Here is a 45,611-nt window from a genome sequence, read left to right as displayed (position 1 = left end):
AGCCGGGGCGCACGGCGCGCAGGCGGGCGGCCGCGCCGGCGACGGCGGCGGCGGCGGCCGACGTCCCGGAGAACGAGCGCCAGCCCAGGCCGTCCGGCGCGGGCGGCACGGCGCCGAGGACGCTCACCCCGGGCGCCAGCACGGACGGCCCGAGGACGGCGCCGGCGGGGTCGCCCGTCGCCGAGAAGGCGGCGGGGTGCAGGCGGCGGAAGCCCTCGCCGTCGGGGACGAGGTCGACCAGGGGCGCGGCGCCGCGGCGCGCCAGGGCGTCGTCGAGGCGACGTCCCTCGGGGGCGCCGAGGTGGAGCACCGGGACCCGGTGCAGGTCGAGGGTGAGGCTGCTGCCGCGCTCGTTGACGAGCACCATCGCGACCCCGCCGGCCCGGTCGACGGCCGCCGACTTCTCGAGGCGGGACACGGCACCGCGGTCGCACACGACGGCGGCGCCGTCGACGCGTGCGGCGTCGAGGCTGCCGGGGGCGCACAGGGCGGCGTCACGACGTGCTCCGGGCACGGCGACGTCGGCCCCGCGCACCAGCCGGACGTCGTCCAGCCGACGCCGGGACGCCATGGCGCCGGTCACCGACGAGCCGCCGGGCAGGTCGAGCCGCCCCCGTCGCAGCGGCGTCGTGTGGGCGCCGACGCTGAGCACGCCGGGGGACGGGTGCGCGGCGTAGGCCTCGCCCCCGGTGTTGCCCGCGGCCGCGACCACGACGACGTCCGCCTCGGCGGCACCCACGAGGGCCCGGTCGAGCACGTCGGGGCGGGCGGGGCCGCCGACGGCCACGCTCAGGACGTCGACGCCGTCGGCGGTCGCACGGTCCACCGCGGAGACGAGGTCGGACGTCGCGCAGCCGTCCCGGGACGGGTCCGGCGCCGTCCAGCAGGCCTTGTACGACGCCACGCGCGCCTGCGGGGCGATGCCCGAGTAGGTGCCGAGGCGGTCGCGGGCGACGACGCCGACGCCGCCGTTGCCCGCGGCGACGGAGACGACGGACGTGCCGTGGCCGGTGTCGTCGCGTCCGGACAGCGTGGCCGACGAGGCCAGCCGCTCCTCGCCGAAGCCGCGGACGAACCACCCGGAGGCGACGAGCTTGCCGTCGCACGCGTCGGCCGGCCACCCGGGCCCGGTCAGGCAGCGGCCCGCGAAGCCCGCGGGTCGTCTCCCCAGGCCGCGGGAGTCGGCGACCACAGGGCTGTCCGGGTCGACGCCCGAGTCGACCACCCCGACCACGACGCCCGCCCCGCCCCGCAGCGCCCGCGAGGGCGAGCCCGGCGCGGACGGCTCCGGCCGGGCGGCCGGGACGGAGGCCAGCGGGCGGACGGCGTCGTCCTCGACCGCCACGACCTCGGGACGGGCGGCGAGCTGCGCCGCCTCGGCGTCGGTGAGGCGCACGGCGAAGCCGTCGAGCGCGGCGGTCCAGCGGTAGACGGGCTCGGGGGACCCGACCGCGGCGAGCGTCCGGTCCTGCCGGGCGAGGAGGGAGCCGCGGGTGGCCGGGGGTCGGCCCGGGTCGGCGGCCGCGCCGGCGGTGCCGGGCCCGGTCAGCACCACGAGCCGGAGGGAGGACACCGCACGGGACGTGACCGCGGGGACGTCGCCCGCCGCGCCCGGGCCGGGCGCGGCGACCAGCAGCGAGCCGACCAGCAGCACGCCCAGGAGGACGCGGGGCAGCACGCGGGGCAGCACGCGGGGCAGGACCCGGGACGCCGGGTGCGACGGGGCGGGGGAGTGCCGGGGGCGCGGGTCGTCCCGAGGGGTGGGCGGGGCAGCGGACACCACGGCGGCTGCCCCCTCCCTGCACTCACGCCTCGTCCGTCACTGGTGTGACAAAGGCCAAATCGTGCCACCCGGCGTCCGCGTCGGCAATCAGCTCGCCCGCTCCGACCCGGGGCAGGACCGGTGCCGGGGCCGGTGGTGGGCGCACCGTGCGACCGGTGGCCGGTATCGAGGTGGAGCCTCACCACCAGGCCTCCTAGGCTGGGCGGGCGTGCGTGGAGCACCACGCGGGCCGGACGAGCGTCCGGATCGGAAGGGGGACGAGGTGCCGAAGGGCAAGGTCAAGTGGTTCGACGCGGACAAGGGATTCGGGTTCCTGGCGCGTGACGAGGGGGCGGACGTCTACGTCCACGCCGACGCCCTCCCCTCCGGCACGACCTCCCTCAAGGCGGGCACCCGGGTGGAGTTCGGGGTGGCCCAGGGCCGCCGCGGCGACCAGGCCCTGCAGGTCCGCGTGCTCGACGAGCCGTCGTCCGTCAGCCGCAACCGGTCGCGGGCCCAGCGCAAGAAGCCCGAGGACATGGTCGGCATCGTCGAGGACCTCATCCGTCTCCTCGACGACACCGGTGAGGCCTACCGCAACGGGCGTCACCCCGACGCGCGCACGGCGCGCCCGACCGCCAAGCTGCTGCGCGCCCTGGCCGACGAGCTCGAGCTGGGCTGAGCCGCACCCACCCGGACGAACCCGCCGGACACCCCGCCAGGACACCCCGCGCGCGTCGCCCGCACGACCGGGCCCGCGACTGGGGAGGATGGACCGATGAGCCAGCCGTACGAGCCCCAGGGCCCGGTGCCCGGGCGGGACGGCGCCGCGCCCACGGCGCCCTACACGGAGCCGTACGAGCGCCCGCACGAGGAGCCCGCGGCGGACGGTCGTGGTGCCGGGGGTCGGGGTGCCGGGGGTCGTGACGGCCGTCGGGGCCGGGTGGACGGCGAGCCGCGGCCCGGTGCCGCCAGTCGTGGCGCCCGAGCGACGGGCCGCGGCGCGCGGCGCGCCGCGCAGGCCACGGGTCGCGCCGGCAGGTACGCCGTCCGGCAGGCCCGCCGCGCGTCCCACGCCGAGGGCGCCGGCGCGTCCGGGCTGTCGCGGCTCATCGAGATGCACGCCTTCAGCACCGCGGGCGACGCCGCGGTCGCGATCGGCCTGGCGGGCACGCTGTTCTTCCAGGTCCCGACCGGGGAGGCCCGCAGCCAGGTCGCGCTGTTCCTCGGGCTGACGATGCTGCCGTTCGTCATCGTGGCCCCGCTGATCGGGCCGTTCCTCGACCGCTTCAGCCACGGCCGCCGCTGGGCCATCGGCTCCGCGATGGCCGTGCGGGCGTTCCTGTGCTGGGTGCTGGCGTCCGCCGTGACCACCGAGTCGCCGGCGCTGTTCGCCGCGGCGCTCGGCGTGCTCGTCGCGTCCAAGGCCTACGGGGTGACCCGGGCGGCCGCCGTCCCACGGCTGCGGCCCTCCCACCTGACGCTCGTGAAGGCCAACGGCCGCACCTCGCTCGCCGGCGTGGTCGGGGTCGCGATCTCGGCGCCCCTGGCCGCCCTCGCCGCGACCTTCGGCGCGGAGTGGGCGCTGCGCTACGGGTTCGTGCTGTTCGTGGTCGCGACCGTGCTCGCGATCCTGCTGCCGCCCGCGGTCGACGACAGCGCGGGGGAGGAGCCCCTCACCCTGACCGGGTCGGGCGTCGCCCGTGAGGACCAGGCCGACGTCCCCACCCAGCCGCTGAGGGTCGGCAGGGACGGCCGGGTCCGGGAGAAGGTGCCCACACGGGTGCCGCCCGCGGTGCTCTTCGCCCTGCTCGCCAACTGCGGACCGCGCTGGCTGGTCGGTTTCCTCACCATGTTCATGGCGTTCCTGCTGCGGGAGCAGCCCGTCGCCGACCTGGCCCCCGAGCTGCTGCTCGCCCTCGTGGTCGGCGCCGCCGGCGCGGGCAACGCGCTCGGCATCGCCCTCGCCTCGGTGCTCAAGAACGTCAACCCCCGCACCACGGTGGTCGCCGTGCTGGTCGCCGACGTGACGCTGGTCGTGCTCGCCGCCGTCCTCTACGCGCTGCCGACGCTGGTGCTGCTCGGTCTCACCGCCGGGCTCGCCCAGTCGCTCGGCAAGCTGTCGCTGGACTCGACCATCCAGCGCGACGTGCCCGGCCGCGTGCAGTCGAGCGCGTTCGCCCGGTCGGACACCACGCTCCAGCTGGCCTGGGTCCTCGGCGGGTTCGTCGGCATCGCCCTGCCCCTGATCCCGCGGCTGGGGCTCGGCACCGCCGCGGTGGTCCTGCTGGCCTGGGCGGTCTACGTGCTCGCCGTCCGGCGGGTGCCCCGCGGCCCCGTCTCCGTCGGCCCACGCCCATGAGGCATGCTTGACCGCCGTGATCGCGCCGACCCTGACGTCAGGCTCCTCGACAGCCGAGGACGCCGCTCCCGTCACCGCTCCCCGGCAGCGGCGTGCCCGGGCCGACGCGGCCCTCGTCGCCGCCGTCGAGCTCGCCCGCGAGGCTGTCGTGGCGCAGACCGAGGGCGACGACGTCGGCGAGCACCAGGGCCACGTCGTCGAGGGCGAGCGGCTCCTGACGCACCGCTTCGCCTGCACCCGACGCGGCTACGGCGGTTGGCACTGGGAGGTCACCCTCGCGCGCGCCCCGCGCCAGAAGGTCGTCACCGTCGACGAGGTCGTCCTCGTCCCCGGCGAGGGCGCGATCGTCGCGCCGGAGTGGCTGCCCTACCGCGAGCGCCTGCAGCCCGGCGACCTCTCGCCGGGCGACCTGCTGCCCGTGCCGGACGAGGACCCCCGCCTCGTGCCGTGCTGGTCGTACGGCGACGACCCCCTCGACAGCGACGACCGCGCCCAGGTGAGGGAGGTCGCCGGCGACCTGGGCCTGGGCCGCGTGCGCACCCTGTCCCGCGAGGGCCGTGACGCCGCCGCCGAGCGCTGGTACGACGGCGACGGCGGCCCGGCGTCCCCGCTGGCCAAGGCGGCCCCCGCGAGCTGCGGGAGCTGCGGCTTCCTCGTCCGCCTCGCCGGTCCGCTCGCGGGCACCTTCGGTGTCTGCGCCAACGGCGACGCCAACGACGACGGGCGCGTGGTCTCCCTCGACCACGGCTGCGGCGCCCACTCCGAGGCCTCCCTCGGCAAGCGCGCCCAGCCGCAGCCGCTGCCCGACCACGTCTGGGACACGCTGAGCCAGGACGACCTCGAGAGGTTCTGACCGTCACCCACCGCGGCCGAGCTCGCGAGGCTGCGACGTGGGGGAGGTCGAGGGAGCGCGCGACCCAGAACGAGGTCGCGACCGCGGCTCGAGACCCCGGTGAGACGGACGAGGCGCGCGAGCGCTCCGGCGACCGCGGGTCGGGCGGCGGTGGCCACCGGGTGGGTCGAATCCCCACGGTGGCCTGGTCGTTCGACGCTCACCACGACGAATTCGTCGTGGGAAGTGACAGGACAGGGACCTACCGTGGGGATTCGACCGCCCCGGAGGACCCCCACCGCGGCTCGAGACCCCGCGAGACGGAAGCCGGCCGGGACCGACTAGGGCTGGGCCTGACGCGCCTTGCGCCGCCTCCGGCAGTACTCCAGCCCCAGCAGGCCGAGGCCGAACCCCGCGAGGCAGGTCCACAGCCACCACAGGCGGCCGTCCTCCTCGAGGCGGCCCCAGAACGGCAGCAGCGCGACGAACGCGACCGCCCAGAGGGCGACCCCGATCTCGACGGTGCGCACGCCGTCCACGTCGAGGGGCTCCACGTCGGCCACGATGAAGGTGCGGTTGCCGATCTCGTGCTGCGTCGGCTGCTCGTCGCGGAACTCCACGCCCTCGAGGATAGGCGAGGCCACGTCGGAGGCCGTGCGGGCCGGGAACAGTTAGCAAGGCTAATGAGTTAGGCTAAACATCATGGCTCCCACCGTCGAGAAGGTCGCGCGCACCGACGCCGGTCTCGCCTCCGAGCTCCGGCTCTCGGTGATGCGGCTCCGCCGCCGCCTGGCGGCGGAGCGGCACCCGGACAACGAGCTGTCGTCGGCCGCCATGGCGGTGCTCGGCTGCCTGTTCCGCGTCGGCGAGCAGACCGTCGGCGAGCTGGCGGACGCCGAGCGCGTCCGGCCCCCCTCGATGTCGCGCACGGTGCGCGGCCTCGTCGAGGGCGGGTACGTCGTCCGCGAGGCGTGTGCCGACGACGGGCGGCAGGTCCGCGTCAGCCTCACCGAGACCGGCCGGGCGACCGTGCTCGCCGACCGCCGCCGCCGCGACGCCTGGCTGACGCTGCGCCTGAAGGAGCTCACCCCCGACGACCGTGCCGTGCTCCGTGCCGCGGCCCCGATCCTGGAGAGACTGGCCACCGCTTGAGTCCCACGTTCCGCGCCCTCGCGAACCCGAACTACCGCCGCTACGCCATCGGCGGTGCGGTGTCGAACACCGGTACCTGGATGCAGCGGGTGGCGCAGGACTGGCTGGTCCTCCAGCTCGCGACGAACGGGGCGCTGGCGCTCGGCATCACCACGGGTCTGCAGTTCCTCCCCATCCTCCTGCTCTCCCCGTTCGCGGGCCTGGTCGCCGACCGCGTCGCGAAGCGGACGCTGCTGCAGGTCACCCAGCTAATGATGGCCGGGCCGGCGCTCGTGCTCGGCCTGCTGGCGGTGACCGGCACGGCCGAGACCTGGCACGTGTACGTGCTCGCGCTGCTGTTCGGCATCGGGACGGCGTTCGACGCCCCGGCTCGTCAGTCCTTCGTCCCCGAGCTGGTCGGCCAGGACGACCTGTCCAACGCCGTGGGCCTCAACTCGGCGTCCTTCAACGCCGCCCGCGTCGTCGGGCCCGCGGTCGCGGGCCTGCTCATCGCGGCGTTCGGCGGGGGAGCGGTCGGCACGGGCTGGGTCATCCTGATCAACGCCGTCAGCTACGCCGGGCCGATCTGGGCCCTGCGCGGCATCGACCCCGGCCGGCTCGACACCCCCGAGCCGCGCGCGGCCGGCCCCGGCGGCGTCCGCGAGGGGCTGCGCTACGTCCGTGGCCGCCCGGAGCTCCTGCTGGTCCTCGCCATCGTGTTCTTCGCCGGCACCTTCGGGCTGAACTTCCAGATGACCTCCGCGCTCATGGCCACCGAGGTGTTCGGCAAGGGCGCGGCCGAGTACGGCCTGCTCGGCACCGTCATGGCCGTCGGCTCCCTCACCGGGGCCCTGCTCGCGGCCCGCCGCGCGACCATCCGCCTGCGGCTGGTCGTCGGGTCGGCCCTGGCCTTCGGGGTGGTCGAGGTCGTGGCCGGCCTGCTGCCGACGTACGTCACCTTCGCCGCGTGGCTGCCGCTGCTCGGCCTCACCGCGCTCACCATGATCACGGCGGCGAACACGACCATGCAGCTGACGACCGCGCCGGAGCTGCGGGGACGCGTCATGTCGCTCTACCTCATGATCTTCATGGGCGGCACGCCGCTCGGCGCACCGCTGGTCGGCTGGGTCGGCGAGACGTTCGGCGCCCGGTGGACGTTGATCGGCGGCGGCGCGGCCACCGTGCTCGGCGTGCTCCTCGCGACGCTCGTCTTCGCCCGCTCCCGGGGCGTTTTGACCCGCTCAGGGCGACCGCGTAGCCTCGAGTCTCGTGTCTGGCAGCACCAGGCGTCCTCGCGTGTGCCCGTGAAGTAAGGGCTCGTGCTACGACACGCCCGACCTCGGGGTGAGGATCACCCGACCAGCACACTTCACCGTGCCCGGCAGAGCGCCGGGTACTGAGAGCGAACAAGAGAGGGAACCACCCGGTGCCCACCATTCAGCAGCTGGTCCGCAAGGGCCGCGCAGACAAGGTGTCGAAGAACAAGACACCCGCCCTGCAGGGTTCGCCCCAGCGTCGCGGCGTCTGCACCCGCGTCTACACCACCACCCCGAAGAAGCCGAACTCCGCCCTCCGCAAGGTCGCCCGCGTGCGCCTGAGCAGCGGCGTCGAGGTCACGGCGTACATCCCGGGCGTGGGCCACAACCTCCAGGAGCACTCGATCGTGCTCGTCCGCGGCGGCCGGGTGAAGGACCTCCCCGGCGTCCGCTACAAGATCATCCGCGGGTCGCTGGACACCCAGGGTGTCAAGAACCGCAAGCAGGCCCGCAGCCGCTACGGAGCGAAGAAGGAGAAGGGCTGATGCCGCGCAAGGGTCCCGCCGCCAAGCGCCCCGTCGACGTCGACCCGGTCTACGGGTCGCCGGTCGTCTCGCAGCTCGTGAGCAAGGTGCTCCAGGACGGCAAGAAGCAGGTCGCGCAGCGCATCGTCTACACCGCGATGGAGGGGTGCCGCGAGAAGACCGGCACCGACCCCGTCGTCACGCTGAAGCGCGCGCTCGACAACGTCCGCCCCTCCATCGAGGTCAAGTCCCGCCGCGTCGGCGGTGCGACGTACCAGGTGCCGATCGAGGTCAAGCCCGGCCGCAGCAACACGCTCGCGCTGCGCTGGCTCGTCTCCTACGCCCAGGCCCGCCGCGAGAAGACCATGACCGAGCGGCTCATGAACGAGATCCTCGACGCCTCGAACGGCCTCGGTGCCGCGGTGAAGAAGCGCGAGGACACCCACAAGATGGCCGAGGCCAACCGCGCCTTCGCCCACTACCGCTGGTGACGCCGTCCGGCCCCGGACCCGGGGCCGGACACCCAGCAGCCCATCCGCACTCCAGCCGTCCTAAGGGGTCATCACTCACGTGGCTGTGAACATCACGACCGACCTGAAGGTCGTCCGCAACATCGGCATCATGGCGCACATCGACGCCGGCAAGACCACCACCACCGAGCGGATCCTGTTCTACACCGGCATCTCCTACAAGATCGGTGAGGTCCACGACGGCGCGGCCGTCATGGACTGGATGGAGCAGGAGCAGGAGCGCGGCATCACGATCACCTCCGCCGCGACCACCTGCTGGTGGAAGGACCACCAGATCAACATCATCGACACCCCCGGGCACGTCGACTTCACCGCCGAGGTCGAGCGCTCGCTGCGCGTCCTCGACGGCTCCGTCGCCGTGTTCGACGGCGTCGCGGGCGTCGAGCCCCAGACGATGACGGTGTGGCGCCAGGCGAACAAGTACGCCGTGCCGCGGATGTGCTTCGTCAACAAGCTGGACCGCACCGGCGCGGACTTCTTCCGCTGCGTCGACATGATGGTCGAGCGCCTCAACTCCACCCCGCTGGTCCTGCAGCTGCCGATCGGCGCGGAGTCCGACTTCCTCGGTGTCGTCGACCTCGTGCAGATGCGTGCGCTGACCTGGCGTGGCGAGACCACCATCGGTGAGGACTACTCCGTCGAGGAGATCCCCGCCGAGCTCGCCGAGCAGGCCGCGGAGTACCGCGAGAAGCTGCTCGAGACCCTCGCCGAGGCCGACGACGACGTCATGGAGAAGTACCTCGAGGGCGAGGAGCTGTCGGTCGAGGAGATCGAGGCCGCCATCCGCCGCGCGACGCTGGCCGACAAGCTCAACCCGGTGCTGTGCGGCACCGCGTTCAAGAACAAGGGCGTGCAGCCCCTGCTCGACGCGGTCGTGAAGTACCTGCCGTCCCCCGTGGACGTCGAGGGCATCGTGGGTCACGACGTCAAGGACGAGAGCATCGAGATCGTCCGCAAGCCGTCCGACGACGAGCCGTTCTCCGGCCTGGCCTACAAGATCGCCTCCGACCCGCACCTCGGCAAGCTGACCTACGTGCGCGTCTACTCCGGCGTGCTCGAGGCCGGCGGCACCGTGATCAACTCGGTCAACGGCAAGAAGGAGCGGATCGGCAAGGTCTACCAGATGCACGCGAACAAGCGTGAGGAGATCGCGAAGGTCGGCGCCGGCCAGATCGTGGCCGTCATGGGCCTCAAGGACACCAAGACCGGGCACACCCTGTGCGCCCAGTCCGACCCGGTGATCCTGGAGTCGATGACCTTCCCGGCCCCGGTGATCGAGGTGGCCATCGAGCCGAAGACGAAGTCCGACCAGGAGAAGCTGGGCACCGCGATCCAGCGCCTCTCCGACGAGGACCCCACCTTCACCGTCAAGACCGACGAGGAGACGGGGCAGACCATCATCGCCGGCATGGGCGAGCTGCACCTCGACATCCTCGTCGACCGGATGAAGCGCGAGTTCCGCGTCGAGGCGACCGTCGGCAAGCCGCAGGTGGCCTACCGCGAGACCATCCGCCGCAAGGTGGAGAACCACTCCTACACCCACAAGAAGCAGACCGGTGGGTCCGGGCAGTTCGCGAAGGTCATCATCTCGATCGAGCCCAGCCTCGACGAGGAGACCGGCAACGGCGCGGGCTACGAGTTCGTCAACGCCGTCACCGGTGGTCGCGTGCCGAAGGAGTACATCCCCTCGGTCGACCAGGGCGCCCAGGAGGCCATGGAGTTCGGCGTGCTCGCCGGCTACCCGATGGTCGACGTGAAGGTCACCCTCGAGGACGGTCAGTACCACGACGTCGACTCCTCCGAGCTGGCCTTCAAGATCGCGGGCAACCAGGCGTTCAAGGAGGCCGCGCGCATCGCGAAGCCGGTCCTGCTCGAGCCCATGTTCGCGGTCGAGGTGACCACCCCGGACGACTACCTGGGTGACGTCATCGGCGACATCAACAGCCGTCGCGGCCAGGTGCAGAGCATGGAGGAGCGGCACGGCGACCGTGTGGTCAACGCGCTCGTCCCCCTGTCCGAGATGTTCGGGTACGTTGGCGACCTGCGGTCGAAGACCTCCGGTCAGGCGTCGTACTCGATGGAGTTCGACTCGTACGCCGAGGTTCCCTCCAGCGTGGCCGAGGAGATCGTCAAGAAGGTGCGCGGCGAGTAGCTCGCGCGCCTCTCACGTGGGCCCCGGCCCGCACCACCCCACCCCAGTTTCCGCACAACCCATCACAGGAGGAGCCCCAAGTGGCTAAGGCGAAGTTCGAGCGGAGCAAGCCGCACGTCAACATCGGCACGATCGGTCACATCGACCACGGCAAGACGACGCTGACGGCTGCCATCTCGAAGACGCTCCACGACAAGGACCCGGCGGCCAACCCGGACACCCAGGCCTTCGACATGATCGACAAGGCCCCGGAGGAGCGCCAGCGCGGCATCACCATCTCCATCGCGCACATCGAGTACCAGACCGACGCGCGCCACTACGCGCACGTCGACTGCCCCGGTCACGCCGACTACATCAAGAACATGATCACCGGCGCGGCGCAGATGGACGGCGCCATCCTGGTGGTCGCGGCGACCGACGGCCCGATGCCGCAGACCCGCGAGCACGTGCTGCTCGCCCGCCAGGTCGGCGTCCCCGCCCTGGTGGTCGCGCTCAACAAGTGCGACATGGTCGACGACGAGGAGCTCATCGAGCTCGTCGAGATGGAGGTGCGCGAGCTCCTCACCGAGTACGAGTTCCCCGGCGACGACATCCCCGTCGTCCAGGTGGCCGCGTTCCCCGCCCTCCAGGGCGAGGAGAAGTGGGCCAACAGCGTCCTCGAGCTCATGCAGGCCGTCGACGACTACATCCCGACCCCCGAGCGTGACACCGACAAGCCGTTCCTCATGCCCGTCGAGGACGTCTTCACCATCACCGGTCGCGGCACGGTCATCACCGGCCGCATCGAGCGTGGCATCGTCAAGGTCAACGAGGAGGTCGAGATCGTCGGCATCCGCGAGAAGTCGCAGAAGTCGACCGTCACCGGCGTCGAGATGTTCCGCAAGCTGCTCGACGAGGGCCAGGCCGGCGAGAACGTCGGGCTGCTGCTCCGCGGCACGAAGCGCGAGGACGTCGAGCGCGGCATGGTCGTGATCAAGCCGGGCACGACCACCCCGCACACCAACTTCGACGCCTCGGTCTACATCCTGAGCAAGGAGGAGGGCGGCCGCCACACGCCGTTCTTCAACAACTACCGTCCGCAGTTCTACTTCCGGACCACGGACGTCACCGGCGTCGTCACGCTGCCCGAGGGCACCGAGATGGTCATGCCGGGCGACAACACCGAGATGTCGGTCGAGCTGATCCAGCCCGTCGCCATGGACGAGGGTCTGCGCTTCGCGATCCGCGAGGGTGGCCGCACCGTCGGCGCCGGCCGGGTCACCAAGGTCACCAAGTGACCCTGGCGCCCCGCGCCTAGCACGACCCGCACCACCCAGCAGCACCCAGCACCATCCACGCAGCGCCCCCGGGTCCGCCCCGGGGGCGCTGTGCTGTCCCGAGGAGTCCTGCCATCGACCAGCCCGTCGACCAGCCCCCAGGCCGGTCCACCAGCGCGCCCGCGCGACCCCACCGCAAGCTCACCGACGACGGGCGACGCGTCCGCGAGGTGCTGTCCTACTCGCGCCGCGGCGCGCGGTTCACCGACCGCCAGCAGCGAGCGTGGGACGCCCACGCCGGTGACCTCGTGATCCCGACCGACGCGGTCGACGACGACCGCTTCGACCTCGCCGAGCACTTCGGCCGGCGCGCGCCGCTGGTGGTCGAGATCGGCTCCGGGGTCGGCGAGGCCACCGTCGCGCTCGCCGCCGCCCGCCCGTCGTACGACGTGCTCGCCCTGGAGGTGTGGCGGCCCGGCATTGCCTCGACCCTCGAGGCGCTCGGCGAGGCCGGCGTGACGAACGTGCGCCTGTGCGCCGTGGACGCCGCGTGGTTCCTCGACCAGCGGGTCGCCCCCGGTGGGCTGGCCGAGCTCTGGACCTTCTTCCCCGACCCCTGGCCCAAGACCCGGCACCACAAGCGCCGGCTGGTGTCCCCGGCGTTCGCGGCCGTCGCCGCCTCCCGCCTCGCGCCCGGCGCCGCCTGGCGCCTCGCCACCGACTGGGTCGACTACGCCCGTCAGATGCGCGAGGTGCTCGACGCCGAGCCGGGCCTCGTCGGGGGCGAGGTGGAGCGCTGGGACGAGCGTCCCGTCACCCGCTTCGAGCGCAAGGGCGTCGCCGAGGGCCGCGAGCCCGTCGACCTCCTGTACCGCGCCGCCCGCTGACCCACCGGGGCGCGCCCCTCGCCCGGTCAAGGGTTTCCCCTCTACCCCCTCCCTCCTCCCGCGGGAGAGGGTCGGTCCCGGCGGCTCGGGCCGCCCCCGGACCGCGGAGGCGCGGACGGCGAGAACAGGAGGGCCCCGATCGGGCCCGGGAGGTCACAGGATGCTGAAGAGGACTGCGGTCGGGGTCGCGAGCCTGGCCATGACGGCGCTGGGCGCCACCGCGCTGGGTGCCGTGAGCGCCCCCGCCAACGCCGCGGGCGACGTCGAGCAGGAGCGGGCGCCGCTGGTCCAGGCTGGTGCGGACGCCATCTCCGGGCAGTACATCGTGATGCTCGAGCCGGGTGCCGAGGCCTCCCGCGCCGAGGCCCGCGGTGGCCTCTTCGCCGAGGGCGGCACCGTCGAGCGCGTGTACGACGACCTGGGCGGCTACTCCGCCGAGCTGACCGCCGCCGAGCTGGCCGCCGTCCGCGCGAACCCGGACGTCGCGTTCGTCGCCGAGGACAGCGTCGTCACCGCGTCCGCCACGCAGAACAACGCCACCTGGGGCATCGACCGCATCGACCAGCGGAACCTGCCCCGCAGCGGCACGTTCACCTACAACGCCACCGGCTCGGGCGTGACGGCGTACATCATCGACACCGGCATCCAGGCCCACAACGAGTTCAGCGGCCGGCTGGCCTCCGGCTACACCGCCATCAACGACGGCCGCGGCACCACCGACTGCAACGGCCACGGCACCCACGTCGCCGGCACCGTCGGCGGCACGACGTACGGCGTGGCCAAGCAGGTCACCCTCGTGCCCGTCCGCGTCCTCGGCTGCGACGGGTCCGGCACCAACTCCGGCGTCGTCGCCGGCATGGACTGGGTCGCCGGCCGCGGCGGCCCCGCCGTCGCGAACATGAGCCTCGGCGGCGGCGCCAACACCGCCACCGACTCGGCCGTCTCCCGCATGACGAACTCCGGCGTCACCACCGTCGTCGCCGCGGGCAACGAGAACCAGAACGCCTGCAACGTCTCGCCCGCCCGCGCGTCGTCGGCCATCACCGTGGCCTCGACCACGATGAGCGACGCGCGGTCGTCGTTCTCCAACTGGGGCTCCTGCGTCGACATCTTCGCGCCGGGCTCGGACATCACGTCGGCCTGGATCGGCAGCAGCACCGCCACCCGGACGATCTCGGGCACCTCGATGGCGTCGCCCCACGTCGCCGGTGTCGCCGCGCAGTACCTGCAGGTCAACCGCGGCGCCAGCCCGTCGACGGTGACCAACGCGATCCTGGGCAACGCCACCTCCGGCGTCGTGTCCGGCACGAACGGGTCGCCCAACCGCCTGCTGTTCACCAACTACTGAGCAGCGGCACCGCCCGCGAGGGCACACGGACTCCGCCCCGCGAGGGGTGAGGGATCTCGGGGAGACAGGGCCGTCCACCGTCAGGTGGGCGGCCCTGTCGCGTGTCCGGGGAAGGCGCCGTGACCGGTGCGGACCGGTCGGCGTAATTGGTTTCCCGGCGACCGGGGCCCGTGCCTACGATCACCGGCGTCGTGGGCTCGGGACCGCCTGTCGTCGATCGAGGAGCCTGCCATGCCGTCCTGCCCCACCTGCGGCCGTCCGCTCTCCGCGGAGGGTCCCTGCCCGCACTGCGCCCCCGACCCGGAGGCCACCCGCACGGCTTCCGGCCGACGCGGTCCGGGGAGCGCCCCCGCGCCCGGGGAGCAGGCGCCCTACCAGCAGCCACCGCCGCCCTACCCGCAGCACCCGGCGTACGGCCGGCAGCCGTACGGCGGTCCGGAGTACTCCCAGCCCTACGGGCAGGTGCCGCCCCGGCTCGGCCGGCCGGTGCCGCCGGCACCGGCGCGGGGGCACTCGAAGGGCCGCCTGGCCGCGCTGGTCGGCGGAGGTGCCGCGATGCTCCTCGTCGTCGGGCTCGGCGCGTGGGCCGTCACCAGCACGGTCTCGGACGGCGACGACCGCACGGCGGAGTCCTCCGCGTCGCCGTCCGCCGAACCGTCCTCGCCGAGCCCGTCGGCCTCCGCCGAGCAGGCCACGGAGCCCGACAGCCCCGACGCGACCGGGACGGACGGGACCAGCACGACCTACGACCTGGCGTCGGGGTCGCAGTCGATCGACCTGACCATCGCGGTCGACGGTCCGACCACCGTGACGGCGTCGCCCGACGCGCCCGAGGACATCGTCCTCACCGTCACCGGCCCGCGCGGGGTCGAGGCGTGCCGCAGCGACGCCAGCTTCGTCGACCCGGAGAGCTGCACGCTGGGAAACCCGCAGGTCGGTGCGGTGTACGACGTCGTCGTGTCCACCTACAGCGGCGACCCGGGCGGGACGGGAACGGTCGAGATCGAGTGACCGTCCGCGGAGCCGCGGCCGGACGCCGGGGGCCCGCGTCTCGGATCGGTCACCGGCATGCCAATTGTCTGGTGCAGCCCCACGTCGCGGTCCTACGCTCAGCCAGCGACGACCGCGTCGCACCTTCCAGCTCGTCGCTCCAGGAGGAGCCCATGAACACCTGTGTCCGGTGCGGCACGCAGTTCGCCGCCGGTGAGGACCGTTGCCCCTTCTGCTCGCTCCCGGTCGCCGGCGACGCCGACGTCACCCGGGCCGCGCAGGACCCCTCGGTCTGGCAGCAGCCCGGTCAGCTGCCGGGTCAGCAGCCCGGTCAGCAGTCGGGCCCTCAGGCGGGCCAGCAGTGGGGTGGTCAGCAGCCCAGCGGCGAGGGGCCGTGGCAGCAGTCCGGTCCGCAGCAGTCCGGCCAGCCGGGCCCGTCCTGGCAGGGCGGGCCGCCGGCCGGGGGCTGGCAGGGTCAGCAGCCGGGACCCTGGCAGTCCCAGCCGGGCCCCCAGGGCGGCGGCTGGCAGCAGGGACCCCCGCCCGGTGGACAGCCCTGGCAGGCGCAGGGCGGCGGCATGCCCCCCAAGAAGGGCATGAACCCCGGCGTGCTCATCGGCGCCGGTCTGGCGACGTTGCTGGTGCTGGGCCTCGTGATCTGGGGCCTGGTCGCCGCCTTCGGCGGTGACGACGACGACAGCAACACCGCCAGCGGGACCGAGTCGTCGTCCTCGGAGCCGTCGCCCACCGAGTCGTCGTCCGAGGCCAGCCCGACGGAGGAGTCCACGCCGACCGAGGAGTCCTCGCCGACCGAGGGCCCGACCGAGGACCCGGGCGGCGGGGGCGGCGGCAGCGACGTCGTCGACTTCGACCTGTCCTCCGGCCCCGCCGTCGTCACCGTGACCGTCTCCTCGCCCGGCCGCCTGCGCATCGAGGCCCAGTCCGACGTCGAGACCGACATCGTCATGGTCGTCAACGACCCCGACGGCAACGAGGTCTGCAACGAGGACTCCCTCATCACCTTCCCGGAGGAGTGCACGATCCAGGCGGAGGTCGGCGAGTACGAGGTCGTCGTCACGCCGTACGACGAGGACGCCCGCAACCCCGGCACCGGCGAGGTCCGCATCAGCTGACGCCGAGTCGTCACGTCTGCGCAGCTGGGGGGCGTCGAGTCGTCACGTCTGCGCAGCTGGGCGGCGTCGAGTCGTCACGTCTGCGCACGTCGAGGGTCTCGACAGGCTCGACCACCGGCGGTCGAGCCTGTCGAGACCCGTTGCCTCGTACGGCGGTCTCGGCCCCGGCCCTGGGGTGCGCAGACGTGCCGACTCGACCCCTCTGGGGTGCGCAGACGTGCCGACTCGAGCCCTCCGAGGTGCGCAGACGTGCCGACTCGACCCCTCTGGGGTGCGCAGACGTGCCGACTCGACCTAGGGGGCCGGGCGCAGGCGGCGCCAGGCGCCGGTGCACCACAGCGCCCACGCCACCAAAAGCGGCTGGAAGAGCAGGCGGGTCGCACGGGCGCCGTCGGTGTCGAGGCCGAAGGCGTCGGTCGCGGTGAGGTACTGGGAGACGTTGCCGGGGAAAACGACCACGAACAGGCCGGCGACCGCCAGCCCCACCACCGGACGACGGTCAGCGGGCGCGAGGAGCGCGGCGAGGCCGAGGACGATCTCGACCAGCCCGGAGACCAGCACGATCGCGCCCGGAGCGGGCAGGAACGGCGGGACCTGGGCGAGGAACTCGTCGGGGACCACGAGGTGGGCCACCCCGGCGAGCACCAGGAACGCCCCGAGCAGCAGCCGGGCGACGCTCGCCGCGAGGGCTCCCGCGCTCACCGGCCCGAGACCAGGCGGTGACGCAGCTGCGCCTCCCGCGCCAGCCGCCGGGCGTCGCGCTCGCGCCGCTCGGCCACGACCGCCGCGAGGAACGCCTCCGGCGGGGTGCCCGGCGGGGGCGGGGGAGCCACGTGCGCCGACACCTGGCGGGCCAGGTCGGCGCCGATGGTGTGCCGGCTCGCCGGCTCCAGCGTCGCGGCACGACCGAGGAACTGCCGCACCGCCAGCGCCAGCGACGTCGGCAGCGCCGTCATGTCGGCCCGCTGCGCCCACCCGGCCAGCGGCGGCGGCATGGCGGCGGGGACGTCGAGCCGCAGCGGCACGCGCTCGCGGACGACGTACGTGCCGGCGGCGTAGTCCCCGAGGCGCTTGCCCTTCGACGACAGCAGCATGGAGAAGAAGGCCGGGACGCCGGTGAGGGCGTAGATCTCGACGTACCCGATCATCGACCGCACGAGGGCGTGCTGGAACGAGATGGGGCCGGCGTCCTCGCGCACGGTCCGCAGCCCGAAGGCCAGCTTGCCCAGGGTGCGGCCGCGCGTGAGCGTCTCCATCGTGGTCGGGAAGACGAGGAACACCGTCACCGTCAGCCCGATGAACGCGATGGTCTGGACGGCACCGCTGCTCCCGGCCGCCCCGAGGACGACGGTGAAGGCCCCCACCACCAGCAGGACCAGGGTGGCGACCACGTCGACGAGCCCCGAGCCGATCCGGACGGCGAGCCCGGCGGGCGGCAGGTCGAGCGCGACGGCCTCGCCGGTGACGAGGTCGTCGTCGGTCAGGGTGGCCAGCTCGCGTGCGCCGGCGGAGGGGTGGGCGTCCATCGGGCTCATCGTAGGAGGCCCGCCGCGGCGGGCCCCTAGGATCGGCGCCGTGGACCTGGACGCCTACGTGGCCGCGCACCACGCCGAGTGGCGGCGGCTCGAGGAGCTGGTGCGTCGCGGCCGCCCGAGCGGCGCGGAGGCCGACGAGCTCGTCGAGCTGTACCAGCGGGTGGCCACGCACCTCTCCGTCGTCCGGACCTCCGCCCCCGACGCCTCGCTGGTCGCCTACCTCAGCTCGCTGCTCGCCCGGGCCCGCACCCGGTCGGAGGGCGCGCGGATCACGACCTGGCGCAGCGTCACGTCGTTCTTCACCGAGCGGTTCCCGGGCGCGCTGTACCGCCTGCGCTGGTGGTGGCTCGGCACGATCGCCGGCAGCGCGATCGTCACCGCGGTCATGATCCTGTGGCTGCTCGCGAACCCGCAGGTCGAGCAGACCCTGCTCGGTCCCGAGCAGATCGACCAGCTCGTCAACGAGGACTTCGAGGGCTACTACAGCGAGTACGCCGCCGGCGAGTTCGCCGCGCAGGTGTGGGTGAACAACGCCTGGGTCAGCGCGCTGTGCCTGGCGCTCGGCATCCTCGGCTTCCCCGTGATCTACCTGCTCTTCCAGAACCTCGCCAACCTCGCGATCATCGGCGCGATCATGCACCGGGCCGACCAGGGCGCCTTCTTCTGGGGCCTGCTGCTGCCGCACGGACTGCTGGAGCTGACGGCGATCTTCGTCGCCGGTGGCACCGGTCTGCGGCTGTTCTGGTCCTGGGTCTCCCCGGGGCCCGTCAGCCGGGCGACGTCGCTGGCCCGCGAGGGCCGCACGATCGGCACCATGGCGCTCGGCCTCGCCGCCGTCCTGTTCGTCAGCGGCCTCATCGAGGGCTTCGTGACGCCGTCCGGCCTCCCCACCTGGGCGCGGGTGGGGATCGGGGTCGTCGCCGAGGTCCTGTTCCTCGCCTACGTCTTCGTCGTGGGCCGCGCGGCCCACCGTCGCGGTCACGACGGCGACCTCGACGCCGCGCTGCTCGAGGACCGGGTCGCGACCGCGGCCTGACGCGGCTCCCGGACGCCGGGGCCCCCAGGAGGTCCGAGCAGCTCCGGGGGAGCCCACGGGGGAGCCTCAGAGGAGGCCGCGGGCCTTGAGCGACAGGTAGTGGTCGGCGAGGGCCGGGGGCAGCGACTCGGCGTCCGCGTCGACCACGTCGACGCCGAGGGTCCGCAGCATGTCGGCGGTGCGGCGGCGCCGGCCGAGGGCCTGCTCGGCGGCTGCGGCGCCGTAGGTCTCGGCGACGGTGCCGCGGGCGGTGGCCAGCCGCTCGAGCTCGGGGTCGCGCACCGAGGCGAGGACGACGCGGTGGTGGCGCGTGAGCGTGACCAGCGTCGGCAGCAGGCTCTCCTCGACGGCGGCCGGCTCCAACGGCGTGAGCAGGACGACGAGGCAGCGGCGGCGACCCATCGCGTTGACCGCCGCGGCCAGCGCGGACCAGTCCGCCTCCGCGAGCACGGGGGAGAGGTCCGCCATCGCGTCCTGCAGGGTCCCGGCGATCGCCCGGGACCCGGTCGAGCGGACCCGGGAGCGGACGCGGCGGTCGCCGGCGACGAAGTCCACGCGGTCGCCGGCGCGGGCGGCGAGTGCGGCGAGCAAGAGGGCGGCGTCCATCGCGGAGTCGAGGCGCGGGACGTCGTCGACCCGCCCGGCGGAGACCCGCGAGGTGTCGAGGACGAGGACGACGCGGCGGTCGCGCTCCGGCTGCCAGGTCCGGACGACGACGGTGCGGGTCCGGGCGCTGGCCCGCCAGTCGATGGAGCGGACGTCGTCGCCGTCGACGTACTCGCGCAGGGAGTCGAACTCCGTCCCCTGCCCGCGCACCCGGACGGCGGCGCGGCCGTCGAGCTCGCGCAGCCGTGCGAGCCGGCTGGGCAGGTGCTTGCGCGACTCGAACGGCGGGAGGCTGCGGACGGCACCGGGCACCTCGCGGGTCCGCTGGCGCGCGACGAGCCGCAGGGGCCCCGAGGACCGCACGGTCACGCCGGCCGCCCGCAGGTCGCCGCGCCGCACCGGGGTGAGGGCGGTGGTGAGCCGGGCGGTGCCGCCGGGGTCGAGGCCCAGGCGGTGGCGGTTGCCGGTGGCGCCGGCCGTGGGCTGCCAGGCGTCGCGCAGCGCGCCCCTCAGGCGGCGGCGTCCGGTGTTGGTGACGACGAGCGTCGTGCTCGTCCGCTCGCCGGTGCGGACAGACCCCGTGGGCTCGCGGCCCACCTCGAGCCGGTCGGTGGACGGCGCGAGCAGGAGGTCCACGAGCCCGACCAGCAGGACCAGGCCCACCCAGCCCCAGCCGACGCCGGCGCTCGGGCGCAGCACCAGGGGCAGCACGCCGAGGGCGAGCAGGGCCGGGACCCGCCAGGTGAGGACCACGCCGGGCGCCTAGCGGGGCACCGGGACCGAGCCGAGCGCGGACGCCAGCACCTGCGCGACGTCGGTGCCCTCCAGCTCGGCCTCGGGCCGCAGGCCGAGGCGGTGCACCAGCGTGGCGTGGGCGAGTGCCTTCACGTCGTCGGGGGTGACGAAGTCGCGCCCGTTCAACCACGCCCAGGCGCGGGCGGCGCGCATCAGGGCGGTGGCGCCGCGCGGGCTGACCCCGAGGCTGAGCGACGGGGAGTCCCGGGTGGCGCGGGCGACGTCGACGATGTAGCCGGCGACCTCGTCGGAGACCTGGACCCGGGCGACGGCCGCGCGTCCGGCGAGGACGTCGTCCGGCCCGGCCACGGCCCTCACCCCCGCGCCCCGGACGTCGCGGGGGTCGAAACCGCCCGCGTGTCGCCGGAGCACCTCCATCTCCTGCGCGCGCTCGGGGATCGGCAGCACGACCTTCAGCAGGAACCGGTCCAGCTGCGCCTCCGGCAGGGGGTAGGTGCCCTCGTACTCGACGGGGTTCTGCGTGGCGGCGACCAGGAACGGGGAGGGCAGCGGGCGGGAGCGGCCGTCGACCGAGACCTGGCCCTCCTCCATCGCCTCGAGCAGGGCGCTCTGCGTCTTGGGCGGCGTCCGGTTGATCTCGTCGGCGAGGAGCAGGTTGGTGAACACCGGGCCCTGGCGGAAGGTCAGCTCACCCTGGTGGGCGGCGTCGATGACCATCGAGCCGGTGATGTCGCCCGGCATCAGGTCGGGGGTGAACTGCACCCGCCGGGTGTCGACGTCGAGCGCGCCGGCGAGGGTCCGCACCAGCAGCGTCTTGGCCACGCCCGGCACGCCCTCCATCAGCACGTGCCCGCCGCACAGGAGCGCCACCAGCAGGCCCGAGACGGCGGCGTCCTGGCCGACCACGGCCTTCGCCACCTCGCGGCGCACGTCGGAGAGGCGCTCGCGGGCCTCCCCGCCGGAGGGGCCGCCCGCGGGTCGGGCGCGGGTCTGCTCGCCAGGGTCCTTCGCGAGCATCCCGCCGTCCGTCGTGGGGTCGTGGGTCATGTGCGGCGTACCTCTCTGTCGAGCGCGGCGAGCGCGTCGGCCAGGTCGACGAGCTCGGTGTCGGACTCCGGTGGGGGAGCGGTCGGGTCGAGCAGCCAGGCGACCTCGGCGGGGTGCCGCGCCGTGCGCCGCGCGACGTCGAGGACGACGGGGTCCGGGGCGCCGGGCGCGGCCGGTGCGGCGGGGATCCCCAGCCGGGTGGCGAGCCGCTCGCGGGTGGCGCGGCGCAGGGCCCCGGCGGCGTGGCCCCGGTCCCGGCCGCGGTGGTAGAGCCGTCCGCGGCTGCGGGTCGTCTCGGAGGCCTTGACGTGGACGGGCAGCGGCTCGGTCACGAGGGGCCCGAACCGGCGGGCGCGCCAGTAGATGGCCACGAACGAGGTCAGGAGCAGCAGCCACAGCGACGGGCCCAGCCAGGGCGGCAGCAGCGACGACGGGGCGGCGCTGTCGCCGGCCGACAGGTCGGCGGGGTCCGGCACGAACCAGACCAGCCGCTCGCGCGCCCCCAGCAGGCGGAGCGCCACGGCGGCGTTGTCCGCGCGCAGGATCTGCTCGTTCGACAGGACGCCGTCCGCCCCGAGCACGCTCACGCCGGGGCGCGGGCTGACGAGCAGCGACCCCTCGTCGACGGCGAAGCACCCGTCGAACGGGTAGGCCTCGGCGGTGTCGACCGTGATCTCGAGGTCCGTCAGGTCCGCGCCCCCGGAGGCGTCGCCGGTGCAGTCGGCAGGGACGTCCTCGGGGCCGTCGACGAAGGTGGGGGTGTCGGCGTCGTCCACGATGCCCACCGCGCCCGCCCCGGCACCCGCGACGACCAGCTGGCCGTCGGCAGCGTGCTCGAGGAGCCGGTCGGTGACCGACCCGCCGAGGCCGTACGGCGAGGTGACGAGGACGGTCGTGCCGCCGTCGACCTCGGTGCGCTCGAAGGCCTCGAGGTCGCGGACGACGTCCACCTCCACGCCCTCGTCGTCGAGCACCCGGGCGAGCGCCTGGGCGCCGCTGGGGGAGGGGTTGCGCGGGTCGAGCGGGTCGGTGCGGGTGGCGTCGCGCGCGGTGAGGGCGACCAGGACGACGGTGAGCAGCACGACGAGGACGACCAGCACGGTCGAGCGGCGGGGCAGGAACCGGCGGGCCCCGGAGGTCCGGTCGGCCCCGGCGGACGGGGTCGGCGGGGCCGGCGGGTCGGCCGTGGCCGCGCTCACCGGACGCCCGCCAGGTCGCCGTCGAGGGCGAGGACCTCGCGCACGCGGTCCTCGGGCAGCGACCGTTCGCCGTAGACGACCTCGTCGAAGCCGGACGCCGCCCGGCGCAGCGCCGCCTCACGGCCGGGGTGGTCGTCGGCGAGGGTGGTCGCGATCTCGCGGGCGGTGAGCCCGGGCAGGTCGGCCAGGCGGCCCCGCTCGACCTGCCGGACGGCGAGGGCGCGGAAGGCGTCGGCGAACGCCTCGGGCAGGCGGCCCTCCGCGAGGGCGGCCTCAGCGGCGGCGCGCAGCTCGTCGGCGGTGGCGCGCACGTCGTCCAGCACACCCTCGCCGGCGGTGCGTCGGCCGCGGTCGCCGCGGGCGCGGGAGAGCAGCCACAGCAGGGCCAGGGCGAGGGCGACGAGCACCACCATCGCGGCGGCGGCGACGAGCGGGTCGGTCTCACCGGCCCGGCGCAGGCCCTCGTCGAGCCAGCGCGACAACCAGTCCAGGAACCGCAGGACGGGGTTCTCCTGGTTGTACTCGGGCAGGAGCAGCTCGCGGCGGAGCTCCTCCCGCGCCTCGTCGCCCGAGGGCTCGAGCCCGGTCACGGCGAGGTGATCCCCGCGCGGGCGAGGAGCTCGACGTCCAGCGCCTCCTTGCGCATGCGCTGGTCGACGTACTGCAGGGAGGTGACGGCGGCGGAGAACGGCGAGACGAAGGCGGCGACCACCACGGTGGACAGCGCCTGCCCGAGGACGAACACGAAGACCTGGTAGCCACCCAGCGCCGGTAGCGCCAGCGACAGCTGGGCCAGCAGCGAGACCGGGAAGCTGATGATGCTCCCCGCGATCTGCGCGATCAGGCCGGTCAGCAGGGCGATGCCGAGCGTGCGCCAGAACTGCCGGCGCGTCAGGCGGAACGCCCGCCCGAGGGCGGCGAGGACGCCCGTGCGCTCGAGCATCAGGGCGGGGACGGCGAGGTAGCTGAGCCGCACCCACGCCCAGACGTACAGCGCGACCACGGCAGGCACGGTGACGATGCCGAACAGCACGAGGACGACGGGCTCGCCGACGGCGAGGACCAGCACCACCCACAGGGCGATGTAGAGGCCGAGGACGACCGTGTACGCCAGCCCCATGAGGAAGGTCAGGCCGAGCAGCCGCCAGCGGCGGCCGTGGGTGGCGTCCCACGCCTCCTTGAGGGACAGCCGTCGTCCGACGGCGGCCGCCATCGTCACGTGGGCGATCATCCCGGTCACGAGGACGAGACCGACGGACTGGGCCAGTGCGCCCAGCACGAAGGAGCCGAAGGCGCCGATGAAGCCGATGGCGTCGGCGTCGCTCGGCTCCGGCGCGGCGCCGGGGGTGGTCGTGGTCGACGGGTCGAGGAACCCAAGGGACAGGTCGAGCGTCGCCGACAGGACGAGGGTGACCACGACCGGGACGGCCATCGCGGCCGCCGCCACCAGCGCCGCGGACCCGACGGTCGCGCGGGGGTTGAAGCGGATGATCTTGAAGGCGGCGTCGTACATGTCGCCGAGGCGCAGCGGGCGGATCGGGATCGCGCCCGGCTTGTGGGCGGCCCCGGCGAACGGTGGCGGGCCCGCCTGCCAGGCCGGCGGCCCCTGGTAGGTCATGGGGCCCGGCGCGCCGTACCCCGGCGCCGCGGCGGCACTCCCGTACGGCGGACCGGGCGGCCCGGGTGGCGGTGGCGCGCCCGGTGGTGGGAACTGCTCCTCCGGTGCCATGCGCTCCCCCTTCGCCCAGCCTGTGTGGCGGCCATCCTGTCAGGTCCGAACCCGCGACCGAGCCTGCGAGGTCGCGAGGCGAGGAGGTCGAGCGAGCGCGCGACCGAGGAACGAGGTCGCGGCCGCGGGTCGAGACCCGGTGACGTCGAAGGGAGCCGCTCGCACCGCCTCGTCGAGACCACAGGGAGAGGTGCGCGGTCCGACTCCGGTGGTCTCGACGACGCGGAGCCGCTGGCGCGGCTCGGCTGCTCGACCACCTGAGCGGTCATCCGTCTCGTTCCGGGAGGGGCGCCCGACGCGCCCTCGTTCCACAGGCGCGCCCGAGGCCGCAGGTATCGTCACCGGTGTCTCGACCCTCGTCGGATGGCACCCACGCAAGCGCGGGTGCCGACCCGATTTGAAGTAGGTCGGCGGGTGGTGTCAGGATAGTGCGGTTGCTCCGGCGGGTTGCCGGGGTGTGGCAGTGCTTGACCACTTCATCGTGTCTCCAGGGATCGACGGTGGTGGCGTGCGGCCGCACCGATCCAGGAGACCCGATCCGCCCCGCTCGCGCGGGGTGGCACCGCTGGCCGACAGCCTCGTGAACGTGCGGGGTCGCGCAGGAAGTCCGCGCGACACGCCCGACCGCGGGGGTCGGACGAGGCCGGGCACGAACGGGGCGGACCCACCCGGGACCGCACCGCAGGACCGAGCACGACGTACGCCCTTGTACTCCGGTACACGTTCGAGTGAGGACATCTCAGACCTATGGCGGGACAGAAGATCCGCATCAGGCTCAAGGCCTACGACCACGAGGTGATCGACACCTCCGCGCAGAAGATCGTCGACACGGTCACCCGTACCGGCGCGCGCGTCGCGGGCCCGGTGCCGCTGCCGACCGAAAAGAACGTGTACTGCGTGATCCGCTCGCCGCACAAGTACAAGGACTCGCGCGAGCACTTCGAGATGCGCACCCACAAGCGCCTCATCGACATCATCGACCCCACGCCGAAGACCGTCGACTCCCTCATGCGGCTGGACCTGCCCGCCGGCGTCGACATCGAGATCAAGCTCTGAGGCTGAAGACATGACTTTCGAACGCACCCTGAAGGGCCTGCTGGGCACCAAGCTCGGCATGACCCAGACCTGGGACGCCGACAACAAGGTCGTCCCCGTCACCGTGATCGCCGCCTCCACCAACGTGGTGACCGCGATCCGCCGGCCGGAGACCGACGGCTACAACGCCGTCCAGGTCGGGTTCGGCGAGATCGAGGCCCGCAAGGTGACCAAGCCGGTCGCCGGTCAGTTCGCCAAGGCGGGCGTGACCCCGCGCCGCCACGTGGTCGAGATCCGCACCGCGGACACCTCCGCCTACGAGGTCGGCCAGGAGCTCACCGTCGAGGAGTTCGCCGTCGGCGACGCCGTCGACGTGACCGCCACCAGCAAGGGCAAGGGCTACGCCGGAACCATGAAGCGTCACGGCTTCTCCGGCGTCGGCGCCTCGCACGGCGCGCACCGCAACCACCGCAAGCCGGGCTCCATCGGTGCCTGCGCGACGCCGGGCCGGGTCTTCAAGGGCACCCGGATGTCCGGCCGGATGGGTGCGGAGACGGTCACCACCCAGAACCTCACGGTCCACGCCGTCGACGCGGAGCGCGGTCTCGTGCTCGTCAAGGGTGCCGTCCCCGGCCCCCGCGGCGGCGTCGTCGTCCTGCGTTCCGCGGCGAAGAAGGAGGCCTCCCGATGAGCAAGGTCGACGTCGACCTCCCCGCCGAGATCTTCGGCGCCAGGACCAACGTGTCGCTGATCCACCAGGTGGTCGTGGGCCAGCAGGCCGCGGCCCGCCAGGGCACCGCCGCCACCAAGACCCGCGGCGCCGTTCGCGGTGGTGGCCGCAAGCCCTACCGCCAGAAGGGCACCGGCCGCGCCCGCCAGGGCTCGACCCGCGCGCCGCAGTTCGCCGGCGGTGGCACCGTCCACGGCCCGCAGCCGCGCGACTACAGCCAGCGGACCCCCAAGAAGATGAAGGCCGCCGCCCTCCGCGGCGCCCTGTCCGACCGGGCCCGCAACGACCGCGTCCACGTGGTCGACGGCTTCCTCGACGGCGACGTGCCCTCGACCAAGGCCGCGCTGGCGTCGCTGCACGCGCTCGCCGACCGTCGCCGCTTCCTGGTCGTGGTGGACCGCGAGGACCACCTGACCTGGCTGTCGCTGCGCAACGCGCCCGAGGTGCACCTGATCGTCCCGGACCAGCTGAACACCTACGACGTCCTCGTCAACGACGACGTCGTGTTCACCCGCGAGGCGTACGACGCGTTCGTCGCGCACGCCGCGAAGGGCGCGACCCGCGAGGAGGGCGAGAAGTGAGCACGCTGCACAAGGACCCGCGCGACATCCTGATCGCGCCGGTCGTCTCCGAGAAGAGCTACGGGCTGCTCGACGCGAACAAGTACACGTTCATCGTCCGCCCGGACGCCAACAAGACCGAGATCAAGATCGCCGTCGAGAAGATCTTCGGCGTCAAGGTCACCTCGGTGAACACCCTGAACCGCCAGGGCAAGGCCCGCCGTACCCGCTACGGCATCGGCCGCCGCAACGACACGAAGCGCGCGATCGTCTCCCTCGCCGAGGGCGACCGGATCGACATCTTCGGCGGACCGGTCGGCTGAGCGGGACGCGAGAGGACATCTGAGACATGGCTATCCGTAAGTACAAGCCGACCACCCCGGGCCGCCGCGGCAGCTCGGTGGCCGACTTCGTCGAGATCACCCGGACCACCCCGGAGAAGTCGCTCACGCGCCCGCTGGCGAAGAAGGGCGGCCGCAACAACCAGGGCCGCATCACCACGCGCCACCAGGGCGGCGGCCACAAGCGCGCCTACCGGATCATCGACTTCCGTCGCTACGACAAGGACGGCGTGCCGGCGAAGGTCGCGCACATCGAGTACGACCCGAACCGCACCGCGCGCATCGCGCTGCTGCACTACGCCGACGGCGAGAAGCGCTACATCATCGCGCCGCGCGGCCTGCGCCAGGGCACGGTCGTGGAGTCGGGCCCTGGCGCCGACATCAAGACCGGCAACAACCTGCCGCTGCGCAACATCCCGGTCGGCACGACGATCCACTGCGTCGAGCTCCGCCCCGGCGGCGGCGCGAAGATCGCCCGCTCCGCCGGCAACAGCGCCCAGCTGGTCGCCAAGGAGGGCTCGCGCGCCACGCTGCGCATGCCGTCGGGCGAGATGCGGTTCGTCGACGCCCGCTGCCGCGCCTCGCTGGGCGAGGTCGGCAACGCCGAGCAGTCGAACATCAACTGGGGCAAGGCCGGCCGCATGCGCTGGAAGGGCAAGCGCCCGACCGTCCGCGGCGTCGTCATGAACCCGGTCGACCACCCGCACGGTGGTGGTGAGGGCAAGACCTCCGGTGGTCGCCACCCGGTGTCCCCGTGGGGCAAGCCCGAGGGCCGCACGCGCAAGCGCAAGGCCAGCGACAAGCAGATCATCCGCCGCCGCCGCACCGGCAAGAAGCGCTGAGCAGGACTAGGTAGGGATAAGCAGAGATGCCTCGCAGCCTGAAGAAGGGCCCCTTCGTCGACGACCACCTGCAGAAGAAGGTGGACGCGGAGAACGAGAAGGGCTCCCACAACGTCATCAAGACCTGGTCGCGCCGGTCGATGATCGTCCCGGACATGATCGGTCACACGATCGCCGTCCACGACGGTCGCAAGCACGTGCCGGTGTTCGTCACCGACGCGATGGTCGGGCACAAGCTCGGCGAGTTCGCCCCGACCCGCACCTTCCGCGGCCACATCAAGGACGACCGGAAGGGGCGCCGTCGATGAGCACCACCGAGCGCACCCGCACCAGCGCGCGCCGCACCTCCCTGCTGGGTGACCAGCCGGGGGCGTTCGCCAGCGCCCGCTTCGTGCGGATCACCCCGATGAAGGCCCGCCGTGTCGTGGACCTGGTCCGCGGCATGGGTGTCGAGGACGCCCGCGCGACGCTGCAGTTCGCGCCGCAGGCCGCCTCGGAGACCGTCCTCAAGGTCCTGGAGTCCGCGGTCGCGAACGCCGAGACCACCGAGGACCTCGACCCCGCGACCCTGGTCGTGTCGGTCGCGCAGGTCGACGAGGGCCCGACCATGAAGCGCTGGCGGCCCCGCGCGCAGGGACGCGCGACCCGCATCAACAAGCGCACGAGCCACATCACCCTCGCCGTGCAGCCCGCCGACGCGGTCGCTGCCAAGCGGGGCAAGAAGGGACGGACCGCCTGATGGGTCAGAAGATCAACCCGAACGGGTTCCGCCTCGGCATCTCGACCGACCACCGCACCCGGTGGTACGCCGACAAGCTCTACAAGAGCTACGTCGGCGAGGACGTCGCCATCCGCAAGCTGCTCTCGAAGGGCATGGAGCGGGCCGGCATCGCCAAGGTCGAGATCGAGCGCACCCGCGACCGCGTCCGCGTCGACATCCACACCGCCCGGCCGGGCATCGTCATCGGCCGCCGCGGCGCGGAGGCCGACCGGCTGCGTGGTGAGCTGGAGAAGCTCACCGGCAAGCAGGTGCAGCTGAACATCCTCGAGGTCAAGGGCGCCGAGATCGACGCCCAGCTCGTGGCGCAGGGCGTCGCCGAGCAGCTCGCGGGTCGTGTGCAGTTCCGCCGCGCGATGCGCAAGGCGATCCAGACCTCGATGCGCTCCGGTGCCAAGGGCATCCGGATCCAGTGCTCCGGCCGCCTCAACGGCGCCGAGATGTCGCGCACCGAGTTCTACCGCGAGGGCCGCGTGCCCCTGCACACCCTGCGCGCCGACATCGACTACGGCTTCTACGAGGCCAAGACGACCTTCGGCCGCATCGGCGTGAAGGTCTGGATCTACAAGGGCGAGGTCGCCGGCACCCGCGCGGAGCGCGAGGCCCAGGCCGCCGCCCGCGCCGGCGCCCCCGGCCGTGGTGGCCGTGGTGGCCGCGGCGGCGAGCGTCCGTCGCGCGGCACCCGTGGCGACCGTCCCACCCGTTCGGCCCGCGACGGCGCGCCCGAGACCTCCGCCCCCGCGGGCGAGGCCACCGGCGCTCCGGCGGAGGCCGCGACCTCGGCTCCGGCCGGGCAGGAGGGCTGAGAACCATGCTGATGCCCCGACGCGTCAAGCACCGCAAGCAGCACCACCCCAAGCGCCGCGGCACCGCCAAGGGCGGCACCCGTCTCGCGTTCGGCGACTTCGGCATCCAGGCGACCGAGGGTTCGTACGTCACGAACCGTCAGATCGAGTCCGCCCGTATCGCCATGACGCGCCACATCAAGCGTGGCGGCAAGGTCTGGATCAACATCTACCCGGACCGCCCGCTGACCAAGAAGCCGGCCGAGACCCGCATGGGCTCCGGCAAGGGCTCGCCCGAGTGGTGGGTCGCGAACGTCAAGCCCGGTCGGGTGATGTTCGAGCTCTCCGGTGTCAGCGAGGACGTCGCCCGCGAGGCGCTGCGCCGCGCGATGCACAAGCTCCCGATGAAGTGCCGCTTCGTGTCCCGTGAGGCAGGTGACCTGTGATGGCGACCAAGACCAGCAAGGCGTTCGAGCTCGACGAGCTCGAGCAGGCCGACCTCGAGACCAAGCTGCGCGAGGCCAAGGAGGAGCTGTTCAACCTCCGCTTCCAGGCCGCCACCGGCCAGCTGGAGAACAACGGCCGGCTGCGGACGGTCAAGAAGGACATCGCCCGGATCTACACCGTGCTCCGTGAGCGCGAGCTCGGGATCCGCAGCACCAGCGAGACCGACGAGACCGAGAAGGACGCATGAGCACCGAGTCGAGCACCGGGTCGAGCACCCAGCGCAACAGCCGCAAGGTCCGCGAGGGCCTCGTGGTGAGCGACAAGATGGACAAGACCGTCGTCGTCAGCGTCGAGGACCGCGTGAAGCACGCGCTGTACGGCAAGGTCATGCGCAAGACCAGCCGCCTCAAGGCGCACGACGAGCAGAACCAGTGCGGCACCGGCGACCGGGTCCGCATCATGGAGACCCGCCCGCTGTCGGCCACCAAGCGCTGGCGCGTCGTCGAGGTCCTCGAGAAGGCCAAGTGACCGACGGGCAGCAGCCCGTCACCGACCACACCGTGGAGTTCCCCCAGGCTCGTCGCCAGGCGAGAACCGGGGCGACAAGGAGAAGGACATGATCCAGCAGGAGTCGCGGCTCAAGGTCGCCGACAACACCGGTGCCAAGGAGATCCTGTGCATCCGGGTTCTCGGTGGCTCCGGGCGCCGGTACGCCGGCATCGGCGACACCATCGTCGCCACCGTCAAGGACGCCATCCCCGGCGGCAACGTCAAGAAGGGCGACGTCGTCAAGGCGGTCATCGTCCGCACCGTGAAGGAGCGCCGTCGTCCGGACGGCTCCTACATCCGCTTCGACGAGAACGCGGCCGTCATCCTCAAGCAGGACGGCGAGCCCCGCGGCACCCGCATCTTCGGCCCCGTCGGCCGCGAGCTGCGCGAGAAGCGCTTCATGCGGATCGTCTCGCTCGCCCCCGAGGTGCTCTGACATGACCTCCAAGAAGCCTGCGAACAAGCCGAGGAAGTCGATGAAGATCAAGAAGGGCGACACCGTCAAGGTGATCGCCGGCAGCGACAAGGGCGCCCAGGGCAAGGTCATCGGCGTGCTGCGCGAGCACGACCGCGTGATCGTCGAGGGCGTCAACCGCGTCAAGAAGCACACCAAGGTCGTCGACGCGGGCGGCCGCTCCGGCAAGTCCGGCGGCATCATCACCACCGAGGCCCCCATCCACGTGTCCAACGTGATGCTGGTCGAGGGCGACGGCGTGACCCGCGTGGGCTACCGCCGCGACGAAGTGACCAAGCGCCGCGCCGACGGGACGACGTACACCGCCACCCGCTCCGTGCGCGTCTCGCGCAAGACCGGTGAGGAGATCTGAGATGGCCGACACCGCCACCCCCATCGAGGAGCAGATCGACCCCGACCTCGAGGTCGAGTCCGCCCCGACCATCTCCGCCCGTGAGATGCCCCGCCTGAAGAAGCGCTTCCGCTCCGAGATCCTGCCGGCGCTGCAGTCGGAGTTCGAGATCCCGAACGTCATGCAGGTGCCCGGCCTGACCAAGATCGTGGTCAACATGGGTGTCGGCGAGGCGGCTCGCGACTCGAAGCTGATCGAGGGCGCCGTCCGCGACCTCGCGCTGATCACCGGTCAGAAGCCGGCGATCAACCGCGCGAAGAAGTCGATCGCGCAGTTCAAGCTGCGCGAGGGCATGCCCATCGGCGCCCACGTGACGCTGCGTGGCGACCGCATGTGGGAGTTCCTCGACCGCCTGCTGTCGATCGCGCTGCCCCGCATCCGTGACTTCCGCGGCCTCGAGTCGCGCCAGTTCGACGGTCGCGGCAACTACACCTTCGGTCTGACCGAGCAGGTCGTCTTCCACGAGATCGACCAGGACAAGATCGACCGTCCCCGAGGCATGGACATCACCGTGGTGACCACCGCCGAGAACGACGACCAGGGGCGTGCGCTGCTCAAGCAGCTCGGCTTCCCGTTCAAGGAGAACTGAGATGGCGAAGACTTCCCTGAAGGTGAAGGCGGCCCGCAAGCCCAAGTTCGCGGTCCGCGGCTACACCCGCTGCCAGCGCTGCGGGCGGCCCAAGGCCGTCTACCGCAAGTTCGGCCTGTGCCGGATCTGCCTGCGCGAGATGGCTCACCGGGGCGAGCTGCCCGGCGTGACCAAGTCCTCCTGGTGAGCGCGAGCCACCGACACAACCGCTGAAGGTCGCGGGCCGAGCCCGCGAAACCGCAGAAGAGAGAGAACCACCCATGACGATGACCGACCCGATCGCAGACATGCTGACGCGTCTGCGCAACGCCAACCAGGCGTACCACGACGAGGTGTCGATGCCCTACTCCAAGCTGAAGGCCGGCGTCGCCGAGATCCTCCAGCAGGAGGGGTACATCACCTCCTTCGGCGTGACCGAGCCCGCGGAGGGCGAGGTCGGCCGCACGCTGACCATCGGCCTCAAGTTCGGCCGCAACCGCGAGCGCTCGATCGCCGGGGTGCGCCGCGTCAGCAAGCCCGGCCTCCGGGTGTACGCCAAGCACACCGGCCTGCCCAAGGTCCTCGGTGGCCTCGGCATCGCCATCATCTCGACCAGCCAGGGTCTGCTCACGGACCGCCAGGCCAACCAGAAGGGCGTGGGTGGGGAAGTCCTCGCCTACGTCTGGTGAGGAGGAGTCACCCATGTCGCGAATCGGCAAGCTCCCCATCACGGTGCCCTCTGGCGTCGACGTCTCCATCGACTCCTCGAACGTCACGGTGAAGGGCCCCAAGGGCACCCTGAGCCACAACGTCGTCGAGCCGATCACGGTCTCGCAGTCGGACGGCGTCCTGAACGTCGAGCGTCCGGACGACGAGCGCCTCAGCCGCTCGATGCACGGCCTCACCCGCACCCTGATCGCCAACATGGTCCACGGTGTGACCGAGGGCTTCGAGAAGCGCCTCGAGATCCACGGCGTCGGCTACCGCGTGCTGTCGAAGGGCCCGACCCAGCTGGAGTTCCAGCTCGGCTACAGCCACTCGATCACGTTCGACGCCCCCGAGGGCATCACGTTCACCGTCGACAACCCCACGCGCCTCGGCGTCCAGGGCATCGACAAGCAGCTGGTCGGCGAGACCGCGGCGAAGATCCGCGACCTCCGTCGCCCCGAGCCCTACAAGGGCAAGGGCGTCCGGTACGCCGGCGAGCACGTCCGCCGCAAGGTCGGAAAGGCAGGTAAGTGACCATGGCGATCTCCCTCAAGCGCCACAAGCACACCGCACCGCGGGTGCGCGCCCGTCTGCGTCGCCAGGCGCGGGGCCGCAAGCACATCTCCGGCACCCCGGAGCGCCCGCGCCTCGTGGTCACGCGCAGCTCGAAGCACATCTCCGTGCAGGTCGTCGACGACCTCGCCGGCCGCACGCTGGTCCACGCCTCCTCGATGGAGACCGACCTGCGCTCGACCGACGGGGACAAGACCGCGAAGGCCAAGCGCGTCGGCGAGCTCGTCGCCGAGCGCGCGGTCGCGGCCGGCGTCTCCAGCGTGGTCTTCGACCGCGCCGGCAACAAGTACCACGGCCGGGTCGCTGCCCTCGCCGACGGAGCCCGCGAGGGCGGCCTGACCTTCTGACCTTCCCCGGGCCCACGAGGCCCGGTGTGATCGCGAGAGAAAGAGGAGAACCATGAGCGGACCCCAGCGCGGTCAGCGCGCCGGTGGTGAGCGCCGTGGCGGACGTGACAACGGACGTGGCGGCCAGCCGGTCGACAAGAACGCCTACGTCGAGCGCGTCGTCGCCATCAACCGTGTCGCCAAGGTCGTCCAGGGCGGCCGTCGCTTCAGCTTCACCGCCCTCGTCGTCGTCGGTGACGGCGACGGGATGGTCGGTGTCGGCTACGGCAAGGCCAAGGAGGTGCCCGCGGCGATCGCCAAGGGTGTGGAGGAGGCGAAGAAGAACTTCTTCCGCGTCCCCCGCAGCCAGGGCACCATCCCGCACCCCGTCCAGGGCGAGAAGGCGGCCGGCGTCGTCATGCTGCGTCCCGCCGCCCCCGGTACCGGCGTCATCGCCGGTGGTCCGGTGCGCGCGGTCCTGGAGTGCGCGGGCATCCACGACATCCTGAGCAAGTCGCTCGGGTCGTCCAACCAGATCAACATCGTGCACGCGACCGTCGAGGCGCTGCGCATGCTGGAGACGCCCGAGTCGGTCGCCGCCCGCCGCGGCCTCCGCGTCGAGGACGTCGCTCCTGCCGCCCTGCTGAAGGCGCGCGCGGAGGTGACTCCCTGATGGCACAGCTCAAGGTCCAGCAGAAGCGGTCGACCATCGGCTGCAAGCAGAACCAGCGTGAGACCCTGCGCTCGCTCGGTCTCAAGCGCATCGGCGACGTCGTCGTCAAGGAGGACCGCCCCGAGATCCGCGGGATGGTGCACACCGTGCGCCACCTCGTGGAGGTCGAGGTCCTCGACGGCGACGTCGAGAAGGGGGCGTGACATGACGCTCAAGATCCACCACCTGAAGCCGGCCCCGGGCTCGAAGAAGGCCCGCACCCGTGTCGGCCGCGGTGAGGCCTCCAAGGGCAAGACCGCCGGTCGCGGCACCAAGGGCAGCAAGGCGCGCAATCAGATCCCCGCGGGGTTCGAGGGCGGCCAGATGCCCCTGCACATGCGGCTGCCGAAGCTCAAGGGCTTCAAGAACCCGTTCCGCACCGAGTACCAGGTCGTCAACCTCGACCGCCTCGGCCAGCTGTACCCCGACGGTGGCGAGGTGACCGTGGCCGACCTGGTCGAGCGGGGAGCCGTCCGCCGAAACCAGCCCGTCAAGGTGCTGGGCGACGGGTCCATCTCCGCGTCCGTCCGGGTGAGCGCCAACGCGTTCTCGGCGTCCGCGACCCGCAAGATCGAGGCCGCCGGGGGCACGACGACCGTCGTGTGACTTTCCCGGGTCTCCCGTGACAGAACGAGGCACTCCTCGGCCGCCAGCGGCCGGGGAGTGTCCTGTTAGGCTGCGACGGTTCTCGCGGTCGTCGGCGGGAGCCGCACCGCTGCAGAGGAAGAGGAGCTCGTGCTCAGCGCGTTCGCCAACGCATTCCGCACCCCGGACCTACGGCGCAAGCTGCTGTTCGTCCTGTTCATCGTCGCGATCTTCCGCCTCGGGTCCCAGGTCCCTGCCCCGGGCGTCGACGTGGCGTCGGTGCAGGCGTGCATCCAGATCCAGGAAGACTCGAGCGTCTTCAACCTCATCAACCTGTTCTCGGGTGGCGCGCTGTTCCAGCTCACCATCTTCGCGCTCGGGATCATGCCGTACATCACGGCGAGCATCATCCTGCAGCTGCTCGTGGTCGTGATCCCACGGCTGGAGGCCCTCAAGAAGGAGGGCCAGTCCGGTCAGGCGAAGATCACGCAGTACACCCGGTACCTGACGCTGGCCCTCGCGGTCCTCCAGGCCACCGGCATCGTCGCCCTCGCGCGCTCCGGTCAGCTGCTCCAGGGCTGCACCGAGCCCCTCCTGCACGACAACGGCACGGGCGCCTTCCTCGTCATCGTGATCACGATGACCGCCGGCACCGCCATCATCATGTGGCTCGGCGAGCTCATCACCGACCGCGGCGTCGGCAACGGCATGTCGATCCTGATCTTCACGCAGGTCGTCGCGACGTTCCCGTCCGCGCTGTGGCAGGTCCAGGCGCAGCAGGGCTGGGTGACCTTCTCGATCGTCATGGCCATCGGCCTGGTGCTCGTCGCGGCCGTGATCTTCATCGAGCAGGCGCAGCGCCGCATCCCGGTGCAGTACGCCCGCCGCATGGTGGGCCGCAAGATGTTCGGCGGCAGCTCGACGTACATCCCGCTGAAGGTCAACCAGGCCGGCATCATCCCGGTCATCTTCGCCTCGTCGCTGCTCTACCTCCCCGGCCTCGCTGTGCAGTTCAACGCGAACTCCAGCTCGGCCTGGGTGTCGTGGCTCAACCGGTACTTCGTCACCGGTGACCACCCGCTCTACATGGCGGTCTACTTCGCCATGATCGTCTTCTTCACCTACTTCTACGTGTCCATCACCTTCAACCCTGAAGAGGTGGCGGACAACATGAAGAAGTACGGCGGCTTCATCCCCGGGATCCGGGCGGGCAAGCCGACGCAGGACTACCTCTCCTACGTCCTCTCCCGGATCACGCTGCCGGGGGCTCTCTACCTGGGAATCATCGCGCTCATCCCGCTGATCGCGCTCGCGATGATCAACGCCAACCAGAACTTCCCGTTCGGCGGCACGTCCATCCTGATCATGGTCGGCGTCGCCCTCGACACGGTGAAGAAGATCGAGAGCCACCTGCAGCAACGGAACTACGAAGGATTCCTCCGCTGATGCGTCTGATCATCATGGGCCCCCCCGGAGCAGGGAAGGGGACGCAGTCGTCGCGCATCGCCGAGCGCTACGGCATCCCCGCCATCGCGACCGGTGACATCTTCCGCGCGAACGTGAAGGAGGGGACCCCGCTCGGCCAGGAGGCGCAGCGCTACATGGACGCGGGCGACTACGTCCCCGACAGCGTCACCAACGCGATGGTGCGCGACCGCCTGACCCAGGACGACGCGCAGGACGGGTTCCTGCTCGACGGCTACCCGCGGACGCTCGCCCAGGTCGACGAGCTGGACGGGATGCTGAAGGACGCGGGTGCCGAGCTCGACGCGGTCGTCGTCCTCACCGTCGACGCCGAGGAGCTGGTGACCCGGCTCGTCAAGCGGGCCGAGCAGGACGCCCGCAGCGACGACACCGAGGACGTCATCCGTCACCGGCAGGACGTTTACCGGGAGCAGACGGCGCCGCTCATCGACGTGTACGCCGAGCGCGGCCTGCTCGTCACCGTCGACGGCATGGGTGCCGTGGACGACGTGTCGGCACGCGTGCGCTCCGCGCTCGACGACGTCAAGCCCTGACCCTCGCCCGATGCTCTGGCGTCGGCGGGGGATCGAGGTCAAGACCCCCGAGCAGGTGCGGGCCATGCGGTCCGCCGGGCTGGTCGTCGGGCGCACGCTCGAGGTGCTGCGCGCCGCGACCGTGCCGGGGGTGACGCTGGCCGAGCTCGACGCCCTGGCCGAGCGGACGATCTCCGACGCGGGTGCGACGCCGTCCTTCCTGGGCTACCAGGGGTTCCCGGCGACGATCTGCACCTCCGTCAACGACGTCGTCGTCCACGGCATCCCGGACGACACCGTGGTGGCCGAGGGCGACCTGGTCTCCGTCGACTGCGGGGCCGTGGTCGACGGCTGGCACGGCGACGCGGCGATCACGGTGCCCGTCGGACGGGTCACCGCGGCCGAGCGGGCGCTCGTCGCCGCCGCCGAGGCCGCGATGTGGGCCGGGATCGCCGCCGCCCGTCCGGGCGCCCGGGTGGGCGACGTGTCCGCCGCCGTGGAGGCCTCGCTGCGCGCCGCCGGCCACGACGGCATCGTTCGCGACTACACCGGCCACGGCATCGGGACGGCGCTGCACCAGGCCCCGGACGTCCCCAACGTCGGCCGCGCCGGTCGTGGACCCCGCCTGACGGTCGGCATGGTGCTGGCGATCGAGCCCATGGTGACGCTCGGCACCGACGAGGTCGACGTCGACGCCGACGAGTGGACGGTGCGGACCCTCGACGGCTCACGGGCCGCCCACAGCGAGCACACCGTGGCGCTGACCGAGGCCGGGCCCTGGGTGCTGACGTCGCTCGACGGGGGTCGCGAGGCCCTGGCCGGTCTGGGTGTGGAGGCCGTCGCTCTCGACTACGGTGACGCCTGACCGAGGGGAGTCAGACCATGAGCGCTGCACAGCCGGGGCAGCCCGTCCCGGGCGGTGACCGCCGGCTCCGGGTGAGCCACGACGGTCGCACGGCCGTGCTCGACGGGCCGACGGTGACCTTCGGTCGCGACGCCCGCTGCGAGGTCGTGGTCTCCCACGAGGACGTCTCCCGGCGCCACGCGGAGCTCCGCCTGTCGGGCGAGGGCTGGTTCCTCGTCGACGTCGGCAGCACCAACGGCACCTGGATGGGGGGCCAGCGCGTCAGCCACGTGCGGCTCCCGGACGCCGGTGCCTCCTTCCGGCTGGGCGGGAGGAACGGCCCCCTGGTCGAGGTGACGCCCGCCGCGGCGGGGGAGCGGGCCACGGTCCAGCAGCCCGGACCGCACCCCGGCCCGGCCCCGGCCCAGCAGCAGGGCCTCCAGCAGCCGCCGCCGGCGACCCCGCCGTACGGGATGCCGCCGCAGGGTCCTCCGCAGGGCTTCGCGCCGCAGGGCCCGCCGCAGCAGGGCTGGGCCCAGCCGCCGGCCGCTCAGCAGGGCTGGGGCCAGGGGGCGGCGCCGGCCGCGCCCGCCGCTCAGCAGGGCTGGCCCGGTGCGGGACAGGCCAGCGGGCCCCGCATGGCGCCGCCGGGGCTGATGGAGCACGGCCGCACGATCCTGCCGGACAGCCGTCCGCAGGGGATGGCGACGCTGACCATCGGGCGCAGCCGCACGAGCGACGTGTTCCTCGACGACCCGCTGGTCTCGCGCCAGCACGCCACGCTCGAGCTCGGCGCGATGCAGCCCGTCCTGCGCGACCTGGGCAGCTTCAACGGCACCCACGTCAACGGGCGCCGGATCCAGGGGCCCGTGCCGTTGAGCGGCGGCGACGAGGTCGCCATCGGCAACCAGACGTTCGTCTGGGACGGCTACCAGCTCGTCTCCCGCGCCAGCCGCAGCGACCTCACCCTCGGCGTCGAGGGCCTCACCCAGGTCGTCAAGGGCGGCAAGCGACTCCTCGACAACGTCTCGTTCCAGCTTGAGCCGGCCACCCTCACCGGGGTCGTCGGGCCCTCGGGCTCCGGCAAGTCGACGCTGCTCGGGGCGCTGACCGGCCTCAACCCGGCCTCCCACGGCAACGTCGTCTGGCAGGGCCACGACCTCTACACGCACTACGAGCAGCTGCGCTTCCAGATCGGGCTGGTGCCCCAGCAGGACATCCAGCACCCGCAGCTCACCGTGCGCCAGGGACTGTCGTACGCCGCGATGCTGCGCCTGCCGCCCGACACGGGCAAGGAGGAGCGTGACGAGCGCGTCGGCCAGGTGGTCGGGCGGATGCAGCTGCAGCGCCAGGTCGACAACCGGATCGGCACCCAGCTCTCCGGCGGGCAGAAGAAGCGCGTCTCGATCGCGACCGAGCTGCTGACGGCGCCGCCGCTGCTGTTCCTCGACGAGCCGACGTCCGGGCTCGACCCGGGCCTCGACCGCGACGTGATGCTCCAGCTGCGCGACCTCTCCGACGAGGGCCGTGTCGTCGTCGTGGTGACCCACTCGGTCCTCGCCCTCGACACCTGCGACAACGTCATCGTGCTCGCACCGGGCGGTCGCCTCGCCTACTTCGGGCCCCCGTCCGGCGTGCTCGCGCACTTCGGCTGCAACAACTACCCGGAGGTCTTCGACCTCCTCGACGAGCCCGACCTGTGGCAGCGGATCCCGCCGCCGCCCGGCGTGATGCACACCGGCGGCATGCCGGCGCTGGCGAACTCCCCGGTCACCCCGCCGCCCCCGCAGTCGTTGTCGCGCCAGCTGACGACGCTGGTGCGCCGCAACCTGGCGCTGACCGTCTCGGACCGGCTGCTGCTGGCGATGCTCGTCATGATGCCGCTGGTGCTGGGCGGCCTGAGCCGTCTCGTCCAGGGCGACGCCGGGATGTCGCTGGAGGAGAACAACTTCGGCGTCGCCGAGGTGCAGCAGCGGCTGACGATCCTGATCGTCGCGGCCGCGCTGATGGGCGTCGCGGTGACGATCCGCGAGCAGATCAAGGAACGCGCGATCTTCAAGCGCGAGTACGCCGTGGGGCTCTCACCCGGTGTCTACCTGGCCTCGAAGATCCTCGTCCTCGGCACCGCGTGCTTCCTCCAGGGCGTGCTGGTCACGTTCATCGCGACGGTCGGCCTGCCCGGTCCCGACGACGGGGGAGTGCTGGGGCTCGGACGCCTCGAGATCACCTTCGCGATCGGCGCGCTGGCGTTCACGATGGCCGTCGCGGGCCTCGCCTTCTCCGCGCTGGTCACCAGCTCGGAGCAGACGATGCCGATCCTCGTCGGCCTGGTGATGGTCCAGCTGGTGCTGTCGGGGGCGCTGTTCGCGGTGGACGACCGCCCGATCCTCGAGCAGGCCGCCTGGCTCTCGCCCTCGCGGTGGGCCTTCTCCGCGGCGGCGTCCTCGGTCGACATCCACGGCCCGCTGGAGAGACGCCCCGGTGAGACCCCCGACCCGCTCTACTCCGACACCGTGGGCCAGTACCTGGGCAACATCCTCATGCTCGGGGTGCTGTGCGCCGCGACCATCGTCATCGCCTTCGTGCTCACCCGCCGCAGCGCCACCGCCCCGGACCGGTGAGGCTGCCGCGGCCGAGCCTGCGAGGCCGCGACCGCGGGTCGAGACCCGGTGAGCCGACATCGGCCACGCGTCCCCGGGCCGGGGAACACCAGATCGCCGTCGACGGTTGTACACACCGATGACCGACGCCATGCCCGCCCTGTCCGTGCTCGACCTGGTGCCCGTGCGCACCGACCAGACCAGCGCCGACGCCATCACGGCGTCGCGGCACCTCGCACAGGTGGCGGACGCCGCGGGCTACCGCCGCTACTGGCTCGCCGAGCACCACAACATGTCGGCGATCGCGTCGACCAACCCGCCGCTGCTCATCGCGATGCTGGCCGCGGCGACGGAGCGCATCCGCGTCGGCTCCGGCGGCGTCATGCTGCCGAACCACGCGCCCCTCGTCGTCGCCGAGCAGTTCGCCCTGCTCGAGGCGGCGTACCCCGGCCGCATCGACCTCGGCCTCGGGCGAGCGCCCGGCACCGACCCCGTGACCAGCTACGCCCTGCGGTACGGCGGAGGAGGGGTCAGCGAGGACGCCGCGGAACGGTTCGCCGAGCACGTCGACAACGTGCGGGCGATGATGGACCCGGCCGGCGTCGGCGTCTCCGTCGGCGGCCAGACCCACGCGTTGCGCGCCACCCCGGCCGCCACCTCGACCCCCGACGTGTGGCTGCTCGGCTCCTCGGACTTCTCCGCGCGGCTGGCGGCCCGCAACGGCATGCCGTACGTGTTCGCCCACCACTTCTCCGGCCAGGGCACCGCCGAGGCCCTCGACCTCTACCGCTCCCAGTTCGTCCCGAGCCCCGAGCTCGCCGAGCCGCGGACCTTCCTGACCGTCAACGTCTCCGTCGCCCGCGACGCCGACGAGGCGGCGCGGCTCGCCCGCCCGCAGCTGCTGGCCATGCTCGCCCTGCGGACCGGTGGCCGTCTCGGTCCCCAGCTGCTCGTCGAGGAGGCCGAGAAGGCCGAGCTGCCCGCCGCCCACGCCGACCTGGTCGACGCCATGGCCCGTCGCTGGGTGATCGGCGACCCGGCGTCCGCGCGGGCGCAGCTGGCCGAGCTCGCGGCGACGTACGGGGTCGACGAGGTGATGGTCCACCCGGTCACGGGGGCCTGGACCGGCACCGAGACCGACCGGGCGCCGGCCCGCGAGGAGACGCTCTCCCTGCTCGCGGCCTGACCGGCCGGGGTGCTCCCTCCCCCTCGCGTGCGCCGCGGGGCGTGGATTACCCTGCGCGACCACCCATGACCTAGTGTTGGTCCTTGGCCCCACGTGGGCTCGTCTCGTGACGCCCAGCGGCTGTCCGACCTCGTCGGGAACAGGGTGGCCACGAGCGCGTCCACGAGGTCCGTCCGTCGCCCACAGAGAACCCGGGTGGCGGGGAGGTTCTGAGGGCCAACGGTAGACCAGACCAGATTCGTCGAGTCGAGACAAGCGAGGACATGCCGAAGAAAGAAGGCGTGATCGAGATCGAGGGCACCGTCATCGAGGCCCTCCCCAACGCGATGTTCCGCGTGGAGCTCAGCAACGGCCACAAGGTCCTCTCGCACATCAGCGGCAAGATGCGGCAGCACTACATCCGGATCCTCCCCGAGGACCGCGTGGTGGTGGAGCTCTCGCCGTACGACCTGTCCCGCGGACGGATCGTCTACCGCTACAAGTAGCTCCACCGACCAGCCGATCCGAGAGGACCTCCACCCGTGAAGGTCAAGCCCAGCGTCAAGAAGATCTGCGACAAGTGCCAGGTGATCCGTCGCCACGGCCGCGTCATGATCATCTGCGACAACCCCCGGCACAAGCAGCGCCAGGGCTGATCGCAGACCGCACGACTCGCAGGACCCGCCCCGGCAGGGGCCGCACCACAACTCCACATCACGACGTGAACGCTGGCCCGGCGCAAGCCGGGTGAGACACCTCCGGAGCAGAGGCCGGAGCCCGTGCCGGGACAGCTCCCGGGCGACGCGGGACGCGACACGTCACGACACCTCTGTGGCAACCGAAGGGAAACCGCCAGCACATGGCACGCCTCGTCGGAGTCGACCTCCCGCGCGAGAAGCGCGTGGAGATCGCTCTCACCTACATCTACGGCATCGGCCGTACCCGCTCCCGTCAGGTCCTCGCGGCCACCGGCGTGAACCCGGACACCCGGGTCCACCAGCTCGGTGACGACGAGCTCGTCAAGCTCCGCGACGAGATCGAGGCCAACTTCAAGATCGAGGGTGACCTGCGCCGCGAGGTGCAGGCGGACATCCGCCGCAAGATCGAGATCGGCAGCTACCAGGGTCGCCGCCACCGTCAGGGCCTCCCGGTCCGCGGTCAGCGCACCAAGACCAACGCGCGCACCCGCAAGGGCCCCAAGCGCGCCGTCGCCGGCAAGAAGAAGGCCAGGTGACCTCCGTCGTCCCCGTCCTCACCGACGCGGGGCGACGTCGAGCACCTGAGCACGGACACCAGGACTAACAGGAGCAGGTATGCCACCCAAGAGCCGCAGCACCGCGGGCGCCAAGAAGGTGCGCCGCAAGGAGAAGAAGAACGTCGCGCAGGGCGAGGCCCACATCAAGAGCACGTTCAACAACACCATCGTCACGATCACCGACCCCACGGGTGCAGTGATCTCCTGGGCCTCCGCCGGCACCGTCGGCTTCAAGGGCTCGCGCAAGTCCACGCCGTTCGCCGCGCAGATGACCGCCGAGGCGGCGGGTCGTCGGGCGATGGAGCACGGGATGAAGAAGATCGACGTCTTCGTGAAGGGCCCCGGTTCGGGCCGCGAGACGGCGATCCGGTCGCTGGGTGCGGTCGGCCTCGAGGTCGGCACCATCCAGGACGTCACCCCCACGCCCCACAACGGATGCCGGCCGCCGAAGCGCCGCCGCGTCTGAGCCCCGCCGACCACAGCACACCGAGGAGCATCTGAGACATGGCCCGTTACACCGGCCCCATGACCAAGAAGTCGCGCCGTCTCGGCGTCGACCTCGTGGGAGGCGACGCCGCCTTCGAGCGCCGCCCCTACCCGCCCGGCATGCACGGCCGCGGCCGCATCAAGGAGAGCGAGTACCTCCTCCAGCTGCGCGAGAAGCAGAAGGCCCGCATCTCGTACGGCATCATGGAGCGGCAGTTCTTCAACTACTACGCGGAGGCCTCGCGGCGTCCCGGCAAGACCGGTGACAACCTGCTCCAGCTGCTGGAGTGCCGCCTGGACAACGTCGTCTACCGGGCGGGCTTCGCCCGGACCCGCCGCCACGCCCGCCAGCTCGTGTCCCACGGGCACTTCCTGGTGAACGGCAAGAAGGTCGACATCCCGTCGTACCAGGTGAGCCAGTACGACATCATCGACGTCAAGGAGAAGTCGCTCGAGACCACGCCGTTCATCGTGGCTCGTGAGACCCACGGCGAGCGGGTCGTCCCGGCGTGGCTCCAGGCGCTCCCCAACCGCATGCGGATCCTCGTGCACCAGCTCCCGGTGCGCGCGCAGATCGACGTGCCGGTGCAGGAGCAGCTGATCGTCGAGTTCTACTCCAAGAAGTGACCCGGCGGGTGCCGGTCCCTCCCTCGTGGGGGACCGGCACCGGCAGGCGCCCCTCGTCCTCCCTCAGCCTCCGCTCGCCACGCAGTTCGGGCCCGTCAAATAGCGGGTGGGCCCGGAAAGGAAAGATCAAGTGCTCATCGCACAGCGCCCCACCCTGTCCGAGGACGTCGTCGACGACTTCCGCTCCCGCTTCGTCATCGAGCCCCTCGAGCCCGGCTTCGGCTACACGCTCGGCAACTCGCTGCGTCGTACGCTGCTCAGCTCGATCCCCGGCGCGTCGGTCACCAGCATCAAGATCGACAACGTCCTCCACGAGTTCTCGACCATCGAGGGCGTCAAGGAGGACGTCACCGAGGTCATCCTGAACCTCAAGTCGCTGGTCGTCTCCTCCGAGCACGACGAGCCGGTCACCATGTACCTGCGCAAGTCCGGCGCCGGTGAGGTCACCGCCGCCGACATCGCGCCCCCGGCCGGCGTCGAGGTGCACAACCCCGACCTGGTCATCGCCACGCTGTCCGACAAGGGCCAGCTGGAGATGGAGCTCGTCGTCGAGCGCGGTCGTGGCTACGTCTCCGCCGTCCAGAACAAGGGCGCGGACAACGAGATCGGCCGCATGCCGGTCGACTCGATCTACAGCCCCGTGCTGAAGGTGACCTACAAGGTCGAGGCCACCCGAGTCGAGCAGCGCACCGACTTCGACCGCCTCGTCATCGACGTCGAGACCAAGCCGTCGATCCGGCCCCGCGACGCCATCGCCTCCGCCGGCAAGACGCTGGTCGAGCTCTTCGGCCTCGCCCGCGAGCTGAACGTCGAGGCCGAGGGCATCGACATCGGCCCCTCGCCGGTCGACGAGCAGCTGGCCGCCGACCTGGCCCTGCCGGTCGAGGACCTCCAGCTGACCGTCCGCTCCTACAACTGCCTCAAGCGCGAGGGCATCCACACCGTGGGTGAGCTCATCAGCCGCTCCGAGCAGGACCTGCTCGACATCCGCAACTTCGGTGCGAAGTCGATCGACGAGGTCAAGGCCAAGCTGGTCGAGATGGGTCTGTCCCTCAAGGACAGCGCGCCCGGCTTCGACCCGACCGCGGCCCTGGCGGCGTACGGCGACGACGACAACGACGACGCGTACGTCGAGGACGAGCAGTACTGATCCCCACCCCGAGCCGCCCGTCGACGTGACGGGCGGCCCACCTACCCCGGTACCTGGTACGGCCGGGGAGAGAGCGAGAGAAGCAGCATGCCCAAGCCCACCAAGGGTCCCCGTCTCGGCGGCAGCCCGGCGCACCAGCGCCTGATCCTGCGCAACCTGGCCACCCAGCTCTTCGAGCACGGCGCCATCACCACCACCGAGAAGAAGGCCCGCGTGCTGCGGCCCTTCGCCGAGAAGCTGATCACCAAGGCCAAGAAGGGCGACCTGCACAACCGTCGCCTCGTGCTGCGTGAGCTCTTCAACGGTGTCGACCAGCGTGCGTTCGACGAGGAGGGCGTGCTGGTGGTCAACAAGTACCCGCAGCACAAGCTCTTCACGGAGATCGCGCCGTCCTTCGCCGACCGTCCGGGCGGGTACACCCGGATCACCAAGATCGGCCCCCGCAAGGGCGACAACGCGCCCATGGCGGTCATCGCCCTGGTCACCGAGCCCTACACGGCGTCCGAGTCCCGGGCGACCAGCAAGGAGCAGACCGTGAGCACCGAGAAGGACACCCCGGCGCCCGTCGCCGAGACCGACGAGCCCACCCTGGTGGACGAGTCGGCCCGCGAGGAGGAGGCCGGCGACGCCCCCACCGCGCAGGACGCCACCGGTGGCGAGACCGGCACCGACGAGGTCGTCGAGGAGGCCTCGACCGAGGCCGAGCCGGCCGCCGGCACCGAGGACCCGCAGACGCAGGCCTCGGCCGAGGACGCCGCCCCCGTCGGCGAGGGCGACAAGAACGCCTGAGCCTCACCCCGGAGCAGCCGCTCCACCAGCACCACCCGTTCCATCCAGGACGCGCAGACGGTCACCGTCTGCGCGTCCTGGTCATTTCGCCGAGTCGGCCCGAACGCCGCCGTCAGGGACGCCGAGTCGGCCCGAACGCACGTCTCAGGGACGCTGAGTCGGCCCGGAAGGTCCCACTGGTGCGCCAACTGGGCGCGTTGGAGGGCTGTGTTCGGGCCGACT

At 72.4% G+C, this 45,611-nt stretch carries 56 protein-coding genes; 47 read left to right on the top strand and 9 right to left on the bottom strand.

Features of this window, described 5'->3' with window-relative positions; all coding sequences use genetic code 11:
- Positions 1–1,690 (bottom strand): S8 family serine peptidase (locus tag MJ876_RS20640; RefSeq protein WP_308192630.1); only part of this gene is annotated, 1,690 nt, incomplete at its 3' end.
- Positions 1,691–2,045: 355 nt separating this feature from the next.
- Here MJ876_RS20640 and MJ876_RS20635 point away from each other — a divergent pair.
- The 3 genes from MJ876_RS20635 to MJ876_RS20625 all read left to right on the top strand — a co-directional run bounded on the left by MJ876_RS20635 (position 2,046) and on the right by MJ876_RS20625 (position 4,977).
- Entirely contained in the window at positions 2,046–2,444 is a 399-nt protein-coding gene (locus MJ876_RS20635; protein WP_240239294.1) for a cold-shock protein, read from the top strand.
- 96 nt (positions 2,445–2,540) lie between these two features.
- Complete coding sequence (locus tag MJ876_RS20630) at positions 2,541–4,124, top strand: MFS transporter (RefSeq protein ID WP_240239293.1); 1,584 nt, start codon at positions 2,541–2,543, stop codon at positions 4,122–4,124.
- A 16-nt stretch (positions 4,125–4,140) separates the two neighbouring features.
- Positions 4,141–4,977, top strand: a complete 837-nt coding sequence (locus MJ876_RS20625) for a DUF3027 domain-containing protein (protein WP_308192631.1) — start codon at positions 4,141–4,143, stop codon at positions 4,975–4,977.
- A gap of 320 nt (positions 4,978–5,297) precedes the next feature.
- Here the strand turns inward: MJ876_RS20625 and MJ876_RS20620 are convergent, their stop codons facing one another.
- The gene (locus tag MJ876_RS20620; protein WP_240239291.1) at positions 5,298–5,576 is read right to left on the bottom strand and encodes a DUF2530 domain-containing protein; all 279 of its coding nucleotides are present in this window, start codon (positions 5,574–5,576) and stop codon (positions 5,298–5,300) included.
- A gap of 82 nt (positions 5,577–5,658) precedes the next feature.
- On the opposite strand from MJ876_RS20620, the gene MJ876_RS20615 reads away from it, so the two are divergent.
- From MJ876_RS20615 to MJ876_RS20570, 10 genes are all read left to right on the top strand, one after another.
- Positions 5,659–6,108 (top strand): MarR family winged helix-turn-helix transcriptional regulator, encoded by a 450-nt coding sequence (locus MJ876_RS20615; RefSeq protein WP_240239289.1) that lies wholly within the window; start codon positions 5,659–5,661, stop codon positions 6,106–6,108.
- The gene (locus MJ876_RS20610) at positions 6,105–7,400 is read left to right on the top strand and encodes an MFS transporter (RefSeq protein ID WP_240239287.1); all 1,296 of its coding nucleotides are present in this window, start codon (positions 6,105–6,107) and stop codon (positions 7,398–7,400) included. The genes MJ876_RS20615 and MJ876_RS20610 overlap by 4 nt, the downstream gene beginning before the upstream one ends.
- Positions 7,401–7,513: 113 nt before the next feature.
- On the top strand, positions 7,514–7,888 hold the full coding sequence (gene rpsL, locus MJ876_RS20605; RefSeq protein WP_240239285.1) for a 30S ribosomal protein S12: 375 nt from the start codon (positions 7,514–7,516) through the stop codon (positions 7,886–7,888).
- On the top strand, positions 7,888–8,358 hold the full coding sequence (gene rpsG, locus MJ876_RS20600) for a 30S ribosomal protein S7 (protein ID WP_240239283.1): 471 nt from the start codon (positions 7,888–7,890) through the stop codon (positions 8,356–8,358). The genes rpsL and rpsG overlap by 1 nt, the downstream gene beginning before the upstream one ends.
- Positions 8,359–8,437: 79 nt before the next feature.
- On the top strand, positions 8,438–10,549 hold the full coding sequence (gene fusA / locus MJ876_RS20595) for an elongation factor G (RefSeq protein ID WP_308192629.1): 2,112 nt from the start codon (positions 8,438–8,440) through the stop codon (positions 10,547–10,549).
- Positions 10,550–10,629: 80 nt separating this feature from the next.
- Positions 10,630–11,826, top strand: a complete 1,197-nt coding sequence (tuf, locus tag MJ876_RS20590) for an elongation factor Tu (protein WP_240239281.1) — start codon at positions 10,630–10,632, stop codon at positions 11,824–11,826.
- Positions 11,827–12,035: 209 nt separating this feature from the next.
- A complete protein-coding gene (gene trmB / locus MJ876_RS20585) occupies positions 12,036–12,692 on the top strand; it encodes a tRNA (guanosine(46)-N7)-methyltransferase TrmB (protein WP_240239279.1) in 657 nt (218 codons plus the stop codon).
- A gap of 160 nt (positions 12,693–12,852) precedes the next feature.
- Entirely contained in the window at positions 12,853–14,040 is a 1,188-nt protein-coding gene (locus tag MJ876_RS20580) for a S8 family peptidase (protein ID WP_240239277.1), read from the top strand.
- Positions 14,041–14,271: 231 nt separating this feature from the next.
- Positions 14,272–15,051 (top strand): hypothetical protein, encoded by a 780-nt coding sequence (locus MJ876_RS20575; RefSeq protein WP_240239275.1) that lies wholly within the window; start codon positions 14,272–14,274, stop codon positions 15,049–15,051.
- 152 nt (positions 15,052–15,203) lie between these two features.
- Positions 15,204–16,163 (top strand): hypothetical protein, encoded by a 960-nt coding sequence (locus MJ876_RS20570; RefSeq protein ID WP_240239273.1) that lies wholly within the window; start codon positions 15,204–15,206, stop codon positions 16,161–16,163.
- Between the two features lie 294 nt (positions 16,164–16,457).
- Here MJ876_RS20570 and MJ876_RS20565 read toward each other — a convergent pair whose 3' ends face one another.
- Both MJ876_RS20565 and MJ876_RS20560 read right to left on the bottom strand, forming a co-directional pair.
- Positions 16,458–16,865 (bottom strand): hypothetical protein, encoded by a 408-nt coding sequence (locus MJ876_RS20565; RefSeq protein WP_240239271.1) that lies wholly within the window; start codon positions 16,863–16,865, stop codon positions 16,458–16,460.
- Complete coding sequence (locus tag MJ876_RS20560; RefSeq protein ID WP_240239269.1) at positions 16,862–17,689, bottom strand: RDD family protein; 828 nt, start codon at positions 17,687–17,689, stop codon at positions 16,862–16,864. Before MJ876_RS20560 ends, MJ876_RS20565 begins: the two co-directional genes overlap by 4 nt.
- Positions 17,690–17,738: 49 nt before the next feature.
- On the opposite strand from MJ876_RS20560, the gene MJ876_RS20555 reads away from it, so the two are divergent.
- Positions 17,739–18,734 carry a stage II sporulation protein M gene (locus tag MJ876_RS20555; protein WP_240239267.1) on the top strand — a complete coding sequence of 332 codons (996 nt, stop codon included), beginning with the start codon at positions 17,739–17,741 and terminating at the stop codon, positions 18,732–18,734.
- Between the two features lie 66 nt (positions 18,735–18,800).
- Here the strand turns inward: MJ876_RS20555 and MJ876_RS20550 are convergent, their stop codons facing one another.
- From MJ876_RS20550 to MJ876_RS20530, 5 genes are read right to left on the bottom strand one after another with little or no spacing between them, the layout of a single operon-like run.
- Positions 18,801–20,093: a DUF58 domain-containing protein gene (locus tag MJ876_RS20550; RefSeq protein WP_240239265.1), complete on the bottom strand. Its 1,293-nt coding sequence runs from the start codon at positions 20,091–20,093 to the stop codon at positions 18,801–18,803.
- A 9-nt stretch (positions 20,094–20,102) separates the two neighbouring features.
- Entirely contained in the window at positions 20,103–21,143 is a 1,041-nt protein-coding gene (locus tag MJ876_RS20545) for a MoxR family ATPase (RefSeq protein ID WP_240239263.1), read from the bottom strand.
- Positions 21,140–22,342, bottom strand: coding sequence for a DUF4350 domain-containing protein (locus MJ876_RS20540; RefSeq protein ID WP_240239261.1), 1,203 nt, complete (start codon positions 22,340–22,342; stop codon positions 21,140–21,142). The genes MJ876_RS20545 and MJ876_RS20540 overlap by 4 nt, the downstream gene beginning before the upstream one ends.
- Positions 22,339–22,932: a DUF4129 domain-containing protein gene (locus MJ876_RS20535; protein ID WP_240239259.1), complete on the bottom strand. Its 594-nt coding sequence runs from the start codon at positions 22,930–22,932 to the stop codon at positions 22,339–22,341. Before MJ876_RS20535 ends, MJ876_RS20540 begins: the two co-directional genes overlap by 4 nt.
- Positions 22,929–24,071, bottom strand: coding sequence for a hypothetical protein (locus MJ876_RS20530; protein ID WP_240239257.1), 1,143 nt, complete (start codon positions 24,069–24,071; stop codon positions 22,929–22,931). Before MJ876_RS20530 ends, MJ876_RS20535 begins: the two co-directional genes overlap by 4 nt.
- Positions 24,072–24,818: 747 nt before the next feature.
- Here MJ876_RS20530 and rpsJ point away from each other — a divergent pair.
- The 33 genes from rpsJ (at position 24,819) to rplQ (ending at position 45,389) form a co-directional block, all read left to right on the top strand.
- Positions 24,819–25,127 carry a 30S ribosomal protein S10 gene (gene rpsJ / locus MJ876_RS20525; protein WP_240239255.1) on the top strand — a complete coding sequence of 103 codons (309 nt, stop codon included), beginning with the start codon at positions 24,819–24,821 and terminating at the stop codon, positions 25,125–25,127.
- A 10-nt stretch (positions 25,128–25,137) separates the two neighbouring features.
- Positions 25,138–25,797 carry a 50S ribosomal protein L3 gene (gene rplC / locus MJ876_RS20520; RefSeq protein WP_240239253.1) on the top strand — a complete coding sequence of 220 codons (660 nt, stop codon included), beginning with the start codon at positions 25,138–25,140 and terminating at the stop codon, positions 25,795–25,797.
- Complete coding sequence (gene rplD, locus MJ876_RS20515; protein ID WP_240239251.1) at positions 25,794–26,417, top strand: 50S ribosomal protein L4; 624 nt, start codon at positions 25,794–25,796, stop codon at positions 26,415–26,417. The genes rplC and rplD overlap by 4 nt, the downstream gene beginning before the upstream one ends.
- Entirely contained in the window at positions 26,414–26,719 is a 306-nt protein-coding gene (gene rplW, locus MJ876_RS20510) for a 50S ribosomal protein L23 (protein WP_240239249.1), read from the top strand. The genes rplD and rplW overlap by 4 nt, the downstream gene beginning before the upstream one ends.
- Before the next feature lie 26 nt (positions 26,720–26,745).
- Positions 26,746–27,579: a 50S ribosomal protein L2 gene (gene rplB, locus MJ876_RS20505; RefSeq protein ID WP_240239247.1), complete on the top strand. Its 834-nt coding sequence runs from the start codon at positions 26,746–26,748 to the stop codon at positions 27,577–27,579.
- A 26-nt stretch (positions 27,580–27,605) separates the two neighbouring features.
- Positions 27,606–27,887, top strand: coding sequence for a 30S ribosomal protein S19 (rpsS, locus tag MJ876_RS20500; protein ID WP_240239245.1), 282 nt, complete (start codon positions 27,606–27,608; stop codon positions 27,885–27,887).
- Complete coding sequence (gene rplV, locus MJ876_RS20495; RefSeq protein ID WP_240239243.1) at positions 27,884–28,318, top strand: 50S ribosomal protein L22; 435 nt, start codon at positions 27,884–27,886, stop codon at positions 28,316–28,318. The genes rpsS and rplV overlap by 4 nt, the downstream gene beginning before the upstream one ends.
- Positions 28,318–29,163, top strand: coding sequence for a 30S ribosomal protein S3 (rpsC, locus tag MJ876_RS20490; protein WP_240239240.1), 846 nt, complete (start codon positions 28,318–28,320; stop codon positions 29,161–29,163). Before rplV ends, rpsC begins: the two co-directional genes overlap by 1 nt.
- A gap of 5 nt (positions 29,164–29,168) precedes the next feature.
- A complete protein-coding gene (rplP, locus tag MJ876_RS20485) occupies positions 29,169–29,588 on the top strand; it encodes a 50S ribosomal protein L16 (protein ID WP_240239239.1) in 420 nt (139 codons plus the stop codon).
- Entirely contained in the window at positions 29,588–29,836 is a 249-nt protein-coding gene (rpmC, locus tag MJ876_RS20480) for a 50S ribosomal protein L29 (protein ID WP_240239237.1), read from the top strand. The genes rplP and rpmC overlap by 1 nt, the downstream gene beginning before the upstream one ends.
- Positions 29,833–30,117, top strand: coding sequence for a 30S ribosomal protein S17 (gene rpsQ / locus MJ876_RS20475; protein WP_240239235.1), 285 nt, complete (start codon positions 29,833–29,835; stop codon positions 30,115–30,117). Before rpmC ends, rpsQ begins: the two co-directional genes overlap by 4 nt.
- 88 nt (positions 30,118–30,205) lie before the next feature.
- Positions 30,206–30,574: a 50S ribosomal protein L14 gene (rplN, locus tag MJ876_RS20470; protein WP_240239233.1), complete on the top strand. Its 369-nt coding sequence runs from the start codon at positions 30,206–30,208 to the stop codon at positions 30,572–30,574.
- A 1-nt stretch (position 30,575) separates the two neighbouring features.
- Positions 30,576–30,965, top strand: coding sequence for a 50S ribosomal protein L24 (gene rplX / locus MJ876_RS20465; protein WP_240239231.1), 390 nt, complete (start codon positions 30,576–30,578; stop codon positions 30,963–30,965).
- Positions 30,966–31,050: 85 nt separating this feature from the next.
- Positions 31,051–31,593 carry a 50S ribosomal protein L5 gene (gene rplE / locus MJ876_RS20460; RefSeq protein ID WP_240239295.1) on the top strand — a complete coding sequence of 181 codons (543 nt, stop codon included), beginning with the start codon at positions 31,051–31,053 and terminating at the stop codon, positions 31,591–31,593.
- A 1-nt stretch (position 31,594) separates the two neighbouring features.
- Positions 31,595–31,780, top strand: a complete 186-nt coding sequence (locus MJ876_RS20455) for a type Z 30S ribosomal protein S14 (RefSeq protein WP_010831721.1) — start codon at positions 31,595–31,597, stop codon at positions 31,778–31,780.
- A gap of 73 nt (positions 31,781–31,853) precedes the next feature.
- Entirely contained in the window at positions 31,854–32,261 is a 408-nt protein-coding gene (rpsH, locus tag MJ876_RS20450) for a 30S ribosomal protein S8 (RefSeq protein WP_240239230.1), read from the top strand.
- A gap of 13 nt (positions 32,262–32,274) precedes the next feature.
- On the top strand, positions 32,275–32,814 hold the full coding sequence (rplF, locus tag MJ876_RS20445; protein WP_240239229.1) for a 50S ribosomal protein L6: 540 nt from the start codon (positions 32,275–32,277) through the stop codon (positions 32,812–32,814).
- Between the two features lie 2 nt (positions 32,815–32,816).
- Entirely contained in the window at positions 32,817–33,200 is a 384-nt protein-coding gene (gene rplR, locus MJ876_RS20440) for a 50S ribosomal protein L18 (RefSeq protein WP_240239228.1), read from the top strand.
- A 52-nt stretch (positions 33,201–33,252) separates the two neighbouring features.
- Positions 33,253–33,852, top strand: a complete 600-nt coding sequence (rpsE, locus tag MJ876_RS20435; protein ID WP_240239227.1) for a 30S ribosomal protein S5 — start codon at positions 33,253–33,255, stop codon at positions 33,850–33,852.
- Entirely contained in the window at positions 33,852–34,055 is a 204-nt protein-coding gene (gene rpmD / locus MJ876_RS20430) for a 50S ribosomal protein L30 (protein WP_240239226.1), read from the top strand. Before rpsE ends, rpmD begins: the two co-directional genes overlap by 1 nt.
- A gap of 1 nt (position 34,056) precedes the next feature.
- Entirely contained in the window at positions 34,057–34,497 is a 441-nt protein-coding gene (gene rplO / locus MJ876_RS20425) for a 50S ribosomal protein L15 (RefSeq protein ID WP_240239225.1), read from the top strand.
- Positions 34,498–34,626: 129 nt separating this feature from the next.
- The gene (gene secY, locus MJ876_RS20420; RefSeq protein WP_240239224.1) at positions 34,627–35,922 is read left to right on the top strand and encodes a preprotein translocase subunit SecY; all 1,296 of its coding nucleotides are present in this window, start codon (positions 34,627–34,629) and stop codon (positions 35,920–35,922) included.
- Positions 35,922–36,494, top strand: coding sequence for an adenylate kinase (locus tag MJ876_RS20415; RefSeq protein WP_240239222.1), 573 nt, complete (start codon positions 35,922–35,924; stop codon positions 36,492–36,494). The genes secY and MJ876_RS20415 overlap by 1 nt, the downstream gene beginning before the upstream one ends.
- 10 nt (positions 36,495–36,504) lie before the next feature.
- Positions 36,505–37,338 carry a type I methionyl aminopeptidase gene (gene map / locus MJ876_RS20410; RefSeq protein WP_240239220.1) on the top strand — a complete coding sequence of 278 codons (834 nt, stop codon included), beginning with the start codon at positions 36,505–36,507 and terminating at the stop codon, positions 37,336–37,338.
- Positions 37,339–37,355: 17 nt separating this feature from the next.
- Positions 37,356–39,938, top strand: a complete 2,583-nt coding sequence (locus MJ876_RS20405) for an FHA domain-containing protein (protein WP_240239218.1) — start codon at positions 37,356–37,358, stop codon at positions 39,936–39,938.
- Positions 39,939–40,056: 118 nt separating this feature from the next.
- Positions 40,057–41,103, top strand: a complete 1,047-nt coding sequence (locus MJ876_RS20400; RefSeq protein WP_240239216.1) for an LLM class flavin-dependent oxidoreductase — start codon at positions 40,057–40,059, stop codon at positions 41,101–41,103.
- Between the two features lie 263 nt (positions 41,104–41,366).
- On the top strand, positions 41,367–41,588 hold the full coding sequence (gene infA / locus MJ876_RS20395; protein WP_240239214.1) for a translation initiation factor IF-1: 222 nt from the start codon (positions 41,367–41,369) through the stop codon (positions 41,586–41,588).
- A gap of 36 nt (positions 41,589–41,624) precedes the next feature.
- Positions 41,625–41,738 carry a 50S ribosomal protein L36 gene (rpmJ, locus tag MJ876_RS20390; RefSeq protein ID WP_240239212.1) on the top strand — a complete coding sequence of 38 codons (114 nt, stop codon included), beginning with the start codon at positions 41,625–41,627 and terminating at the stop codon, positions 41,736–41,738.
- A gap of 203 nt (positions 41,739–41,941) precedes the next feature.
- Entirely contained in the window at positions 41,942–42,316 is a 375-nt protein-coding gene (rpsM, locus tag MJ876_RS20385; protein ID WP_240239210.1) for a 30S ribosomal protein S13, read from the top strand.
- A gap of 79 nt (positions 42,317–42,395) precedes the next feature.
- Positions 42,396–42,803 carry a 30S ribosomal protein S11 gene (gene rpsK / locus MJ876_RS20380; RefSeq protein WP_240239209.1) on the top strand — a complete coding sequence of 136 codons (408 nt, stop codon included), beginning with the start codon at positions 42,396–42,398 and terminating at the stop codon, positions 42,801–42,803.
- A 38-nt stretch (positions 42,804–42,841) separates the two neighbouring features.
- On the top strand, positions 42,842–43,450 hold the full coding sequence (gene rpsD / locus MJ876_RS20375) for a 30S ribosomal protein S4 (RefSeq protein WP_240239208.1): 609 nt from the start codon (positions 42,842–42,844) through the stop codon (positions 43,448–43,450).
- A gap of 130 nt (positions 43,451–43,580) precedes the next feature.
- Positions 43,581–44,600, top strand: coding sequence for a DNA-directed RNA polymerase subunit alpha (locus tag MJ876_RS20370; protein WP_240239207.1), 1,020 nt, complete (start codon positions 43,581–43,583; stop codon positions 44,598–44,600).
- Positions 44,601–44,687: 87 nt separating this feature from the next.
- On the top strand, positions 44,688–45,389 hold the full coding sequence (gene rplQ / locus MJ876_RS20365; RefSeq protein ID WP_240239206.1) for a 50S ribosomal protein L17: 702 nt from the start codon (positions 44,688–44,690) through the stop codon (positions 45,387–45,389).
- Positions 45,390–45,611 lie beyond the last annotated feature (222 nt).

This window comes from Nocardioides sp. CFH 31398 (genome assembly GCF_022436705.1).
Classification (GTDB): domain Bacteria; phylum Actinomycetota; class Actinomycetes; order Propionibacteriales; family Nocardioidaceae; genus Nocardioides.
The sequence above is the reverse complement of the archived record's forward strand: the minus strand, read 5'-3'. Positions and strand labels throughout refer to the sequence as shown.

Coding starts and splice junctions, on each gene's coding strand:
- MJ876_RS20630 (WP_240239293.1), top strand. CDS start 2,541: ATGAGCCAGCCGTACGAGCCCCAGGGCCCGGTGCCCGGGCGGGACGGC.
- MJ876_RS20615 (WP_240239289.1), top strand. CDS start 5,659: ATGGCTCCCACCGTCGAGAAGGTCGCGCGCACCGACGCCGGTCTCGCC.
- rpsG (WP_240239283.1), top strand. CDS start 7,888: ATGCCGCGCAAGGGTCCCGCCGCCAAGCGCCCCGTCGACGTCGACCCG.
- MJ876_RS20580 (WP_240239277.1), top strand. CDS start 12,853: ATGCTGAAGAGGACTGCGGTCGGGGTCGCGAGCCTGGCCATGACGGCG.
- MJ876_RS20575 (WP_240239275.1), top strand. CDS start 14,272: ATGCCGTCCTGCCCCACCTGCGGCCGTCCGCTCTCCGCGGAGGGTCCC.
- MJ876_RS20570 (WP_240239273.1), top strand. CDS start 15,204: ATGAACACCTGTGTCCGGTGCGGCACGCAGTTCGCCGCCGGTGAGGAC.
- MJ876_RS20560 (WP_240239269.1), bottom strand. CDS start 17,689: ATGGACGCCCACCCCTCCGCCGGCGCACGCGAGCTGGCCACCCTGACC.
- MJ876_RS20545 (WP_240239263.1), bottom strand. CDS start 21,143: ATGACCCACGACCCCACGACGGACGGCGGGATGCTCGCGAAGGACCCT.
- MJ876_RS20530 (WP_240239257.1), bottom strand. CDS start 24,071: ATGGCACCGGAGGAGCAGTTCCCACCACCGGGCGCGCCACCGCCACCC.
- rpsJ (WP_240239255.1), top strand. CDS start 24,819: ATGGCGGGACAGAAGATCCGCATCAGGCTCAAGGCCTACGACCACGAG.
- rplC (WP_240239253.1), top strand. CDS start 25,138: ATGACTTTCGAACGCACCCTGAAGGGCCTGCTGGGCACCAAGCTCGGC.
- rplD (WP_240239251.1), top strand. CDS start 25,794: ATGAGCAAGGTCGACGTCGACCTCCCCGCCGAGATCTTCGGCGCCAGG.
- rplB (WP_240239247.1), top strand. CDS start 26,746: ATGGCTATCCGTAAGTACAAGCCGACCACCCCGGGCCGCCGCGGCAGC.
- rpsS (WP_240239245.1), top strand. CDS start 27,606: ATGCCTCGCAGCCTGAAGAAGGGCCCCTTCGTCGACGACCACCTGCAG.
- rplV (WP_240239243.1), top strand. CDS start 27,884: ATGAGCACCACCGAGCGCACCCGCACCAGCGCGCGCCGCACCTCCCTG.
- rpsC (WP_240239240.1), top strand. CDS start 28,318: ATGGGTCAGAAGATCAACCCGAACGGGTTCCGCCTCGGCATCTCGACC.
- rplP (WP_240239239.1), top strand. CDS start 29,169: ATGCTGATGCCCCGACGCGTCAAGCACCGCAAGCAGCACCACCCCAAG.
- rpmC (WP_240239237.1), top strand. CDS start 29,588: ATGGCGACCAAGACCAGCAAGGCGTTCGAGCTCGACGAGCTCGAGCAG.
- rpsQ (WP_240239235.1), top strand. CDS start 29,833: ATGAGCACCGAGTCGAGCACCGGGTCGAGCACCCAGCGCAACAGCCGC.
- rplN (WP_240239233.1), top strand. CDS start 30,206: ATGATCCAGCAGGAGTCGCGGCTCAAGGTCGCCGACAACACCGGTGCC.
- rplX (WP_240239231.1), top strand. CDS start 30,576: ATGACCTCCAAGAAGCCTGCGAACAAGCCGAGGAAGTCGATGAAGATC.
- rplE (WP_240239295.1), top strand. CDS start 31,051: ATGCCCCGCCTGAAGAAGCGCTTCCGCTCCGAGATCCTGCCGGCGCTG.
- MJ876_RS20455 (WP_010831721.1), top strand. CDS start 31,595: ATGGCGAAGACTTCCCTGAAGGTGAAGGCGGCCCGCAAGCCCAAGTTC.
- rpsH (WP_240239230.1), top strand. CDS start 31,854: ATGACGATGACCGACCCGATCGCAGACATGCTGACGCGTCTGCGCAAC.
- rplF (WP_240239229.1), top strand. CDS start 32,275: ATGTCGCGAATCGGCAAGCTCCCCATCACGGTGCCCTCTGGCGTCGAC.
- rplR (WP_240239228.1), top strand. CDS start 32,817: ATGGCGATCTCCCTCAAGCGCCACAAGCACACCGCACCGCGGGTGCGC.
- rpsE (WP_240239227.1), top strand. CDS start 33,253: ATGAGCGGACCCCAGCGCGGTCAGCGCGCCGGTGGTGAGCGCCGTGGC.
- rpmD (WP_240239226.1), top strand. CDS start 33,852: ATGGCACAGCTCAAGGTCCAGCAGAAGCGGTCGACCATCGGCTGCAAG.
- rplO (WP_240239225.1), top strand. CDS start 34,057: ATGACGCTCAAGATCCACCACCTGAAGCCGGCCCCGGGCTCGAAGAAG.
- MJ876_RS20415 (WP_240239222.1), top strand. CDS start 35,922: ATGCGTCTGATCATCATGGGCCCCCCCGGAGCAGGGAAGGGGACGCAG.
- map (WP_240239220.1), top strand. CDS start 36,505: ATGCTCTGGCGTCGGCGGGGGATCGAGGTCAAGACCCCCGAGCAGGTG.
- MJ876_RS20405 (WP_240239218.1), top strand. CDS start 37,356: ATGAGCGCTGCACAGCCGGGGCAGCCCGTCCCGGGCGGTGACCGCCGG.
- MJ876_RS20400 (WP_240239216.1), top strand. CDS start 40,057: ATGACCGACGCCATGCCCGCCCTGTCCGTGCTCGACCTGGTGCCCGTG.
- infA (WP_240239214.1), top strand. CDS start 41,367: ATGCCGAAGAAAGAAGGCGTGATCGAGATCGAGGGCACCGTCATCGAG.
- rpsM (WP_240239210.1), top strand. CDS start 41,942: ATGGCACGCCTCGTCGGAGTCGACCTCCCGCGCGAGAAGCGCGTGGAG.
- rpsK (WP_240239209.1), top strand. CDS start 42,396: ATGCCACCCAAGAGCCGCAGCACCGCGGGCGCCAAGAAGGTGCGCCGC.
- rpsD (WP_240239208.1), top strand. CDS start 42,842: ATGGCCCGTTACACCGGCCCCATGACCAAGAAGTCGCGCCGTCTCGGC.
- rplQ (WP_240239206.1), top strand. CDS start 44,688: ATGCCCAAGCCCACCAAGGGTCCCCGTCTCGGCGGCAGCCCGGCGCAC.